Annotated in this window: 51 protein-coding genes and 2 pseudogenes (1 of these 53 cut by a window edge); 24 read left to right on the top strand and 29 right to left on the bottom strand. The window is 70.3% G+C overall.

The genetic code is table 11. The features are described 5' to 3' along the window. The 3 genes in view from kdpB to kdpF are tightly spaced (each overlapping or abutting the next) and all read right to left on the bottom strand, a layout consistent with a single transcriptional unit that may run on beyond the window. Window positions 1-595: the beginning of a potassium-transporting ATPase subunit KdpB gene (gene kdpB, locus ABZW17_RS35205; protein WP_354823776.1), read on the bottom strand. Its footprint begins 1496 nt before the window's first position; 595 of the gene's 2091 nt are visible here — the first part of the coding sequence; it begins with the start codon at window positions 593-595; the stop codon falls past the left edge of the window. Beyond that, on the bottom strand, window positions 592-2250 hold the full coding sequence (gene kdpA / locus ABZW17_RS35200) for a potassium-transporting ATPase subunit KdpA (protein WP_354823774.1): 1659 nt from the start codon (window positions 2248-2250) through the stop codon (window positions 592-594). Before kdpA ends, kdpB begins: the two co-directional genes overlap by 4 nt. Further along, entirely contained in the window at window positions 2250-2351 is a 102-nt protein-coding gene (gene kdpF, locus ABZW17_RS35195; protein ID WP_020639212.1) for a K(+)-transporting ATPase subunit F, read from the bottom strand. The genes kdpA and kdpF overlap by 1 nt, the downstream gene beginning before the upstream one ends. A gap of 365 nt (window positions 2352-2716) precedes the next feature. Between kdpF and ABZW17_RS35190 the strand changes: the two genes are divergently transcribed. Further along, complete coding sequence (locus tag ABZW17_RS35190; RefSeq protein WP_354823772.1) at window positions 2717-2950, top strand: hypothetical protein; 234 nt, start codon at window positions 2717-2719, stop codon at window positions 2948-2950. On the opposite strand, the gene ABZW17_RS35185 is transcribed toward ABZW17_RS35190, so the two are convergent. Further along, a complete protein-coding gene (locus ABZW17_RS35185; RefSeq protein WP_354823770.1) occupies window positions 2940-3128 on the bottom strand; it encodes a hypothetical protein in 189 nt (62 codons plus the stop codon). The genes ABZW17_RS35190 and ABZW17_RS35185 overlap by 11 nt on opposite strands. 291 nt (window positions 3129-3419) lie before the next feature. On the opposite strand from ABZW17_RS35185, the gene ABZW17_RS35180 reads away from it, so the two are divergent. Beyond that, window positions 3420-5423 carry an APC family permease gene (locus tag ABZW17_RS35180; RefSeq protein WP_354823768.1) on the top strand — a complete coding sequence of 668 codons (2004 nt, stop codon included), beginning with the start codon at window positions 3420-3422 and terminating at the stop codon, window positions 5421-5423. Window positions 5424-5427: 4 nt separating this feature from the next. On the opposite strand, the gene ABZW17_RS35175 is transcribed toward ABZW17_RS35180, so the two are convergent. The 7 genes from ABZW17_RS35175 to ABZW17_RS35145 form a co-directional block, all read right to left on the bottom strand. Continuing rightward, the gene (locus ABZW17_RS35175; RefSeq protein WP_354823766.1) at window positions 5428-5574 is read right to left on the bottom strand and encodes a hypothetical protein; all 147 of its coding nucleotides are present in this window, start codon (window positions 5572-5574) and stop codon (window positions 5428-5430) included. A 429-nt stretch (window positions 5575-6003) separates the two neighbouring features. Further along, window positions 6004-7899 (bottom strand): glycosyltransferase family 39 protein, encoded by a 1896-nt coding sequence (locus ABZW17_RS35170; RefSeq protein ID WP_354823764.1) that lies wholly within the window; start codon window positions 7897-7899, stop codon window positions 6004-6006. A gap of 225 nt (window positions 7900-8124) precedes the next feature. After that, a complete protein-coding gene (locus ABZW17_RS35165; protein WP_354823762.1) occupies window positions 8125-9822 on the bottom strand; it encodes an alpha/beta fold hydrolase in 1698 nt (565 codons plus the stop codon). A gap of 62 nt (window positions 9823-9884) precedes the next feature. Further along, the gene (locus tag ABZW17_RS35160; protein WP_354823760.1) at window positions 9885-10376 is read right to left on the bottom strand and encodes an RDD family protein; all 492 of its coding nucleotides are present in this window, start codon (window positions 10374-10376) and stop codon (window positions 9885-9887) included. Window positions 10377-10419: 43 nt separating this feature from the next. Next, the gene (locus ABZW17_RS35155; protein WP_354823758.1) at window positions 10420-11070 is read right to left on the bottom strand and encodes a response regulator transcription factor; all 651 of its coding nucleotides are present in this window, start codon (window positions 11068-11070) and stop codon (window positions 10420-10422) included. Continuing rightward, window positions 11070-12254, bottom strand: a complete 1185-nt coding sequence (locus ABZW17_RS35150) for a histidine kinase (protein WP_354823756.1) — start codon at window positions 12252-12254, stop codon at window positions 11070-11072. Before ABZW17_RS35150 ends, ABZW17_RS35155 begins: the two co-directional genes overlap by 1 nt. Before the next feature lie 25 nt (window positions 12255-12279). Next, entirely contained in the window at window positions 12280-12726 is a 447-nt protein-coding gene (locus ABZW17_RS35145) for a hypothetical protein (RefSeq protein ID WP_354823754.1), read from the bottom strand. A gap of 76 nt (window positions 12727-12802) precedes the next feature. Between ABZW17_RS35145 and ABZW17_RS35140 the strand changes: the two are divergent. Then, window positions 12803-12985, top strand: a pseudogene (locus tag ABZW17_RS35140) (transposase); the annotation flags it as partial. A 614-nt stretch (window positions 12986-13599) separates the two neighbouring features. Here the strand turns inward: ABZW17_RS35140 and ABZW17_RS35135 are convergent. After that, window positions 13600-14076, bottom strand: a complete 477-nt coding sequence (locus ABZW17_RS35135; protein WP_354823752.1) for an ATP-binding protein — start codon at window positions 14074-14076, stop codon at window positions 13600-13602. Window positions 14077-14520: 444 nt separating this feature from the next. Here ABZW17_RS35135 and ABZW17_RS35130 point away from each other — a divergent pair, with 444 nt between their 5' ends. Beyond that, the gene (locus ABZW17_RS35130) at window positions 14521-15504 is read left to right on the top strand and encodes a YdcF family protein (RefSeq protein ID WP_354823750.1); all 984 of its coding nucleotides are present in this window, start codon (window positions 14521-14523) and stop codon (window positions 15502-15504) included. A 199-nt stretch (window positions 15505-15703) separates the two neighbouring features. Here ABZW17_RS35130 and ABZW17_RS35125 read toward each other — a convergent pair whose 3' ends face one another. Then, complete coding sequence (locus ABZW17_RS35125) at window positions 15704-16036, bottom strand: MerR family transcriptional regulator (protein WP_354823748.1); 333 nt, start codon at window positions 16034-16036, stop codon at window positions 15704-15706. 618 nt (window positions 16037-16654) lie between these two features. Between ABZW17_RS35125 and ABZW17_RS35120 the strand changes: the two genes are divergently transcribed. Continuing rightward, entirely contained in the window at window positions 16655-16915 is a 261-nt protein-coding gene (locus tag ABZW17_RS35120) for a hypothetical protein (RefSeq protein WP_354823746.1), read from the top strand. Window positions 16916-17240: 325 nt separating this feature from the next. On the opposite strand, the gene ABZW17_RS35115 is transcribed toward ABZW17_RS35120, so the two are convergent. The 3 genes from ABZW17_RS35115 to ABZW17_RS35105 form a co-directional block, all read right to left on the bottom strand. Then, on the bottom strand, window positions 17241-17888 hold the full coding sequence (locus ABZW17_RS35115; RefSeq protein WP_354823744.1) for a GAF and ANTAR domain-containing protein: 648 nt from the start codon (window positions 17886-17888) through the stop codon (window positions 17241-17243). Window positions 17889-18061: 173 nt separating this feature from the next. Then, on the bottom strand, window positions 18062-18982 hold the full coding sequence (locus ABZW17_RS35110) for a protein kinase (protein WP_354823742.1): 921 nt from the start codon (window positions 18980-18982) through the stop codon (window positions 18062-18064). Then, a complete protein-coding gene (locus ABZW17_RS35105) occupies window positions 18982-19323 on the bottom strand; it encodes a hypothetical protein (protein WP_354823740.1) in 342 nt (113 codons plus the stop codon). Before ABZW17_RS35105 ends, ABZW17_RS35110 begins: the two co-directional genes overlap by 1 nt. A 448-nt stretch (window positions 19324-19771) precedes the next feature. Here ABZW17_RS35105 and ABZW17_RS35100 point away from each other — a divergent pair, with 448 nt between their 5' ends. Beyond that, window positions 19772-20065 (top strand): hypothetical protein, encoded by a 294-nt coding sequence (locus ABZW17_RS35100; protein WP_354823738.1) that lies wholly within the window; start codon window positions 19772-19774, stop codon window positions 20063-20065. 168 nt (window positions 20066-20233) lie between these two features. Continuing rightward, a pseudogene (locus ABZW17_RS35095) lies at window positions 20234-20383 on the top strand (hypothetical protein); the annotation flags it as partial. Window positions 20384-20423: 40 nt separating this feature from the next. On the opposite strand, the gene ABZW17_RS35090 reads toward ABZW17_RS35095, so the two are convergent. Then, window positions 20424-21089, bottom strand: a complete 666-nt coding sequence (locus ABZW17_RS35090) for an NAD(P)-binding oxidoreductase (RefSeq protein WP_354823736.1) — start codon at window positions 21087-21089, stop codon at window positions 20424-20426. A gap of 588 nt (window positions 21090-21677) precedes the next feature. On the opposite strand from ABZW17_RS35090, the gene ABZW17_RS35085 reads away from it, so the two are divergent. Next, on the top strand, window positions 21678-22091 hold the full coding sequence (locus tag ABZW17_RS35085; protein ID WP_354823734.1) for a helix-turn-helix domain-containing protein: 414 nt from the start codon (window positions 21678-21680) through the stop codon (window positions 22089-22091). Between the two features lie 219 nt (window positions 22092-22310). Further along, window positions 22311-22847, top strand: a complete 537-nt coding sequence (locus ABZW17_RS35080; protein ID WP_354823732.1) for a cytochrome P450 — start codon at window positions 22311-22313, stop codon at window positions 22845-22847. 146 nt (window positions 22848-22993) lie between these two features. On the opposite strand, the gene ABZW17_RS35075 is transcribed toward ABZW17_RS35080, so the two are convergent. Further along, on the bottom strand, window positions 22994-23350 hold the full coding sequence (locus ABZW17_RS35075) for a VOC family protein (RefSeq protein WP_354823730.1): 357 nt from the start codon (window positions 23348-23350) through the stop codon (window positions 22994-22996). A 334-nt stretch (window positions 23351-23684) separates the two neighbouring features. Then, window positions 23685-25049, bottom strand: coding sequence for a substrate-binding domain-containing protein (locus ABZW17_RS35070; protein ID WP_354823728.1), 1365 nt, complete (start codon window positions 25047-25049; stop codon window positions 23685-23687). 84 nt (window positions 25050-25133) lie between these two features. Here ABZW17_RS35070 and ABZW17_RS35065 point away from each other — a divergent pair, with 84 nt between their 5' ends. From ABZW17_RS35065 to ABZW17_RS35055, 3 genes are all read left to right on the top strand, one after another. Next, window positions 25134-26381: a pentapeptide repeat-containing protein gene (locus ABZW17_RS35065; protein ID WP_354823726.1), complete on the top strand. Its 1248-nt coding sequence runs from the start codon at window positions 25134-25136 to the stop codon at window positions 26379-26381. Window positions 26382-26641: 260 nt separating this feature from the next. Beyond that, a complete protein-coding gene (locus tag ABZW17_RS35060; RefSeq protein ID WP_354823724.1) occupies window positions 26642-27367 on the top strand; it encodes a hypothetical protein in 726 nt (241 codons plus the stop codon). A gap of 1 nt (window position 27368) precedes the next feature. Next, window positions 27369-28625 carry a S8/S53 family peptidase gene (locus ABZW17_RS35055; RefSeq protein ID WP_354823722.1) on the top strand — a complete coding sequence of 419 codons (1257 nt, stop codon included), beginning with the start codon at window positions 27369-27371 and terminating at the stop codon, window positions 28623-28625. A 138-nt stretch (window positions 28626-28763) separates the two neighbouring features. Here ABZW17_RS35055 and ABZW17_RS35050 read toward each other — a convergent pair whose 3' ends face one another. After that, the gene (locus ABZW17_RS35050; protein WP_354823720.1) at window positions 28764-29963 is read right to left on the bottom strand and encodes an SEFIR domain-containing protein; all 1200 of its coding nucleotides are present in this window, start codon (window positions 29961-29963) and stop codon (window positions 28764-28766) included. A gap of 62 nt (window positions 29964-30025) precedes the next feature. On the opposite strand from ABZW17_RS35050, the gene ABZW17_RS35045 reads away from it, so the two are divergent. Further along, window positions 30026-34147, top strand: coding sequence for a CHAT domain-containing protein (locus tag ABZW17_RS35045; RefSeq protein ID WP_354823718.1), 4122 nt, complete (start codon window positions 30026-30028; stop codon window positions 34145-34147). A 453-nt stretch (window positions 34148-34600) separates the two neighbouring features. Further along, entirely contained in the window at window positions 34601-35290 is a 690-nt protein-coding gene (locus ABZW17_RS35040) for a glycoside hydrolase family 75 protein (protein ID WP_354823716.1), read from the top strand. Between the two features lie 391 nt (window positions 35291-35681). Here ABZW17_RS35040 and ABZW17_RS35035 read toward each other — a convergent pair whose 3' ends face one another. After that, window positions 35682-36644, bottom strand: a complete 963-nt coding sequence (locus ABZW17_RS35035; protein WP_354823714.1) for an ArsR family transcriptional regulator — start codon at window positions 36642-36644, stop codon at window positions 35682-35684. Between the two features lie 273 nt (window positions 36645-36917). On the opposite strand from ABZW17_RS35035, the gene ABZW17_RS35030 reads away from it, so the two are divergent. Next, entirely contained in the window at window positions 36918-37292 is a 375-nt protein-coding gene (locus tag ABZW17_RS35030; RefSeq protein WP_354823712.1) for a hypothetical protein, read from the top strand. Here ABZW17_RS35030 and ABZW17_RS35025 read toward each other — a convergent pair. After that, window positions 37289-38371 (bottom strand): helix-turn-helix transcriptional regulator, encoded by a 1083-nt coding sequence (locus ABZW17_RS35025; protein WP_354823710.1) that lies wholly within the window; start codon window positions 38369-38371, stop codon window positions 37289-37291. The two genes, ABZW17_RS35030 and ABZW17_RS35025, sit on opposite strands and share 4 nt — an antisense overlap. Window positions 38372-38502: 131 nt before the next feature. Here ABZW17_RS35025 and ABZW17_RS35020 point away from each other — a divergent pair, with 131 nt between their 5' ends. The 3 genes from ABZW17_RS35020 (at window position 38503) to ABZW17_RS35010 (ending at window position 41347) form a co-directional block, all read left to right on the top strand. Next, window positions 38503-39453: an NADP-dependent oxidoreductase gene (locus tag ABZW17_RS35020; RefSeq protein WP_354823708.1), complete on the top strand. Its 951-nt coding sequence runs from the start codon at window positions 38503-38505 to the stop codon at window positions 39451-39453. A gap of 103 nt (window positions 39454-39556) precedes the next feature. Further along, window positions 39557-40168, top strand: a complete 612-nt coding sequence (locus ABZW17_RS35015; RefSeq protein WP_354823706.1) for a TetR/AcrR family transcriptional regulator — start codon at window positions 39557-39559, stop codon at window positions 40166-40168. Window positions 40169-40180: 12 nt separating this feature from the next. Beyond that, window positions 40181-41347, top strand: coding sequence for an epoxide hydrolase family protein (locus ABZW17_RS35010; protein WP_354823704.1), 1167 nt, complete (start codon window positions 40181-40183; stop codon window positions 41345-41347). 105 nt (window positions 41348-41452) lie between these two features. Here ABZW17_RS35010 and ABZW17_RS35005 read toward each other — a convergent pair whose 3' ends face one another. From ABZW17_RS35005 to ABZW17_RS34985, 5 genes are all read right to left on the bottom strand, one after another. Beyond that, a complete protein-coding gene (locus ABZW17_RS35005; RefSeq protein WP_354823702.1) occupies window positions 41453-42664 on the bottom strand; it encodes a low temperature requirement protein A in 1212 nt (403 codons plus the stop codon). 42 nt (window positions 42665-42706) lie between these two features. After that, window positions 42707-43276 (bottom strand): TetR/AcrR family transcriptional regulator, encoded by a 570-nt coding sequence (locus tag ABZW17_RS35000; RefSeq protein ID WP_354823700.1) that lies wholly within the window; start codon window positions 43274-43276, stop codon window positions 42707-42709. Then, complete coding sequence (locus ABZW17_RS34995) at window positions 43269-44105, bottom strand: alpha/beta hydrolase (protein ID WP_354823698.1); 837 nt, start codon at window positions 44103-44105, stop codon at window positions 43269-43271. Before ABZW17_RS34995 ends, ABZW17_RS35000 begins: the two co-directional genes overlap by 8 nt. Before the next feature lie 335 nt (window positions 44106-44440). After that, window positions 44441-45406 (bottom strand): hypothetical protein, encoded by a 966-nt coding sequence (locus ABZW17_RS34990; protein WP_354823696.1) that lies wholly within the window; start codon window positions 45404-45406, stop codon window positions 44441-44443. Between the two features lie 88 nt (window positions 45407-45494). After that, window positions 45495-46382: a helix-turn-helix transcriptional regulator gene (locus ABZW17_RS34985; RefSeq protein WP_354823694.1), complete on the bottom strand. Its 888-nt coding sequence runs from the start codon at window positions 46380-46382 to the stop codon at window positions 45495-45497. Between the two features lie 180 nt (window positions 46383-46562). Here ABZW17_RS34985 and ABZW17_RS34980 point away from each other — a divergent pair, with 180 nt between their 5' ends. Beyond that, a complete protein-coding gene (locus ABZW17_RS34980; RefSeq protein ID WP_354823820.1) occupies window positions 46563-47483 on the top strand; it encodes an aminoglycoside phosphotransferase family protein in 921 nt (306 codons plus the stop codon). Between the two features lie 468 nt (window positions 47484-47951). After that, a complete protein-coding gene (locus ABZW17_RS34975; RefSeq protein WP_354823692.1) occupies window positions 47952-48959 on the top strand; it encodes an ABC transporter substrate-binding protein in 1008 nt (335 codons plus the stop codon). Window positions 48960-49053: 94 nt separating this feature from the next. Here the strand turns inward: ABZW17_RS34975 and mdlC are convergent, their stop codons facing one another. Both mdlC and ABZW17_RS34965 read right to left on the bottom strand, forming a co-directional pair. Beyond that, window positions 49054-50640 (bottom strand): benzoylformate decarboxylase, encoded by a 1587-nt coding sequence (gene mdlC / locus ABZW17_RS34970; protein ID WP_354823690.1) that lies wholly within the window; start codon window positions 50638-50640, stop codon window positions 49054-49056. A 342-nt stretch (window positions 50641-50982) separates the two neighbouring features. Then, on the bottom strand, window positions 50983-51762 hold the full coding sequence (locus ABZW17_RS34965; RefSeq protein WP_354823688.1) for a methyltransferase domain-containing protein: 780 nt from the start codon (window positions 51760-51762) through the stop codon (window positions 50983-50985). A gap of 548 nt (window positions 51763-52310) precedes the next feature. Between ABZW17_RS34965 and ABZW17_RS34960 the strand changes: the two genes are divergently transcribed. The 4 genes from ABZW17_RS34960 to ABZW17_RS34945 all read left to right on the top strand — a co-directional run bounded on the left by ABZW17_RS34960 (window position 52311) and on the right by ABZW17_RS34945 (window position 57321). Further along, complete coding sequence (locus ABZW17_RS34960; RefSeq protein ID WP_354823686.1) at window positions 52311-54038, top strand: non-ribosomal peptide synthetase; 1728 nt, start codon at window positions 52311-52313, stop codon at window positions 54036-54038. Then, complete coding sequence (locus ABZW17_RS34955) at window positions 54035-54742, top strand: alpha/beta fold hydrolase (RefSeq protein WP_354823684.1); 708 nt, start codon at window positions 54035-54037, stop codon at window positions 54740-54742. Before ABZW17_RS34960 ends, ABZW17_RS34955 begins: the two co-directional genes overlap by 4 nt. Continuing rightward, window positions 54742-55929 carry a cytochrome P450 gene (locus tag ABZW17_RS34950; protein ID WP_354823818.1) on the top strand — a complete coding sequence of 396 codons (1188 nt, stop codon included), beginning with the start codon at window positions 54742-54744 and terminating at the stop codon, window positions 55927-55929. The genes ABZW17_RS34955 and ABZW17_RS34950 overlap by 1 nt, the downstream gene beginning before the upstream one ends. A 336-nt stretch (window positions 55930-56265) precedes the next feature. Next, window positions 56266-57321, top strand: coding sequence for a cellulase family glycosylhydrolase (locus ABZW17_RS34945; RefSeq protein WP_354823682.1), 1056 nt, complete (start codon window positions 56266-56268; stop codon window positions 57319-57321). The last annotated feature ends 127 nt before the right edge of the window (window positions 57322-57448 follow it).

Genomic DNA, 57448 nt, shown 5'->3' with positions numbered 1-57448 from the left:
TCACGACGATCCGGTCGGAGAGCACCGTCGTCCCGCCGGTCACCGCACTCCGGTCTCCACCGGACTCGCGGATCACGGGCGCGGACTCACCCGTGATGGCCGATTCGTCGACGGTCGCGATGCCCTCGACGACGTCGCCGTCACCCGGGATGACCTCGCCGGCTTCGACGACCACCAGGTCGCCGATCTTCAGGTCGGTGCCCGGCACGCGGGCTTCCGAGCCGTCCTCGGTGAGGCGCCGGGCGACGGTGTCCTTCTTGGTACGGCGCAGGGACTCGGCCTGGGCCTTGCCGCGGCCTTCGGCCACCGCTTCGGCGAGGTTGGCGAACAGGACCGTGAACCACAGCCAGAGCGCGACGCCGATGTTGAACACGCCGGGGTCGGTGATCGCGAAGACGGTGACCAGCACCGACCCGACCCACACGACGAACATGACGGGGTTGCGCAGCTGGTGGCGCGGGCTGAGCTTGCGGAAGGCGTCCGGCAGGGACGTCCAGAGCTGGCGGGGGTTGAACACGCCCGCGCCGACCCGTCCCGCGTTCTCGACGTGGTGCCGGGTCGCTTCCCCGGGCGTGCGATCGGTGGTCATGGTCATGCGAGAGCCTCGGCAATCGGCCCGAGGGCCAGGGCGGGGATGAAGGTCAGGGCCGCGACCAGCACGACCGTGCCGGCGAGCATGGTGGCGAACAGCGGGCTGGTGGTCGGCAGCGTGCCGGCCGTCTCCGGCACCTTCTTCTGGGCGGCCAGCGAACCGGCCAGGCACAGCACGGCCAGGATCGGGATGAACCGGCCCAGTGCCATGCAGACGCCGAGCGTCGACTGGTACCAGTCGTTGGTCACGGTGATGCCGGCGAACGCGCTGCCGTTGTTGTTGCTCGCCGAGGTGTAGGCGTAGAGCAGCTCGGAGAAGCCGTGCGCGCCCGGGTTGTTGAACGCGTCGGTGTTGCCCGGGATGAGCAGGGCCGCGCCCGCGCCGATGAGCAGGACCGTCGGCATCGCGAGGATCGCGATCGCCGAGCAGGTCACCTCGCGCTTGCCGAGCTTCTTGCCCAGGTACTCCGGGGTGCGCCCGACCATCAGCCCGGCCAGGAACATCGCGATGATGGCCATCACCAGGATGCTGTAGAGGCCGGTGCCGACCCCGCCCGGCGAGAGCTCGCCGAACATCATGTTCAGCAGCGTCCCGAACCCGCCGAGCCCGGTGAAGCTGTCGTGCATCGAGTTCACGGCGCCGGTCGAGGTGCCGGTGGTCGAGTCGGCGAACAACGCCGACGCCGCGAGCCCGAAGCGGGTTTCCTTGCCTTCCATGGCCGCGCCGGCCAGGCGGGCGGCGGCGCCGTTCGCGTGGGTCTCGCCCCACCAGATCACCGCGAGCATGCCGGCCCACAGCGCGCCCATGACGCTGAGCAGGACGTAGCCCTGTTTGGTGTTTCCGACCAGCTTGCCGAAGGTGCGGGTCAGGCTGACCGGGATGACCAGCAGCAGGGAGATCTCGATCAGGTTCGACCACGAGTTCGGGTTCTCGAACGGGTGCGCGGAGTTGGCGTTGTAGATGCCACCGCCGTTGGTGCCGAGTTCCTTGATGGCTTCCTGGCTCGCCGCCGGAGCCAGGGCGATCGTGCTCGCCGAGCCGTCCGGGTTGAGCACAGCGATGCCGGACTTCAGGCTCTGCACCACGCCGAGCGCGACCAGGACGATCGCGAAGACGAAGGACAGCGGCAGCAGCACGCGGACCGTGCCGCGGGTCAGGTCGACCCAGAAGTTGCCGAGCCGGTCGCTCTTGGACCGGACGAACGCACGGGTCAGCGCGATCGCCACGGCGAGGCCCACGCCGGCGGAGACGAAGTTCTGCACGGTCAGCCCGGCCATCTGGACGACGTGCCCCATGACGCCCTCGGGGACGTAGGACTGCCAGTTCGTGTTGGTCACGAAGCTGATCGCCGTGTTGAAGGCGACCCCGGGATCGACTGTCCGGCCGAAGTTCAGCGGCAGCAGCGGCTGGATCCGCTGCAGGAGGTAGAGGAAAAGCACGGAAACGAAAGAGAAGCCCAGCACGCCCGAGGCGTAGGTCTTCCAGTGCTGCTCGGCCTCCGGGTCCGCACGCACGATCTTGTAGACGGCCTTCTCGAGCCGCCAGTGCTTCGTGCTCGTGAACACGCGGTACATGTAGTCGCCCAGCGGCCGGTACACCAGCGCCAGGGCGAGCAGCAGGAGGCCGACCTGCCCGAGGCCGGCCCACGTCGAGGACATCAGAACTTCTCCGGTTTGATCAACGCGATGAACAGGTAGACGATCAGGGCCAGCGCCAGGACGCCGCCGACGACGTTGGCGACCACGCCGGTGCCGCTCACAGCCGCTCCAATCCACGCAGGGTCAAGGCCAGCACGGCGAACACGACGATCGCCAGCAGCACATAGGCCAGGTCGGCCATGGCACTGCTCCTTTCTCACGCACGACAAACCGAGGTCGACCGAATGGTGACCGGGCAGGCGGAAGCGTGCCTGCCGGAACTCCCGTTCGGATGTCACCTGACGGAGTCTTGATGCGCCCGCAGGGCTCGTTGACGGGTTCTTGACAGCTCCCTCCGAGTCCGAACCGGACTTGGTCACAACTCGGCCTCGGCGCGGTGAACGGCTCGCCTCGACGGGAATTCGGGGCCACCCTTGAACGATCACGTCTTCGCAGCCCGATCCGGATCTCATCCCGGGAGTTCTCCTTGGCAGCCGACCCCGAGCTCCGCACGTCCGTCCCCCGCCGCAACACCGTCCAGGTGAGTCACAGCAGCCACGACGGCGCGATCGCGGTGGTGGTGACCCTCGACGGCCAGGTGCGCGACCTCCAGCTGGCCGACACCGTGACCACCCGCCCCGCCGCCCAGCTGGCCCGCGACATCCTCGAGTGCATCCACTCCGCCCAGGCCCTGTTCGACCCCGGGCCGGCTACTCGTTGAGGTAGTCGTCGTACACCGCGACCCAGACGTCCAAATCGGACAGACCACCCACGATTCGGTGGCCGGTGGCGGTGAGGGACAGCACCACTTCGCCGCCCGTCCGCCCATCCCAGGTGCCCGCCGGTTCACGCCGGAGGGCCCCTTCGGCGGCGAGGATCCGCAAAGCGGGTCCGAGCACGCGCCGTGGACAACCCGCCGCAGCGCGGCCACGGTGCACGGACCGGACGCCAGCTCGTCCAGCAGTTCCACCGCGCCGGGACAGCGGATCAGGCGTGCGAGACCGGCTTCGGCCATGGCAGCTCCCGGGGACGACGTGCCGGAACCGTAGGCAGGCGATCGCCGTGAACCAGAGCCGTTGACGAGAACCTGACGATCACCCGGGCGACACTTACGCTTTCCCTACGCCGAAGCCCGCATCTTGACGTTTTCCCTACGCCGGATCACCGCGGCAGCAGGCACGCTGCCATGTGTGCCGGCACCCACCTCATGGCTCAAACGGCTGGTACTCGGACGGCCGTTCCGCAGCGACACCCTCGGCGAGACGCTGCTGCCGAAGTGGCTCGCCCTGCCCATCTTCGCCAGCGATCCGCTGTCTTCGGTCGCCTACGCGACCCAGGAGATCCTGCTGATCCTCTCGATCGGCGGGCTCGCCTACCTCACGCTGGCGCCGTGGGTGGGGCTGGCGGTGGCGGTGCTGCTCACCGTCGTCGTCTTCTCCTACCGCCAGGTCGTGAAGGCCTACCCCAGCGGTGGCGGCTCCTACGAGGTCGCTTCCCGCAACCTCGGCAGCCGTGCCGGGCTGGTCGTCGCCGGTGCCCTGATGGTCGACTACATCATGACGGTCGCGGTGTCGGTGGCGTCCGGAGTCGACAACATCATCTCCGCGGTGCCCGAGCTCAACGACTACCGCATCGCCTTGAACCTCGGGTTCGTCCTGGTGCTGATGGCGATGAACCTGCGCGGCATCCGCGAGTCCGGGCGCGCGTTCGCCATCCCGACCTACCTGTTCATCGGCGGGGTCGTGCTGATGATCGCGCTCGGCCTCGGGCAAGCCGTCGCCGGTCACGCGCCGGTCGCCGAGAGCGCCGGCTACGACGTCCGCCCCGAGCAGGTCGGCCTGAGCGGCCTGGCGCTGGTGTTCCTGCTGCTGCGATCGTTCTCCTCCGGCTGCACCGCGCTGACCGGCGTCGAGGCGATCTCCAACGGCGTGCCCGCGTTCCGCAAGCCCAAGAGCGCCAACGCCGCCAAGACCATGACCGCCATGGGCGCGATCGCCGTCACCATGTTCGGCGGCATCACCGCCCTCGCCATGATCAGCCACGTCCGGATCGCCGAGAACACCTGCGACCTCACCGGGTTCCGCGGCGACTGCACGACCGACCCGCAGCGCACGGTGATCAGCCAGATCGCCGCCGCGGTGTTCGGCGGCGACCACTCGGTGCTGTTCTACTTCCTCCAGGCGGCCACCGCGCTGATCCTGATCCTCGCCGCGAACACCGCGTTCAACGGCTTCCCGTTGCTGGCCTCGATCCTCGCCCAAGACCGCTTCCTGCCCCGGCAGCTGCACACCCGCGGCGACCGGCTCGCCTTCTCCAACGGAATCGTCGCGCTCGCGGTGGTCGCCGGGATCCTGATCTTCGCCTTCGACGGCTCGACCACCCGCCTGATCCAGCTCTACATCCTCGGCGTCTTCACGTCGTTCACGCTGTGCCAGGCCGGCATGGTCCGGCACTGGAACCGCGCGCTGGCCGGCAGCACCGACGCCCGCGAGCGCCGGTCGATCCACCGGTCCCGGCTGATCAACGCCGCCGGCGCGATCCTGACCGCGATCGTCCTGGTCGTGGTCCTGATCACGAAGTTCACGCACGGCGCCTACCTGGTCGTGATCGCGATCCCGGCTCTGTTCGTGCTGATGCGGACGATCCACCGGCACTACACCCACGTCCGCGACGAGCTCCTGCCGGACGAGGAAAGCGAGCTGCTGCCCAGCCGGGTCCACGCCGTCGTGCTGGTGTCCACGTTGCACAAACCGAGCCAGCGCGCGATCGCGTTCGCCCGCGCGGCCCGGCCCGACACGCTCGCCGCGATCACGGTCAACGTCGACGACGCCGACACCCGCGAGCTGCAGCGGCAGTGGGAGCAGCGCGGGATGAAGATCCCGCTCAAGGTCGTCGAATCGCCCTACCGCGAGATCACCCGGCCGGTGGTGCAGTACGTCAAGAACCTGCGACGCAGCAGTCCTCGCGACGTCGTGTGCGTCTACATCCCCGAGTACGTCGTCGGCCGCTGGTGGGAGAACATCCTCCACAACCAGAGCTCGTTGCGGCTCAAGGGACGGCTCCTGTTCGAGCCCGGGGTCATGGTGACGAGCGTCCCCTGGCAGCTGCGCTCCACCGCCGGCCGCGACCTCCAGCGCGTCCGCCCCCTGCCCGGCGACATCCGCCGCGGCGTCACCACCCAGCGCCGATCCTGACCAGTCACGGCGAGCTCACCTGCTCGGGCGGGGTACCGGGACCGTGCTCGCGTTCGTGCGCGGGAACGACCACCGCCACCATCGCGACGAGCGAGACGATCGGAACGCTCGTGGCACCCGACAACCCGGTGGCGGCCGCGCCAAGTGCCATTCCGAGAGAGATCCCGACCCCGGCTGGGACGGGCGGAGCTGTGCGCATACCGCCAAGTCCAGCCGCTCACGGGCGCGGCGGCGACGCTGTTTACGTGTTCCGGACGGCGCGGCGGCCGTTCCTTATGTGTTGCGGCTTCGGCATCTCGGCCAGCTGCGGGGCGGGGAGGAGCTTTCCGCCCAGCAGCGCGGAGAAGAACCTGCCGGGATCCTTGGTCGTCGAGATCATCTCGCCGGCGCTGGAAATTCAGGACGGGTTCTGCCGGCTGCGGCGCACCGACACTCCTGACTCCGGCAATCAGCTCCACTGGAGACATGCGGTGGCCAACCTTCCATCGCCCCGGCCCGAGGCGCCAGTCGCCCGGTACCGCTCCTCGATGCGCCACCTCCAGTCGACCGAGCGGGCCGCGCAGGGCAGCCTCCGGCGAGGTCACGGACCGACGCCGCAGTCGAACAGCACCCCCGCCGTGGCCGCTTCCGGGCCGATTCGCGCGGGTGGCACCGGGCGGCAGTGCTTCGCTTCCCACCTGACCCGCCGGGTCAGTTCCCCCGCGTCGACCGCCGCCGTGGTGGGCTGCTTTGGCCCGGCACGGGCGATGTCGACGAACACCTGCGGCAGCAGCACGAACCGCAGCTTGCCGGCCGCGACCCACTGCGGGAGCTCCGCGGCTGACGGCGCCGGGTCGAAGCCGAGGTAGCCACCGAGCGGCGCGACGCGTGCCTCGGTGTTCAGCAGGAACGGTTCCGCCCCGTACGTGCCGCCCTCGACGGTCAGGGTGATCTCGGCGGGCGACGCCTGTGCGAACGCGAGCACCTGGCGCTGACCGGCGCTGAGCCGGTACGCGCTGTCGATGAACCGGACGTATCCGGCCGCGGCGCCCGCACCGGTATCGGCGCTGAAGACGGTGTGCAGCGCGGCCGTCGACGGTGGCCCGGCGGCCGGGTCGGCGCTCTCCAGGACGCTTCCCGGCCGCACCGCCGTGTCGGCGACGAAGGCCGCGGGCCCGGCCACGACGGCGACCAGCCCGATCGCCGCCGCGGCGCGGGTCGCCCGCAGCAGCGCCGCGACCAGCGCGAGCAACGCCACGACCAGCACGGTGTACCGCAGCCACGGCAGCCAGTCCGGTGTCCGGTCGAGCAAGACAAAGGCGAGCACCGCCGTCCCCGCCACCGCGGCCGGCAGGACGAACCGGGCCCGGCCGCGGGACCAGCTCGAGGCCGTGACCAGCCCCGCGGCGGCGAGTGCCGCGATGGCCGGGGCCAACTCGGCGGTGTAGTACGCGTGGAAGATGCCGCCGGTGACCGAGAAGACCACGGCCCCGACGACCAGCCAGCCACCCCACAGCACCCAGCCCGCCTTCGTCCGCGGCGCGGCCCCGCGAGCGCGGCACGCGGCGACGACCAAGGACACCAAGGCGAGCGGCAGCAGCCAGGCGATCTGCCCGCCGACCTCCGCGTCGAACAGCCGCAGCGGACCCACGTCGCCGCCGAGCGCCGCGCCGGCCGTGGCGCTGTAGCCGCCGCCGATGCCGGTCGTGCCGCCGACCAGGCGCGAAACGCCGTTGTAGCCGAAGGCCAGCTGCCACACCGAACCGTCGGTGGTGCTGCCGACGAACGGCTTGGCGCCGGGCCAGACGGTGACGGCGACGGGCCACGCCAGCGACACGAAGAGCGTCACCGCGCCGGCCACGCCGAGCCACGCGAGCCGCCGGCCGCGTGAACCGGGCGCCGCGACGAAGAACGCCAACGCCAGACCCGGCAACACGATCCACGCGGCGAGCATTTTCGTGAGGAAGCCCAGTCCGACGAAGACTCCCGCCCCCACGAGCCACCGGGCGTTGTCGATCGCCCGGGTGACGCAGTAGGCGGCGAGCAGCAGCAGGAGCAGCAAGAGGGTGTCGGGCAGGTCGTCGCGGTTGATCGCCGCGACGGTCGGCGTCAGCGCGAAGAGCGCTGCGGCGAGCAACGCGGTCCGCGCGCCGGCCCAGCAGCGCACAACCCGGTGCAGCACGAGCACCGCGGCCACGCCCTCGACGACCTGAACCAAGGCGATTGCCCACGGGTGGAACCCGAAGACGGCCACGCCGAGCGCCTGCGTCCAGAACGCGAGCGGCGGTTTGTCGATCGTGACGACTCCCACCGGGTCGAAGCCCGCGAAGAAGAACGCCGTGGCGTTGTGCGACATCGAATGCACCGCCGCCGCGTAGTACGGCTGCAGCGGCCGGCTTCCCAAGGCCCAGCCCCACAACACCGCGGCGACGGCCGAGATCACCCCCACCGCGATCCGCTCGCCCCGCCCGGTCCGCACCTCGGCTACCACCACCACGTCCCCCTCCCGGTCACCGCCAGGAAGGCTAGGACGGCCGCGATGCCGGAATCTTCAAGCTCCGGATTGAAGCGAGCGTCCACCCGTGGGTTGAGCGCGGCGCGCTGAGGACGTCACGGTGCCGAGGTGAGTGGAGCCGATGCCGGCCAAGCCCGACGGCGGGCCGCTACGTCCAGGCAGACGAACCGCACTCGCCCGGCACCGGCCTCCTCGGCGTGGAGCTCGTCAGCGCCCGTCGTTGAGCTCGCCGATGCGGTGCCGCACAGCGGTGCGCAACGCCGGGTCACCGGTGCCGGCGGCGCTCATCGTCGCCACGTGGCCACCGGTGACCGGGCCGGCCACCGGAAAGACACGGTCCTCGCCGGGCAGCGGGACTCCCGGGCAGGTGACCGAGCCCGGCCGGGAGTTCGCGACCAGGAAGACGTTGACCATGCCGTCGACGCACGGGTTGCCGCCCAGAGCGTACTGGCCGTGGAACGCCGCATCGTCGACCGAAATCAGCGGGACCCCGGCCGCGCGGACGGCCGAACGCGCCTGCTCGTACCCGGTTTGCGGGTCGAACTCGCCCTGGACCACCAGCACGTTCCCGGCGACCTCGGGCGGGAGCCCGGCCAGGGCCTGCCGGGGCCGGTCGGACCAGAACCCGCACGGCTCGGTCAGCCCGTAGGCCCAGCCGAAGATCGGGTACTGCGGGCCCTGCCGGTCGGACAGGCGCTTGTACCAGCCGGCGGTCTTCGCCGGCTGGTCGCCGCACGCCACCGCGTACCGCGTCCCGGAAACCCTGCGGTAGTCCGGTTCCGCCGCCGCCAGCCCGGCGACGACGTCGGCGCCGGTCAGCTGCGCCAGCCGCTTGCCGAACGCGGCGGTGGACCACGTGTCCAGCTGCCCGGCGAGCGCCGCCGGGACCTGGACGGGCTTGCCGTCGAGTTGCCCGGCGCCGGCGACGAGGACCGCGGCGTCCAGGAGCCACCGGATCTCGCTGCCGTTGCCGGCGAACAGGGCGTCGAACTGGTCCGGCGCCACGCCGAGCCCGGCGTAGAAACCGCGCAGCCGCTCGATCTTCTGCTTCACCTCGGCCGGCGACGCGCCCAGCTGGGCCGGGAACTGACGGGCCAGCCACGGCACGAAGACCTCGTCGGTCTGCCGCTGGCCGATCATCGGGAACGCCTCGAAGGCGGCCTGCAGCCGGCCTTCGAAGTCGACGCTGGAGTCGAGCACCACCTTGCCCGCGTGGCCCGGGAACAACGACGCGTACTTGGCGCCGAGCCAGGTGCCGTAGGAATACCCGAGGTAGTTCAGCTTCTCGTCCCCGAGCAGGGTCCGGACGAGGTCCATGTCGTGCGCGGTCTGCCACGTCGTGACGAACGGCGCGATCGCATCGCTCTGGCACGCCTGCGCGATCGCCCGCGGCGTCTTCTGGTGCTCGGCGATGCTGGTCGCCGAGCGGTCACGCGCGTCGAGCGGTCCCTGCGGCAGCCGTCCCGCCGGGACCTGGCAGCCGAACCCGGTGTCCGCGGTCCCTTCGTGCCCGGTACCGCGGGGGTCCATGCCGACGAAGTCGTACCGCTCGTTCACGCTCGGTTCGAGGCCGGCCAGCGCACCCGCGAGGGAGCTGCCCTGGCCGCCGGGCCCGCCGGGGTTCACCAGGAGCGCGCCGGTCCGCTCCCCCGTCGCCGCGACCCGGCTGATCGACACGCTCAGGTCCACCCCGGACTCCGGGTTCGCCCAGTCCCGCGGCACGGTGATCACCGCGCATTCGGCCGGTTTCGCCCCGGCGGCAACGGGAAACGGGCACGCTCCCCACGCCACCTGCTGGCCGGTGTAGCGGTCCGGCGTGGCCGCTGCGGCGGTTCCCGCGGGAACGGCCGGAACCGCGAGCAGCACAGCGGTGACCAGAAGCCGGCTCGCTGTCGTCTTTTTCACGTGATACCCCTCGTCCGGGTGAATGATCACCCGGAGTATGGCGCGCGTTCCCGGCGCCGGGATCAACCGAAAGTACGAGGACCGGCCCGCACCACGAGGGTCCGCGCCACCAGGTCGCCGATCCGCTGCCGGCGTCGGGTCACCACGATGCTGACGACGGCCACCAGCCCGAACAGCAGGCCGTCGACCGTCATCAGCAGCCACCGGAAGGCGTAGGCGCGCGCCTTCGGCGGCCCGCCGCGCAGGGTTTCGACGCGCAGTCCCATGATCAGCATGCCCGGCGTGACCCCGCCGCGGCGCACCGGGATCCAGATCTGGATCACCGCGTCACAGGCGTAGTTGACCGCGAAGAACGTGATCGCCGGGCCCCAGAGGATCGCTTTCGGCGGCACCAGCCCCCACTGCAGCAGGGGGATGACGACGAGGCCGGCCGCGAGCGCGGCGAACACCCCCACGCCGGTCGCAAGGGCCTGGTCCAGCACCGCCTGCACCACCCGGCGGCCTGCCATCCGCAGCCCCTCCGGCACTTCTCGCCGCCCGGCCGTGATGGTCACCGCGCTGACCGCACACTGGGCGAGTTTCGCACACCGGTCAAGGTCATCCCAGCAGCCCGCGCTGCCACGCCCAGACGGCGATCTCCGTGCGGTTCCGGAGTTCGAGCTTGCGCTGCACGCTCGCCAGGTGCGTCTTGACCGTCGAGAGGGAGACGCGGAGGTCGTCGGCGATCTCGGCGTTGGTCCGGCCGCGGGCGACCGCGAGCACCACATCGGACTCGCGGTCGGTCAGCAGGCCCGGTGTCCCCTGCGCGCGCCGCCGCGCCTTTTCGGTGAACCGGGCGAGCAGGCGCACGGTCACCGACGGCGAAACCATCGCCTCCCCGCCGGCCGCGGCGCGCACCGCGTCGACCAGCAGCTGCGGACCGGCGTCCTTGAGCAGGAACCCGCTGGCCCCACCGAGCAGGGCGGCGTAGACGTTCTCGTCCGCGTCGTAGGTCGTCACCACCACCACGCGCAGCGGGTGCGCGACGGCCGGGCCGGCCAGCAGCTCGGTGGCCCGCAGACCGTCCACTTTGGGCATTCTGATGTCCATCAGCGTGACGTCCGGACGCAGCTGCCGCGCCAGCCGGACCGCGGCCTCCCCGTCGGCGGCTTCGGCGATCACGTCGATGTCCGGCGCGGCGTCCAGTACCAGCCGGAACCCGGTGCGCACCAGCACCTGGTCGTCGGCGACGAGCACCCGGATGGTCATCAGAGCCCCCTCGGCAAGGCGTCGAAGGGCGCGTCCTCGCCGCCGAGCGGGAGCCGCGCCACCACAGTCCAGCGCGCCCCGGGGCCCGGGCCGGCGGTCAGGCTGCCGCCGAGCATTTCCAGCCGCTCGGTCATGCCGATGATGCCGAACCCGCCGGGCGCGGAACGCGGGTTCGCGGGAACGCCGTCGTTGCCCACCTCGAGCACGAGTTCGCCGGCCTCGACGCGGACGGAGACGACCACCTCGGTCGCGGCCGGGGCGTGCCGGCGGGCGTTGGTCAGCGCTTCGGTCACGACGCGGTGGACGGTCGTGGCCAGCTGGGACGGCACCGGCAGCTGGTCCAGTTCCTCGGCGACGGCCACCCGGGCGGAGGATCCGGCGGCCGCGCGCACCGCGTCCCCGAGCACGGCACCGGACATCGGAGGCACGTCCCGGGTGTCCCGCAGCATCCCGACCAGCCGGCGCGCGGCGGTCAGCGCCGCACCGCCGGCTTCCTCGATCTCGCGGTACACCGCCGCGTGGCCGCCGACGTCCGCGGTGGCTTCGGCGATCGTCCGGGCGGCCTGGACGCGGACGACGATCCCGCTGACGTGGTGGGACACCAGGTCGTGCAGTTCCCTGGCCAGCTGCAGGCGTTCCTGGCTGCGGACCCGGTCCAGCGCGTCGCGCTGCCTGCCGTCCGCCGCGCGCAGGATCAGCCCGACCCCGAGGCAGGCACCCCAGTACGCCGCGGCGGCCACCGCCAGCAGCGTCTCCGGCTCGCCGGCGCCGTAGCGCAGCAGGGGCGCGGCGATCATCACCACGCCGAGGGCCGCCACCAGCCCGGCCGCGCGCTTCGGCTCGAGCTTCCGGCCGGCCGAAGCCGTGAGCAGCCCGGCGGCCACGATCTCGGCGACCGGCGGCTGGCGCGGCGGGTGCGCGGTGACCGCCACGACCGTGCTGATCGCCGACAGCGCGGCGACGACGCTCCCGAGCACGCCGACGTGGCGGGGGAAGCGCCGCCGCAGCACGGCCAGCACCGGGATCGCCGTCCCGGTGGAAGTCAGCACCCCGGTCAGCGGCGCGGCCCAGCCACCGCCTCCGCCGGGCACCTCCAGCACCAGCACCACGTCGGCGACGACCGCCGCGGCCAGCACCGCGAGCTCGGCGCCGAGCATGCCGCGCCGGACCCCCGTTCTGCGCATGGCCGTCATGATCCCGCGTCCCGGATCAGTCCGCGCGCCGAACCCGGGCGAAGTGATCGTTGGACGGCGGCAGGTAGCTGAGCACGGTCGCGACGACAGCCACCCCGCAGCTCAGATAGCCCGCCCACGACGGTTCGGTGGTGACCAGCGAAGCGGCCTGCAGCAGGGTGAAGACGGTCAGCGTCACGCGAGCCCAGTTGCGGCCCGCCTTGAGCTTGAACGACAGCCAGAGGTAGACCAGCGCGATGACCACGGCGACGGCGACCGGAACAGCCTGCGCGAACAGGGTGAGCCGGTCGAGCTGCTCCGGCGTCAACGTGGGGTTCGTCCGACGCAGCGTCGCCGCGATTTCGTCGCGCGCGCTCAGGACGAGCAGCCCGCCGGCGATCGCGGACACCGTGGACACCAGGAAGCCGAAGAAGGCGGCAATGATCGTGCTGGGCGGGTTCTCCCGCGCTGTTTCGATGGTCATACCGGGCAAGTTAGGACTCGCCGCGCGCCGGCACCGCCTGAGACGAGCCCGTCTCGTACTTTCGGCCGAGGCTCGTGATCCGCACCCGCTTGCCGGGGTCCTGACCTCGATGCCCGGCATCCGGATCAAGACCGCAGCCCGCCCTGCTCGAAGTCGGCGACGCCTCGAACTTCGTCGGCTCCGGGCGCCCGGCGGCCTGCACCGGCATCGCCCCGGTCACCCACGCGCGGGTTTCTCAGGGGTTGTCCAGGGCGTCCACGCTGCTACGCCTCGGTCAGGGCGTCGGCGATCGCCGCGGTGATCAGCAAGCGCATTCTTCGGTCGGCCAGCCCGACGCAGCAACCGCGTTCGTCTCAAGAGCGCCCCTTCAGCCGTCCGACGCCGCCGACGGCCAGGACTGGTTGCGGCCGACGTCAAGTCGTGTGGTGGACCCGAACCGCGCTGGCTGCGCTTGACCCGATCACGGTCAGTGACCCGGGCCAGCGCGGATTTACGTGGAGATCGAGAAGGTCGGCGCTTTTCCTGGCCGTGGAGGGCCGGCGCTCCACGGGTGAGTTCAGCAGGAAGCGACCCGCGACAGCCACCGGCCTCTGGTACGCGACCCGTCCCGTCACTCTCAGAAGCCTTACGAAGACGATGGTTCCACTGCCGTCCTGCCGGCTCTGGGCCACCGGCGGCGGCAGCGTACGGGGATCCGCCGACGCACGGAGCGCGGACGTCTGTCCTCTGAGGTCGTCTCCGCACTCGAGCAAGCACAGGCCGCCGAGACGGCCGCACCCACCGAGGCCGCGCTCAAAGAACGACATCTCCGCCATGCGGTGAACAGCCGATCTGATCGGGGATCCGCATGGTCCGCCGTGGCTGAAACGCGCTTCACTCCCGTTCGACGGGCGGGCTTCCCGAGCCGGTCACCGCCGCGCACGGGACTGCGTCGGCGCTGTCGCAGGACACTTCGGCCCAGACCGTCTTGCTGCCGGCAGGGAGCTCGAGCACGCCCCAGGTGCGGGCGAGCTTGGCCACGATGTGCATGCCGCGGCCGCCGGGGCGCTCGAGTGACGGTGTGCCGAGCACGGGCCGGTCCCGGCAACTGTCGTCGACTTCGAGCCGGACCCGGCACGGGTTCGGGGTGTGACTCATCCGGACCTGCAGGGGACCGTCGCCGTGGTCGTAGGCGTTGGTCACCAGTTCCGTGGCCACCAGCAGCACGTCCCCCAGGTAAGTGTCATCGACCTGGGTGAGGGCCCGGGACGCCCAGCGACGGATCTCCACCAACGCCGGCGCGGTCGTCCCGCGCAGATCCATCGACCACGACGATGGCGCCGGGATCGGCGTGCTGCTCGGCTCGGGCATCGCGAACCAATCTTTCCGGGCTCTCCGCCCTCGCTGCTGAAGACGTCCGCATTCAGGCGTTACCCCCGGCCGCGGCGGATCAAACCCTCGGCGGCCACGCTCCGGACACCGCGCAGCCCGCAACCGGTCGCCCGGCTCCCCCACCGACCGATTCGGCCGTACGGACCAGAGCGAAGTCGCCCGATTGGTGTGATTCTCGTCCGAATGGGTACTGAAATCTTCAGTTCTGGGGTGCCGGCGCGCAGGGGCCCCGGGATCAGGCTTCGCCGGTCCAGACCGGTGGCCGGCGAAGCCGCCCGGGCCGGCTCGGTCCTGACGGCGCCCAGTCGAATGAATCCCTGTCGCCGACGAGTGACACGACCCGCTCTCCGCCCCCGACGGTCCGATGATCCTGCTTGCCAGTCCGATCCCGAGATCCCGGAGGCGACAGTCATCTTCTACGCCATGGCCGCCGCGTTCCTGGTCGTCGCGCTGGTGAGCATCCGGCAGGACCGCAGGCGGTTCCGCAACGCCGTGCTGCTCGGCCTGGCCGTCGCCTGCCTGATTCTCGCGCTCCTCGGCGACATCGACCGCCTTCCCCCGGAGACCGCCGCTGTGGTCGTGTTCTTCGTCCTCCTGGCCCCGCTGTTCGCGGTGTTCGTCCTGGCGGTCTTCCTGCTCGCCAACGGCATCACCATGATCCGCCGCGAAAGCCGCTCCCTGGGCAACCTCCTGTCCTTCCTCGCCGGCCTCGGCCTGCTCACCCTCGTCGTCCTGCTGATCACCGCCCAGTACACCCAGCACCCCGCCATCGGCGCGGTCGCCGTTTCCGCGCTGGCCGCGGTGTCCTACCTCAGCTTCCTGTTCTGCTGCTACCTCGGCTACGCCTTCCTCTACAGCCGGCTGCGCGCCCGTCCCGGCGTCGACTTCGTGATCGTGCTCGGCTCACGCATCATCGACGGCCGGATCCCACCGCTGCTGGCCAGCCGGCTCGACAAGGCGATCACCCTCTACCGAAACGAACGCGACCGAGGCGGCGACCCGTTCGTCATCGCTTCGGGCGGGCAGGGACCGGACGAAACCCAGCCGGAAGCCCACGCCATGGCCGACTACCTGCTCGCCCACGGCGTCCCCGCCGACAAGCTGCTCCGCGAAGACCGCTCGACGACCACCGCGCAGAACCTCACCCTCAGCCGCGAGCTCATGCAGCACCACCGCCCCGGCTACCGGTGCGTCGTCGTCACCAACAACTTCCACGCCTTTCGGGCCGCGATCCTCGCCCGCACCGCGAAGGTCAACGGACAGGTCGTCGGCGCACCCACCGCCCTCTACTACTGGCCGAGCGCCACTATCCGGGAATTCGCCGCCGTCATCATGGAGCACCGGCTGGTCAACTTGAGCGTCACCGGACTGCTCGCCGTCACCGGCTTCCTCGCCGCCCTACCCTGAGCCGCGCCCGACCAGGTCCTGGCTCTTGGCCCCAGCTGTCCGCAGGCGGCGTGCTGGTCGCGCTCGCCGGCGCCTTCCTGTTCCGCCGCCGAGCACAGCATGCCTGTCGTTGCGCAGCGAACCGGACCGATGCGGGGGTAGTAGGTGTGAGGTAGCGGGAGGTCAGATCGCAGACCGTCGCTCCCGCTTCGCGTGGTGGTCAGTCTCGGGCGCGGAGCTCGGAGTTGATGCGCTGGGCTTCGTGGAGCTGGTCTTCGAGGCTGACGATGCGGCAGGCCGCCTCGATCGCGGTGCCCTGGTCGACCAGTTCCCGTACGCGGGCTGCCAGGCGCAGCTGCTGGCGTGAGTAGCGACGATGCCCGCCGGCGGAACGCTGCGGCGTGATCAAGCCGGCTTCGCCGAGGCTGCGCAGAAAGCCTTGCGTCGTGCCGAGCATGTCCGCCGCCCGCCCCATCGTGTAGGCGGGGTAGTGCTCGTCGTCGAACTTGTCGGCCGCATCCGGCGCGGCCGGTCCTGCTTGGTCAGGAATCATTCCACCTCCGCATCACAAAGGACCCCGGGTGCCGCGAACGGCACCCGGGGTCCTCAAAGGGTTGGGTTTCACCATTGCCGACCGGCGCGACCGCCGGCTTCCTGCACTCGCGACCGGCCGAAAGCCGGAACCCGCGAGGATCGCTCATTCGTAACCGAGCACCACCTCCGAACTCGATGGGACTGCGGCACCCGCGCGGCCCAGTTACCCAGCCGCCGCGGGCGATCCAATGATGCTCCCTGTCCCTTCTCTCCTGTGTTCTCCACTTACTGGGTACTGCTGTTCCTTCAGATACTGCTCTTTCACTTGCCACTGACGTCACTGCCGGAACCCTTCCACTGATCGGTCCCAGCACGCTGACGCCGCTGGTCACTGCCCGGAGCCCCGTTCACCGATCGACTCCGGCCACCTGACCGGTACTGCACCTGCACGAACAACTACGGATACTGCTGATCTTCGTCTCACCTCGCGGGTAGTTACGTCCTCTCCCGCGCTTGCTTGACTTTGTCTCTCTCGCTACGAGAAGAACACTACACACACCCGCCGTCCAATGTCTACTCCAGGCGGCATAGATTTTCTGGCACGCACGGAGGTGACGGCGAGGAAGAGGGGGCAACCTTGAGCGACGAGGCCATCCAAGAGCCGCTCGAGCAGCGTTACGGCCTGACCGAGATCACCGACCTCGGTCAGTACTCCACGGCGCTGACGCGGCTGCTGGAGCGTGGCCGGCGAGAGCGGTGCGTGGCGCTGTTGTCGGAGGCCGAAGCCTACGCGGCGGCCGAGCTGCTCGGGCAGTTCGCGCAGCTCGACCCCCACGCCACGCTGAACCAGCTCGCCGCCTCCCTGGCCAGCCGGCTCTACAGCTGCCTCGGCGCCTGACCCCCGGACACGACGCACGGCATCGACCGAGAGCATTCGAGGTCGGCGACGGCCGAGCCGGGTGGAGTGGCTCCCGAGGAAGACCCGGCTGCGGGAGACTCACGACGGTGGGCAACCGCCACAAGCTCCCAAGCTGCGCCGCCGCCGCGGCAACGGCCGGTCCATCCTTCTTCAGGATCGCGCCATGGTTGCTCAGGACCTTTGCGCTCACCTCGATGTGGCGGTTGCGGGCGGTGACGCTGTCGAGGCTGGCGCGCAGGGCAGGTCTGGTCTTCGGCGCGCAGGAGGGCCGCCGCCGGTCCAGCCCTCGGGCCGGCGGAGCCGATCAGCGGGTCCGGCGTTCCAGGTGGTGGTCGACCAGCCAGGCAGCGACGGCGTGCAGCTTCCGGTTGGCGTGCTGGGAGGCTTGGACCAGCATCGCGAACGCTCGGTGGGCGTCCACGCCGTGCCGTTCCATCAGAATCCCCTTGGTCATCCCGATCACGTCGCGGGCGTTGATCGCAGCCTGGAGGTGCTGCTCGGTCTGGGCGCCGACGAGCGCGACCGCGGCGTGGCTGGCGAACAGCAGCCCGTTGTCCTCTTCCTGGGCGCTGAACGCGTCCCGTTCGGACGAGTACAGGTTCAGCGCCCCCAGGGTGGTGTCGGTGACGAACAACCGGTAGGCGAGCATGGACCGCACACCGACCCCGACGGCGGCCGGCCCGAACCGCGGCCACCGCCGCTCGCTTTCCAGGTCGCCCGTGCGGTAGGTGTGGTGCTGGGAGATGGCCCCGAGGCAGGGGCCTTCCCAGAACTGGTGCTGCAGCTTGTCGACCGTGACGACGAGTTCGTCGGTGGGCGCCACCGTCGTGATCTTCCCGCCCTCCAGCAGGCTGACGCCCGCTGCGGCGCCACCGATGTGCCGGACCGCAGCACACGTGATGGCCTCCAGCGTGGACGCGACGTCCGGCTCGGCCTGCAAGGTGCGGGCCACTTCGCTGAGGATCGCGGCCAGACCACTTTCGGCAGCCTCGCCGCAACGTGTCGTTTCCATCACCTCGGATTACCCTCCGCGGCGATGGGGAAACCGCAAGTCGCGCCACCCGGTGCCGGCTTGAGGAGGATTCGCCTCCACGATCGCCGACGCCGCGTTTCAGGTCGCTCGGCTCACGGTTGGCTTCGGTTCTTGCCCTTGCCGTTGTTCTTGCCCTTGGCTTTGCCCGGAGCTTTGCTTCCCGCGCCGGCACCGCCGTCCGAGCCGGTAGTGACACGCTTCGGGGGCGTCGCGGCAGCCAAGCTCGGCGGCGATGACCCCGCTACCGGCGGTGATGCCACCAAGACATCCGAGGCCGGAGCCGCCGTGCCGCTGGCGGGTACAGAGGTCGCGGTGGCGGTCGGCTGGGCGGCAGGCGGCCAGGCCGGGGTGTCCGCCGGGACGTCCGGCCTGGCCAGCACCACAGCAAGCACGGACGCTGCAGCCGCGGTCATCAGTCCCCCGGCCGCAGCCAGTGCCCGCCGCTTCCGTGTCGAGACTGCACCCGAGGCAGGGGTGACCGCGACGGGAGACCGGCGCAGCAGCTGCGGTACCTGCTCGGCGCGGGGGCGGTCCCCGGGTTCGCGAGCGGTCATCCGGCCCAGCGCGTCCGCGAGCGAGCCGGGTGCACCGGCGGGAATCCGCGGCGCCCGGTGCAGCCGGGCCACCGCCGACTCGGCCAGGGTGCCAGGATACTCGCGCTCGCCGGTCAAGCATTCCAGCAGGACCAGGCCGAGTGTGTAGACGTCGGCCGGCGGCCCGGCCGGTTCGCCCACGATCTGCTCCGGCGCCAGGTACGCGGCGGTGCCGGTGACCAGGCCGGTGCCGGTGATGTGGGTGGAATCGAGCTCGTAGGCGATGCCGAAGTCGCCGATCAGGGGTCCGTCGCGGCCGAGCAGGACATTGGCCGGCTTGAGGTCGCGGTGCACGACGCGCCGGGCATGCACGTACGCGAGCGCCTCGGCCAGCTGGACCCCCAGATCGACCACCGCGTCGGCGGGGAGCGGTCCGGCGAGGAGCCGCTCGGCGAGGTTCTCGCCGTCGACCAGCTCCATCACCAGGTACGGACGGCGCGGTCGGTGCCGCTGTCGAACAGCGAGACCACCCGGGGATGGTCGATGCTGGCCTGGACCGCCTTCTCCCGGACTCGACGCAACTGCTCAACCGCCACGAGATGACGGTCGTACACCTTGATCGCGACGGCACGGCCGAGTTCCCGGTCCACACCGCGGTGGACGACAGCGGTGGCGCCACTTCCGATCAGCCGCCCGAGCTCATACCGCCCGGCGATCAGGTCCGGCAGCTCGTCCTCACCCTGGGAAACCGGTACGCCGTCCACGCCCACCGGAAACCGCGGCGACGTCGTGTCGTCGGCATCCGGTTCGTCGTCGGTCATCGGCAGGGCATCCCCTCCGGTTCGGTGGTCCGGCCGGATACCCGAGGGGGATGGATCGCCAAACACGAAGATCAACGCGAGCCACCCTTGCCCGGCTTGCCGGCGGCCGTGGGGCCGGCCAGTCGTCGGTGAGACGCACCCTGGTGTCCGCATTGCCTTGCCGCACCAGCGACTGACCTTGCCGCCACGATTGCTGCCGCGTCAGGGCGGGTAGTCGACTGTCGTGTGTTCGCGGCACGGATCGTCACCCGGGCGGCGGACGAGGCCACCCGCCTTGGCTGTGCATTGTCCGCGATCCAGGTCGTCCACTGGCCGGTGCTGGTGATCGGAGCGCCCGGGCAGGGCGCGCTGGCACGGGTCGTCCTCGGCTCGACGGCCGCCGAACTCCTGCGAACGGCCGGCGGTCGGCGTCCGGCCCGCCGAATCATCCGCCGGACGCGGGCCGGTAGTGGTCGGCGTCCACGGGTCGGACATCAGCTCCTCGGCCATCGACTTCGCCGACCGGCACGACCGCGAGCTGCCGGCCGTGCATTCCTGGACCGACCTGCCGATGCACGGCATGGAACCCGTCGGCGGCTGGGCCGATGACCCGCAGGACATCAGCCGGCGCGGCCAGGAAGTGCTCGCCGGATCCCTCGCCGGGCACGCCGAACACCGACGCCCTGCTGCTCAGCCGACCTCGCTGGCGACAGGGACGGCGCCGGCCGGCCGCTGCGGCTCTCCTGCACCGACGAGCTACTAGCCCTCGCGCCCACCACCACGGCCGCACTGGCCAGGCTGCGTAGCCGCTGACGCAGCACGCACTTCGGCCAGGTGGCCGCCGTGGGTGGTTTCATGGAGCGGTTCTTAGAGACCCGCGCACTGGGCCACCTCCGCCGTCACCACCAAGCTCGTCGCCCGACTCGAGGAGAAGGGCCTGATCACCCGCACTCGAGATCCTGAGGACGGGCGCAAACGGCTGCTGCGCGGGCCTCGAAGCCCACGTCCCGCAGCTGGACACCGACGTCGTCCAACGCCTGACCGCCACTCGGCGGATGGCTTACTCAGCGAACCAGCCTGAGCACCAAGGCGGCCCATCACCCGCGGCCTGGCAGGACGGGTCAGCCGCGGGTGTTCCAGACCAGGGGCGCTTTGCGGATCCATGCGTCGTCCTCGATCGCCTGGACGAGGAACTGGGCGAGGTCGGCGCGGCTGATCCGTGCGCCGGGCGCTTCGGTGCCGGCCTCGGCGGCCCGCACGGGGCCAACGGCGGGCTTGTCGGTCAGGGTGACGGCACGCGCCAGGGTCCAGTCGATGCCGGGCGAGGCGCGGATGACCTGGTCGACGCCGGTGTGGTCCTCGAAGCCCGCCTTGATGTTCGACAGCTTGATGAACGCCTTCACCAGCGGGTTGAGCCGGGCCCAGTCGTCGCCCGCACCCTGCGTGGACGCCAGCACGATGCGGCGGATGCCCTGCTCGCCCATGACGGTGAGCATGTGGCGGGCGGCGTCGGTCATGAACATCGGCGGGCTGACCGGCTTGGCCCACGGGTTGTCCGAGGCGCGGCCGTTGTTCAGCACGCTGATCACCCCGTCGGTGCCTTCGGCGGCCCGGCGGATGTCGTCGACGTTCGCGGGGGTGCCCCGGATCAGCTCGACGCCGGCCGGTGCCTGCACCTGGCCGGGGTCGCGGACGAGGGCGCGGACGCGGTGGCCGCGCTGGGCCGCGTATTCCAGCACGTGAGCGCCGGTGCGGCCGCTGCCGCCGAAGACCAGGAGGTTGCTCATGGTGATCAAAAGGCCTTTCCGGGAGTTCAGGGGTTGATCAGGCAGGCAGCCGACCGGTCGGAACCGAGCCCGGTCGGCGGGCCTCGTCGTGCGACTTGGTCATGAACGCCTCGCGCATCGGACGTAGCGGGGCCGGCACCGAAGTGGCTGTCGTCCCAGGCCTTGCGCAGCAGTTCAAGGCCGCGCCGTCGCGGACCTGCCGGCGGTAGCGGCGGTCGGTGAGGGCCTGGTGGGCCTACTCGCGGTCCAGGCCGAGCTCGTCGGAGAGAACCGGGAGGTCGTCCAGTGAGAAGACCGGCTCGCGTCCCAAGCCTCGCGGACGGAGAAGGTGCCGCCCTCGGGGAAGCTGCTGCCGAGCGGGAACGAGTGGTGGATCAATTCCACCTCGTCCGCGTGCTCGAACCGCTCGACGGCCTTGGCCACCCGGTGTTTCCCCAGGCCGCACCGGGGGCAGGTCACCTCGGACCAGGTGTCCACCTTCATCACGCACCTCCAATTCTTACAACTTGTGCGTAACGCCATGATGGACCAGCATGGAAGGCGATACAAAAGGCACACCGGTGTGCGTACCGGAGAGGAATGTGCGTCATGGAGACGGCCAGCGAAGCAGAGGTGACGGCACGAGCGGCGGCGATCGGCCCGTGCGCGGCCATCCCCGCCGAGCACATGGACTTCATCCGCCAGACCCTCGACCGCGTCGGCGACAAGTGGAGCCTGCTGGTCATCGCGGTTCTGAAGTCCGGACCGCTGCGCTACACCGACCTGCAACGGCAGGTCCCCGGCATTTCCCAGCGCATGCTCAGCCTCACCCTCCGCCAGCTCCGGCAGGACGGCCTGATCACCCGCACCGCCTACGCCGAAGTCCCTCCGCGCGTCGAGTACACCCTCGCCCCGCTGGGCCACGGCCTGCACGAGATCGTCACCTCGCTGATCGGCTGGGCCGCCGACCACCACGACGAGATCCGCGCCAATCGCGAGCGTGCCGCAACAGCCGGACCATGACCGCCACGCAAGCGGTCGCGGACGCGATGCCTTGCGAACGACTGGACTCCTGAACACCCTCATGACACAGCCCGGGCTCGCAAGCGACGATTTCAAGCGCGTGGAATCGCACGACGCCAGTCGTGGCCGTGTCGGGGTGGCGCGAGCTGCCATCTCCTCGGCGGCCGGCCGCATGCGGACCTGCTGTACGACCTTCTGTTCCCGTACGAGGCCCATCTGGTGCGGCTGAACCACGGCGGTTCCGGGCGCAGTGCCCTGATTTTGGCCATGGCGATGGGCCGGCCCGACGCGGCCGAGGCTCAACACCATGCCCGCCTGGCTCGTGACCCGGACCAGCTCGCCGCGTTGCGCGCCGACCCGGCCCGGCTCCCGGCGGCGATCGAGGAAATGGTGCGCTACGACGGTGCGATCGAGCTGGCCATCAGCCGGTTCACCACCGACGAGATCACTGTCGGCGACGTGACGATCCCCGGCGGCGGCGAGGTGGTGCTCCTCGCGATCGCGGCCGCCGACCGCGACCCCGCCCGCTTTCCCGCCCCCGATCGCTTCGACACCACCCGCGCCACGTCCGCGCACCTCGGCTTCGGCCACGGCATCCACTACTGCCTCGGCGCACCCTTGGCTCGTATGGAGGCCGCCGTAGCCCTGCGGACCCTGCTCGACCGCTGCGCCGACCTCACGCTGGCGGTTCACCCCGGCGACGGGCTGAGCCGACGCCGGACACCGCACTGGACGTGCTCGCCGTCCCCCGGCTGATCGACGATTTGCCGACCAGGACGTACTCGCGACCAACAGCCGCAAACTCGAGTACGAGGGGCGAAATCTCCATGCGTGGCGCGCGAATTCCCTGACCCGGCAACGCCTTCGGCGGCGATTGTCCATCGCGCCTCGGTCGGGCATTGTCACAAGTCGCGATAGAACTGCAATCCGTTGCCGTCGGCGTCGCGCACGTGGAATTCGCGGGTGCCCCAAGGCGTGTCGGACACCTCGGTTCGGTCGGGCAGGGGCCCGAACTCGTCCGACAAACCGTCGACATCGTCCACGGGGAAACGCACCGTGGGTCGATCCCCGGCGATCCCGGCGAAGTCATGCCACTGCAGCACGAGAACAGCGTCGTCGCGACGGAGGACAACGAACCGGGGAGCGTCCGGGGCATCGCGGAACCGCTCCACGAACCCGAGCCGTGCGTAGAAACCCGTCGCGGCTGCCACGTCTCGGACGTTCAGCACGGGTTCCACGCGCGCGATCTTCGGCGGCACGGCGTCATTCTGGCACAACCGGCCGGGTGCCGGACCGGCGCGCCGGCTTGGCCTGACGGCGGGGCTTCGGGGATGTCCGCGAACCTCAGCTCCGCCCGCAAAGCGCGTACCGCCCGGTCCAGGCGCACCAAAGACACGTGGGTCAGCGTGAACAGCTCGTCGACCACCCGGCCCGGCGCGGCTTTCGCCGCGAGCTGGCCAGCGCCTCCGTCGAAACGAGAGCTTGGGTGCTCAAGTGGCTGGCGGCGGCGGCCCGACGGACCAACCGCAGGTCGGAACGGAAACCGCCAGGTGATCCACTATGGACAGCGAGCGGCCCGGCCGGGTCGGCGGGTCAGCAGGGCGGTCCGGTGCACGGCACGAACCCTGCCGCAGTCGCCGCAGCGGGCGTGATGCGCAGGTAGCGGAGGAACGCGCCCACCGGTGAATCCGGCGCCGCCGGCCCGAAGGTGTACGTCGACAGCACGTCCCAGAACGGATATCCACCGCCCCGTACGGTCGCGATGTCCGGGGTGTTGCCCTCGATGGCGATCGGGCGTGCACCCGACTTCTCGATCGCCCCGACGTCCGCGTACCCGATCGCGCCCCGGATTGCCGCCACCCGGGCAAGCAGCTCCGCGCTCGAACCGGCCTCACACCTCAACGAGCCGCCCGGCTGGGTCCTGGTGACACAGTCGTTCGAAGTGGGCGCCGGTTCGGCCTTGCCGAGGACCTTGCTTTCGAACGTGCGGCGGGTGGCCGAAGATGCGTCCCGGCCGATCACGACGATCGGCAGGTCCGGACCGCCGACCTGGTTCCAGTTCGTCACCGCGCCGGCGTAGATCCACCGGATCTGGTCGCGCGTCAGGCCCGGCACGCCGGTCGCCGGGTTCACCACGGCTCCGAACAGGACGACGGAATACGGTGTGCGCACCAGCCGGGGGTCCGCCGAGGTTCCGGTGCCGACCGCGATCGTGTCGCCGGACTGCCCGTTGGCCAGCAACGTCGCCACCGAGTCCTGGCTGATGACGACGTCCACCGCGGCGCCGTCGCACACGCGCCGGTAGTCGGCGGCCGCCTGGCGGAGGACCGGTTCGGCCAGCGACGTGGTCAAGACCTTGACCCGGCCGGCGCAGGAGGTGTCGCGTCCGAGGGGCAGGGTCGTGGCGACGAGCCCGCCGAGGGCGAGGCACAGCACGACCGTCGCGGCGATCGCGGCCCGCGGCGGACGCCGCCGGTCCTCGACGACCCGGCCGCCGCGCACCCGGCCCGACACCTGGACGCCGCGCGCGTTGCCGGAAAGCAGCGCGAGCAGGTCGAAGCCTTCGTGCCGGCGCAGCCGGATCGGCGGTACCGCCAGCGTGTCGTCGCCGGCCTGCAGGCCGTCGGCCAAGGCTTCGCGAACCCCGCCCGGCGCCCGGGAGACTTCCACCCGCAGCGTGCGGCGGCCGGGGAAGGCGATCGTCAGGTCGTCCAGGTCGCTTTCGTCGAGATCGAAGGCGCCGATGTTGCGGACGCGCACGAGGGCGACCGTCGGGTCGGCGATCACCTCGCCGTCGCGGCTCAGCGGCTGTTTCAGCAGCACGTCGACGCCGGGTTTTGTGGTCAGCTCGCCGTCCATCAGCACGCGGTAGCCGATCCGGCGGCGCCGCACGACAAGGGTGTCGACCCCGAGGACCAGCGCGGACGCCGCGATCGCGAGCACGAGCGCGATCACCATCGGCATCCTCCCCTCGGCGGCTGGCGCAGCCTAACGCAGCCGGCGGCTAAAGTGCCTGGGGCACCGGGGAAGGGAGCACACCGGATGAGACCACGGAGACCGGCGGCCGGCCGGCTCGAAGGTGCCGCCCTGCTCCTCGCCGGGGCCGCCCTGCTCACCCTGCTCGGCCTCGCGCTCACCGGCGGCCTGCACGAGAACGACCTGCTCGGCCTCCTGCGCGAGTGGGGCCCGGTGACCGCACTGGTCGCCTTCGCGCTGGCCTGCCTGGTCGCGGGCCTGCGCGCGGCGACCCGGCGGGCCATCGACGTCCCGGCCCGGCCGCCGTTGCGGCCGATCCGCTGGTGGGCCGTGGCGGCGGCGTTCGCCGCCGTCGTCACCGCGACCTGGGCGGGCGTGAGCTGGCTGCTGGGCGTCGCGGCGCCGAACGACGGCCCGGCCCGGCTGGAAGCGATCAAGACCGGCCTGGCCATCGGCGCCGGGACCGGCGCGGCCATCGCGCTGTTGTTCACCGCGCGCCGCCAGTGGCTCAGCGAGCGGTCGCAGGCGCACACCGAGGTCGACACGACCGAGCGGCGCGTCTCCGAGATGTACGCGAAGGCCGCCGACCAGTTCAGCACCGACCAGGACGCCGTCGTCCGGCTCGCCGGGCTCTACGCGCTGGAACGGCTGGCCCAGGACTACGCCGCGCACCGCCCCGCCGTGGTCAACCTGATCTGCGCCTACCTCAGTTCGGCCGCGCCGGCCGCCGGACGCACGCTCGGCGTCCGCGCCGGGCGGGCGGAGACCAGGCCACCGAGCCCGCGCAAGGACAAGCAGGTCCGGCTCGCCGCGCAGGAGGTGCTGACCAACCACCTCCGGCCGGTCGCCGACACCCGTGAGCGCCCCACCGACCCGAGGTTCTGGCCGGACACCGACCTCGACCTCGCCGGGGCGGCCCTGACCGACTTCGACTTCCGGCGCTGCCGGGTCCGGTCGGCGCGGTTCACGGGAACCCGGTTCGAGGGGGACTCGACGTTCTTCCTCGCGCGGTTCGCCGAAGTGTCGTTCACCGGCGCGCGGTTCACGGGCGCCACGACGTTCGACTCGGCCCGCTTCGACGGCGCGGCCCGGTTCGAGGAAGTCCACTTCACCGGCGACGTCGTGTTCAGCGGGGCATCGTTCGCGCAGAAGGTCTCCTTCCAGCGCGCGCGGTTCCTGGGCGACGCCCGGTTCAACCGGGTGAGCTGGCCCTTCGCCACGTTCCGCGGCGCGTTCTTCGGCGGCCAGGCGGAGTTCATCGCCACGGACACCGGAACCGACCTCTCCGCCGCCGTGTCGGGCACGGCGCCGTGAAGACGCCCCAGCACACGACCAAGCAAATGCCGAGCCACCGACGCAGGCAGGCCGGCGGCGGCCCTCCCGATCGTGACGCGACCAGAAGTCAGCACCCTCTGGCGAACGGTGCCCTTGCAAGGGTCCCTGTTTGAAAAGCCCCACGCAACCAGTTGCCGAATACTAATCAACCAGATGCGATGTCACGCTTGTCCTTGACCAGTGAAACACGCATCCGCCGGACAGCGACATAGTCAGGGAGCTGTAAAGGCGGTACCCCCATGAAACCGAAGGACTATCCGGCACTCGCCCGCAAACTTACGTCCTACTGGGGCTCGTGGCCGGTCAGCCGCCCGATCGAAGTCGGAGACATCGGAATCGTCAACAGCGCCGGCGCCTTTGTGCGAGTGACGGATCTGGGCAAGATTCCCCAGCTCCCCAAGCCGGCGATCAGCAGCAGGCAAAGTGCGTTATACGACATGTCCTCGCAGCACGTCGACGTCCAATTCGGCGTCAAGGCCGCTGCCGGCGCCCAAGCCGCCGAGGCGCGGGCGAAGATCACGTTCAGCCACGCCGGCAGTGCCCTCATCATCCTCGACCGGCCCACGTACCGGCAGGTCCGTGACATCACGATGCTCAAGCGACAGATCCTCGCCTTGCTGGACGACGGCTGGGAGCAGGACTGGATCGTCGTGGTGGAGACGGTCTCCGCCGACGGGGTGACCGTACTGGTATCCGGTGAACGGAATGCGGCGATCGAGTTCGGCGTCAGCGCCCAACCGGGCGGCCTCCTACTCGGCGACCTGGCCAAGGCCGGCATCGACCTTGCCGTGCGCCACCGCAAGCGGATCGGGATGGCGGCCTTCGGCGAGAAAGGCACACCTCTCTACCGGACATTACGGGTCAGGAAGACGTTCTTGGGCAGGACGCAGGCGGAACTGTCCGGCGGGACAGCGGTGCCGAACGAGGCGTTCGAGGACGTCCCGCTGCCGGACATGGACACCTGAAATGTGCGACTTCGTCCCGGGCGAGATCATGGTCGGCTATCCCGTCGACGGCCCAGGCAGGATGATCTTCGAAGAGATCCTCGAGTCGGCGCGGGTCGGCCGTTCGTTGCTTGAACGGGATGAAATCATCATGCCGATGGGAGACGAGCTACCGATGGCGTTCCGCCGGGTGGCAACGCTTCCCGGCGGCGAACAGGCAGCAGTAGACGACATCAACCGTCTCACCTTCGAGGCGACAGTTCGTCTTGCTCAGCGCTACCATCCGAAGTCCCTGCTCGACCCGCGGCAGCGTGTGTTCGCTCAGCCGATGCACTTCCTCCGCCCCTGCCACGGCAACGCCGGCTTCGGCTCGGCACAGCCGTTCCGGCTGACTCCGACGCATTTCCACTACCTCTACCAAATCGGCCACCCGAATCCGCGAGCAAGCGAGGTGCGCCCCACGGTGGCGATCATCGACGGGGGCCTCGACGTCCGGCTCTGCCCGGAAGACCCTTTCCACGGCTCGGTGCCCCCAGCGGTGAATCTGGCCGATTCGTCCGACACCAGCCTCGGACAGCCCGACGCCGCCACCACCCACGGCACTCTGGTGGCCAAGCTGATCAACGAGGTCTGCCCCGAAGCCACGCTGCTTCCCCTGCGCATCATCGGCGGCGACGGCGTCGACAACAACGCGGTCGCCACCGAATGGGCTTTGTTCAGAGCAGTCAAGGAGGCCATCGAAGCCGGCGCCGACATCATCAACCTCAGCATGCGGTTCGGGATCAACACGACCAAGTGCCCGACCTGCGGTGACCTACCCCGCGAGGTGCGCACGCCCGGTTTCGAACTGGTGGTCCAGCACGCAGCCGGCTCACCGGGTCGAATCGTCGTGGTCGCCGCCGCCGGCAACCAGGGGATCGGGCAACTGGCTTTCCCGTCCCGGTTCGCCTCGACCGTCGCCGTCAGCGCCGTCAACAGCTCCCTGCAGCACAGCTACGTCACCAATTTCGATCACACCGGCCGCCATCCACTCCTTTTCGCAGCACCAGGCGGCGACCGTGGCGGGGACGCTGACGAGGCGGTCGCCGAGTCGGACGACTGGCGCTACCACGGCACCTCGTTCGCCGCCGCCTACGCGACCGGCACGCTGGCCACCATCATGTCGCTCCACAACGTGCCCGCCGGACAAGCCGTCGAGATCCTGAACCAAACGTCACGCACCGCGTTCGCCGGGTTCGATCCGGAGTACCACGGCCGAGGCGTCATTCGGATCGTCTGAACGAACGTCGCTGTGACCCCGAGTCAGAGAATGCCCCTACCCAGTAGCGTCTTCCAGGGAGCGGACCTCCTGAGCGACCCGCCAAGGCGATCCGAACGTCGGCCGAAGAGGCCAGGTGCTCGCCGGTTCGGCGCACGATCAGCCGTTCGACCGGGGCGGCAGGGTGATCACGCTCTCGGGGCGCTCCGGCCGCACGTAAGACGGCTGCCCGGTGAGGATGCGCAGCAGATCCTCGGCGCCGTCGGTGGTGAAGTCGTCGACCTTGAAGTGGTCGACCGTGTGCGGTTGCAGGAAAGCCGGAATCTCGTCCGGGCTCCGGCCGGGCAGGACCACCCTGAGGATCCGCTGGGTGCTGCGGGTCCGTTCGGTGTGGACGAGCTCGCGCAGCACCGACATCTCCGACTGGAGCCCCCGGTTTCGGGTGTCGTCCACGTCGCCGTCACCGACGGCTTTACACGCCGGGGAAGCGACGACGAGGACGTAGTCGGCCGCCTTGAGCTGGCGCAGCGCCCACACGTACCAGTCCCGCGCGATTTCGAGGTCCCAGCGGTCCATGTGCACGTCCAAGCCACAGGACACGAGGAACTCGGCGAGGGCGACGACCTTGGCGATGTGCCCGCTGTCCTCGTGGGCGTAGGAGACGAACACGCGCGGAGGATCACCCGGCTCGATCGACCGTGCCCGCACCGGTGGGGCCGCGGCGATCTCCGGAGCACCGGCTCCGAGATCGAGCCGGAACGTCCGGGGAACGGTCGCCGGCGCGCCGCCCATGGTGTCCGCGGGCGCGAGGTCGTAGCGGGCCGATGCGGTGACCTCGACCTCGGTGGCCGCCGCCGCGGTGAGGACGGTGATCCACGTCGAGTACGAGCCCGGCTCCGGATCGGCGAAGTGCCAGCGGATCTCCCCGCGTCCTCGTCCGAAGACCCGGACGGGTGAGAGAAGCCCGGGAAGGTGCACGTCGTGGCCGCCCGGCCGCGACGCCGCGACGAAGGAAAGGTGCCGGTCCACAGCGTAGGTCGAGTCCGGCGTGGCGACGCCGGAGGTGCGCGGTATCGCGTCGACCACGGTCGTGGGGTTCGCGCCGCTGCCTCCGAAGGCGAAGCCGACTTCGAGCCATGGCGGTACGGGAACGTCCGGGGCCAGCCACAGGTCGAAGTTGATCTGCACCAGGTGGGCCGAACGGCCCGGGAACCCGGTGGGAGCAGGGACGATCCGGTGTACCTGCCACCCACCGAGCCGGACGGCACCGACCTCGATGGCGGCCGGGGCGTGGGAGAGGTGCCGGGGAGAGCCACTGACGAGCAGCAGCCCGACCGGATCCGGGGGTTCTGCGCGCACGCCGCGCCTCCTCTCGTGATGCAAGGATAACGAGCCCGTGGTGCCGGCGATCGGAGGACGAGGTGGACGACCCCGGAATGGACGCCATGCTCACCGAGCTCGACCGCCGGGTGGTGGCCTACGGGCAAGAACAGGACGCTGCCCTCGTCCTCGACGACACGGCCGCGGACCTGCTCGCGCGCGTCTGGGAGCAGGTCGATACGGGCGATCTGACCACCGCTGCCGCGTTCGTGCTGGCCCGTTTCCACTGGTGTCGCTTCCTCGCCCTGCCCGAGGGCGCCGACCTGTCGGACCGGGCGTATGCGCTCGAGCTGTTCACCTCCCTGCTGGAGGTCGATCCCGAACTGGTCCCCGGACAGCTACGAGAACAGCTGGAGAAGCCGGGCCACATTCCCGGTTCCGCCTACAACGGCAGCGGGGCGGAGTTCTACGAAATGTACGAGGCGAACGGTGATCCCGAACTGCTCGACCTCGCGCTGGCCATGTTGGGCATGGCCGTCGCGTCGGCGCCCCCGGACGCACCGGGAGCAGGCCTGTTCCTCTCGAACTCCGCGGGAGCGCACCTGGCTCGCTTCGGGATCGCCGGGGACCCCGCGGATCTGGACGCCGCAATCGGCTTCGGCCGGCGGGCGGCCGCACACCCCGCCGGTTCTCCCGAGGCGTCTGCCGCGACGGCCAACAACCTCGCCGCCGCCCTGCGCACCCGGTTCGAGCGCCTCGGCGACCGTGCTGACCTCGACGCGGCGGTGCGTGCGGCCCGCAGCGCGGTCGAAGCGCTACCACCGGATCATCCGGACGTCCACTCGTACCTGACCGGGGTGGCGCTGGCGGTGCAGACCCGTTTCCAGCACACGAACGACCGCGCCGACATCGACGAGGCCGTCACGCTGGCCGAGCGGTGCGTGGCCGCTTCCGCGCCCGGCGACCCCGAACGTCCCTCACACCTCAGCACACTCGCCAACTGCTGCTTCATCCGCTATGAACGCCTCCGCGATCCCGCCGACCTGGACACCGCGGTCGAGGCCAACACAGCCGCCGTTCGCGGTACGCCGACGAGCCGGCCGGCCCGGCTCGGCTACCTGAGCAACCTCGGTACCGCGCTGCGCGAGCGCTCCTTGCTGACGGGCTCGCTCGACGACCTCACGGCGGGCGTCGACGCAGCCCGCGAGGCCGTGGAAACCGCTCCGCCCGGATACAGCGATCGCCCGGCCCTGCTGACGAACCTGGGGGCGCTGCTGCGCACCCGCGCCACGCGAACGGGGAGCATCGAGGACTTCGACGCCGCGGTCGCGACCTCCGGGGAAGCGATGCGAGCGGCGACGGGCGGTCCGCAACGGGTTTCCCTGCTGCTCAACCACGCGATCGCGCTGACCAGCCGGTTCGAGCGAGCGGGAAACCCGGCCGACCTGGATGCCGCCATCGCCGCGGGCGAGGAGGCGCACGCGACCGGAGCCGAGGACCACCACGACCGGGCGACCTGGGAGTCCGACCTCGCGACGGCCCTGGTGACGCGCTACGTCAACCGCGGTGATCGCCGCGACCTCGACGACGCGGTGGAGCGCGCCCGCCGCGCGGTCCGCGAGGATCACCCCGACCGAGGACGGCTGCTGTCGAACCTGGCCTACACGTTGCGCATCCGCGCCGCCGCCACCGAAGACCTGGCCGACTTCGACGAGGCCGTCTCCGCGGGCGAGGCAGCGGTGGCGTCACTGCCGGACGGGCGGCCGGGCCGGTCGGGCTACCTGGTGAATCTCGCGTCCGCGCTGGCTGCTCGCGCCGAGCGCACCGGCAGCACCCAGGACCTCGACGACGCGGTGGCCCGCTCTCGCGAGGCTCTCACCCAGCTCCCCGAAGACCACGCCGACCATCCCGGTCTGCTCAACAACCTGGGACTGGTCCTGAGCAGGCGCTTCGACCGCGCCGGCAGGCTGGCCGACGTCGACGAGGCGGTGGCCCTGGCCCGGCGGGCGGTCGCCGACGTGCCCGTCGAGCACCAGGACCGTCCCGCCTACCTCACCAACCTCGGCACGTCGCTGCGTGCACGGCACCGCCGCACGCACGACGCCGAAGACCTCGACGACGCGGTGGAGATCTCGCGAGAAGCCGTCGAGGCGATTCCGCCGGGGCACACCGCGCGCGGCGGGTACCTGAGCAACCTCGGCAACACGCTGCGCAGCCGGTTCGAGATCGCCGGGGATCCCGACGACCTCACGGCAGCGCTGGACGCCGCCGAGCGTGCGGTGGCCAACGCGGCGTCGGACGTCGAACGCGCGCAGTTCCTGTCGAACTTCTCCGCGGTGCTGATGAGTGCCTTCGAGCACGATCCCGTTCCTGAACGGCTCGAAGCGGCGATCTCTGCCGCCGACGAGAGCGTCGGGGCCACGCCGCCCGACCACGCCGATCTCGGCCGGCACCTCGCGAACCTGGGCAACGCCCTCGTCGCCCGGGCCGGCCCGGGCGATCTGGTCCGCGCCGTGGCAGTGACCGGTCAGGCGGTCCGCCTGACCCCGGCCGCGGACGCCGACCACGCGGGCTACCTGCTCGTCGCAGGCCACGCCCGCCGCGCGGCCGATCCGTCCGCGGGCGTACCGGACGAGTGGCGGCAGGCGGCCCGCAGCGAGACCGGACCGGCCGAGGTGCGCTTGGCGGCGGCCTGGGCGTGGGGAGACGCCGCGGCGGCGGACGAGAACGAGTCCGACGCGGCCGACGGCTTCGCGACCGCGGTGTCGTTGCTGCCGGCACTGGCCTGGCGCGGCCTGGACACCTCGGCGCGTGAGGGACAGCTGTGGCGCTGGGCCGGTCTGGCGAGCGAGGCCTGTGCGTGGGCACTGCGCGCCCGCGACCCGCGCCGAGCGGTCGAACTGCTCGAACAAGGCAGATCGATCACCTGGAGCCAGATCACCCAGACCCGGGCGGACCTGACCGCCGCCCGGGAGCTGGCACCGGAGCTCGTGGACCGGCTCGGTGAGCTCCGTTCCGCGCTCGACACCCGCCCCCACCCCGGCTCGGACACCTGGACATCGCTCGATCGTGAACTGGCCGCCTCGGCACGGCGTCGCCTCGCCGAGGAGTGGGACCACGTGCTCGAGCGGATCCGCGCGATCGACGGCCTGCAGAACTTCCTGACCGCCACGCCGTACGACGAGCTCGCCGCGGAGGCCACGGCCGGGCCGGTGGTGATGATCAACCTCACCGGCCACCGGTCCGCCGCGATCGTGGTCACCGATACCGAGCCGATCGTGGTGGAACTCGGTGACGACGCGCTCGCCCGGTCGGTCGATGCGGTGAACCAGGTGCTGCGCACCCGGCAGGCCGCCGCCGAGAACCCGGCCTTCACCACGACCCGTGCCGCGCACCGGGCTCTGGCGGACGCGCTGAAGTGGCTGCACCAGGACGTCGTCGGCCCGATCCTGGACGCGATCGAGCCCGAGGTTTCCGGCGGGAAGCTACCGCGAGTGTGGTGGTGTCCCACCGGGCCGCTGACGATGTTGCCCCTGCACGCCGCGGGCGACGCGCTCGACCGGGTCGTCTCGTCCTACCTGCCGACCATCGAGACGATGCGCCGAAGCCGGGCGACCACGAGTTCCGGCGCAGCCACGGCGCTGGTGGTGACCCAGCCCGAAGCGAATGGTGGTTTGCCCGAACTCCCCCAGGCCGGTGCGGAGGCCCGCCGGGTGCGTCACCACCTTCCGGACGGTGTGGACCTGGCCGGGCCCGCCGCGACCGCCGACGCGGTCCTCGCCGCGCTCGCCGACCACAGCTGGGCGCACCTGGTCTGCCACGGCAGCCAGCACCCCACCGACCCCACGACCAGCGCCCTGTACATGCACGACCGGCCGCTGACGGTGGCGGAGATCGCCGCCCGTTCCTTCCCCGGCGCCCACCTCGCCTACCTCTCGGCCTGCGAGACCTCGACCGGTGGAACCAGGCTGCTGGACGAAGCGCTGCACCTGTCGGGCGCGTTCCAGGTGGCGGGCTACCGGCACGTGATCGCGACACTGTGGACAGTCGCGGACGACCGCGCCACCGAGGTCGCCGACGGCGTGTATGCAGCCTTGCTGGACAACGGAGTTCCGGATGCGGACGAGGCGGCCAGGGCCTTGCACCACGCCGTCCGCAGACTTCGCGCACTCGTCCCCGAAGCACCGATGTTGTGGGCACCCTTCATCCACAGCGGCCCCTAACAGCAGCGCTCACCGTGACCGGAGAGCAGAGGCGCTCAGCGTACGCGCGGTCGTCGCGCACAGGCAGGTTGCCGCTCGGCGCACCGGGGCGGATGACCGAGGCCAGCTTGGCCGCCGCGGTCTCGACCACGCTTCCTGCTCCCTCACCCTCGGCGCCGCGTATCACCCACCGTTCGCCGCTCCCACCGTGGCCGCGTCCCGTTGCTCGACCGCTTGCGAACTCGGTCGTCTGCCCCGGAGACCGGGACATCTGATTAAAATTTTCGTAAAAGTGTTACGCGATGGCGTCTCAGGTGGTTCCCTGAGTTAGGAAGTATTCCTAACGAAGCCCGGTGTCCCAGCGATCGATGGAAGGCCCCAGCCATGACATCCCGTACGCGCTTCACTGTCGCAGCCGCTGCGGCTCTGGCGCTCGTCACGCCATTCGCTCTCAAGTCCGCCGACGCCGCCACGATGAACACCGATGCCCAGGCCGCCCCGTCGGCCGACAAGACGTACACGGCCGCCCAGGTGCTGGCCGGCGTCAAGAAGAACAGCACGACCGCGCACCAGGTCAACTCCAAGCCGCACATCAACACCATGACGCGGGCCAAGAACGTCAACGTCTTCCAGGTGGCGACGGGCGTCTACGCCTACAGTTCCAGTCTGGCCGTCGACGACGACGGCAGCGACCCCGACCCCGATCCCGACCACCAGGGCCAGACGACCTTCCAGGACAGCAACGGCAAGCAGCTGGCCGCGCACCACGTGCCGTTCTACGTGCTGGGTGACGACTGCTACGACCGCAAGTCCCCCTGCCCGCACTTCTTCTACAAGGAACACAACATCAAGGGCCGTCAGTTCGCCCTGATGTTCTACAAGAGCAAGTGCATCGGCGCGATCTTCGGCGACACGCAGACCGGGAACGACCAGACCACTTCGGACAACGACTCCCGCGAACTCGGTGAGGCGTCGGTGAAGTCGGCCTCGCTGCTCGGCATCCCCAGCAGCGGCACCACCGGCGGCGTCGACAACGGCGTGACCGTGGTGATCTTCTCGGGCTCGTCCTGGGTCGTGAACGGCACGAACTCGAACCTGAACGCCAATGCCCAGGCCCTGGTCCAAAAGGCACTGGACAGCCTCGGCGCCAGCATGGGTATCTAGTCCCGGCAAGGCATCCACGCGACAGGGCCGCCGGGCGGTGTCACCATCCGGCGACCCTGTCGCGGTCGAGTCAGCTCACCGTGGCCGTCAGTTCCACCGCTTAGAAGGCGACTTCCAACGTCGTCGTCGACATCGTGAAGCTCGCTCGGCCGCCCGGACGCGAAGTCGAACCCCGCGCGAGGTCCGCCACCTCATAGCCGAAACCGCCTGTTCTTCCCGCGACCGCTGCTTCCGCAGAGCCGGAGAAGACTCGTCCGCGCTGGACACCTCCGGCGGCGCCTGCCGGTTCCGCGTGTGCCGGGTGGACGTGGACGCGGACCTGCTTGTCTTCGCCGAACTGCGCCGACTGTGTCACCGAGTGCGCAGGCTCGTGACGGCTGGTGAACACGACTCACTGCTGCATCAGGACGGAGAATCCCAGGCGGGTGAGGTGGTGATGAACGGCTTGGCCGAGGCGGTGGCTGGTGACCAGGCCAGCGTTGCGCAGGGCGGTGGTGTGTTCGGAGGCGGACGAGACGCTGATGCCGACGTGACCGGCGAGGCCGCTGGTGGTGGCCGGTTGAGCGAGGGCGCGAAGCACGGCCGCGCGGGTTGCGCCGATCAGGCCTGCTAGCGCATCACCTCTTCCCGGGACCGATCCAGCGTCGCGGTCGTTGATCCGGGCGGGGTAGATGAGCACGTGCTGCGACGGGTCTTGTGGGTCCCAGGTGATGCGGGGATGACCGGTCCAGAACACGGAAGGCATCAGGATCAGTCCGTGGCCGTGAAGGTGCACATCGCGGTCCCACGGGTAGCGTGCGATGAGTGTCGAGCCCGTCATACGGAGGTCGGGGCTGAGCGTGTCGACCATGGCGGCGAGACCGTGCGTCCCGACGATGTTCACGCGGTGGGTGATGTCGTCGTGGAACCGGCCGGTCACCGTGGGCCACAACGGAGCGAGGCACGTGGCGTGGAAGGCGCGCAGTGCGTCGTCGAGGGCATCCAGTACGCCGCCGTCGCCGTCGGCGTAGCGGCGAAGCCAGGTGGGGATGTCGATGACGCCCAACTGCGCGATGCGCGTCAGATTCTCGCCGTGCACCGACGTGGCGGTGTCGCGGACGAGCTGAAACGCCTGTTCCGCATCGGTGGTCAGGACGTCGAGGTAGAGCGCATGGTGCTGGGCCGGCACGAGCTGCACGAGCGGCCGCCCGCCTGAGGCGAGAGCCGAGCGTGCTCGCGGTCGCCAGTCACGGAGACCGCGGCCGAGCGGGCGCGGTCGGCGCCGGAGTTCGAGCAAGATCATCGCCGTTTCGAGGATCGGCGCCGGTCCGCTGGCGAAGCGGACGCGCTTGAGGTCCTCGGCGTTCAGATGCACTCGTAGCACGACTGCCCCCCAAGCCCGACGATGCACTCCGGAGTGTAGTCGAAAGAGCCTCGAGGCATGCGGCCTTCGGCTGAGGTGGTCCATGTCAAGACTGTTCGGCCAGGTCCGAAATGCTCGCACCCGCGTGGATCCGTCGGGCATGGTGATACTCGGACGCGAGCCCATCAGCCTTCGAGTTCTTCGGCTATCGATCCGCCCGCATTGTCGGAACCAGCCGCAAACCTCATCACTGATATCCATCTTCACAGTCCCGGGAGGACTCTCATGAAAAAGATTGTTCGGGCGGCCGCCGCCATCGCCGGAGTCGCCGCCTTGTCCGCCCTCGTTCCGACCGCCGCACACGCCGACACGCTGCGGGGGTCCGCAGAGTCGAGAGGCTGCCTGGCTTTCCTCGGCAGTACCTACTCCGGCGGCCACGACTGGGTGCGCTATACCTCCGCGAACCCGACGAGCCACCAGTGTCACGTCAATATGCGCACGTACCTGTCGAACGGGCAGTTTCACGACCACGACGACGCCTACCTCGACCCTTATGCCAGCTACAACTCCGGCTGGTACCTGGATTCCGGAGTGCGGACCGCGGTCTGCGTGGATCAGCCGGAGGCCGGCGACACTCGGTTCTGTTCCGTCGCCTACTAGTACTCCAGCCGCACTTCGTCAGGTGGGCAGCCGTCGTCGATAGCGGCTTGTCCTTGCGCGGTGTCGGTGACGTCGGTGCCAGCGCCACCCCTGTTGTTGTTCGCGGTCGACACAGAGGCCGCAGCATCACCTGGACGGGACGACTTCGGCGTCGCGTCGCCCCGTCGAATGTGTGCGTCGGATGCCGCAGGCGATCCGGATCCGATGTGGACCGCCGACCGCATGGTCGCCGAGTGGCCGGAAGCGTCCACCGTGCCTGCCAGCAGCTGAAGTCGTTCGTCGTCCACGCTGCCCGGCTCGGCGGTGTGGACGATGAGCACGGGCCCGGGCGCGCCCGGCATCGGGTAGGCGTCCCAGTCCAGATTCAGCTCTCCGACCAGCGGGTGCTCGACGCGCATCCGGCCGCGTGTCGTGTCCTCGACGTCGTGGCGGGCCCACAGCGCCGCGAACTCCGCGCTGCGCACCGTCAGCTCATCCACCAGCTCCACCGCCCGTGGGTGCCCCGGCTCGGTGGCGACCTGCGTCCGCAGCATGGCGGTCAGCTCGGCGACCGTGCCCGACCGTTCCGGGCAGGCACGGTCGGCCTCGGGGTGCAGCAACATCGCCAGCAGGTTCCGCTCGGCCCGCGGCAGCTCGGTGAACGCGCCCAGCAGCGCACCGGCCAGCGGGTTCCAGGCCAGTACGTCCAGAAAGCGCCCGACGACCAGCGCGGGCGAGGTCGTCGAGGCCAGCAGCCGCAGCGTGGTTTCCGGTACTTCCTCCGGCGGGTACGCGCGTGCGGGGCGGGCCGGGGTGCGGGCGGCCGCGGCGAGGCCGTGCAAGTGCCGGGTCTCCTCGGCGGAGAAGTTCAGCGCGCCGGCGATCGCGTTGAGGACCTGGCCGGAAGGCCGCACGTCGCGGCCCTGCTCCATGCGCTGGTAGTAGTCCGAGCTCACCCCGGCCAGCAGGGCCAGCTCCTCGCGGCGCAGCCCGGCGACACGCCGCCGCGGACCCGGCTCCAAGCCGACGTCCTGCGGCCGCACCCGGGTTCGCCGGATCCGCAGGAACTCGGCCAGCGCGCGGCGAGGGTCATCGGTCACCGGGCCAGTATGCCCGGGACGCGCGGGGCGAAGGTGGGTCCCGCAGACCCAGGACAACGCGAACGACCGAGTTCCCGCGGGCAGGCCCCAGGATCGGTGGCACACCAACCGATCGCGGAAGGAAACAGCACATGAAGGCCGCACAGATCACCAGCTTCGGAGCACCGGACGTCCTGCGCGTCACCGAAACCGAGCGTCCTGCGCCCGGTGCCGGCGAGGTGCTGGTGGCGGTCGAGGCGTCCAGCGTCAACGGACATGACACGATCGTCCGCGCCGGCGGGGTGAAGCTGGTGTCGGGACGGAAGTTTCCGATCGGGGTCGGCCTGGACTTCGCCGGTGTCGTCGTCACGACCGGTTCCGGCCTCGAGGGCTACCAGGCCGGGGACCGGGTGTGGGGCATGGTGCACCCCCGGAAACGGCACACTGTCGCCGGGGCAGCCGAGTACGTCGTGGTTCCCGCCGACCGCATCAGTCTCGCACCGGTGGGTGTCTCGGCGGTCGAGGCGGCATCCCTGGTCGTCGCGGGCAGCACCGCGCTGATCGCGCTGCGCGACAGTGTCCGGCTGACCGAGGGCGAGCGGGTCCTGGTCCGGGGCGCAGCCGGTGGCGTGGGCACCGCCGCGGTGCAGCTGGCCCACGCGATGGGTGGCCACGTCACCGCGCTGGCCCGCGACCGCCACGCCGAAGTCCTGCGTGACCTGGGAGCCGACGAGGTCCTCGACTACGGCACCACCACCTCGGAGGAGATCGGACCGTTCGACGTCATCGTCGACACGGTCGGCTCCGAGCTGCACTGCTACCGCAGCAGGCTGGCCAAGGGCGGCCGGATGGTCACCGTCGGGCTCTCGGCTCCCGCCCTGGCCGCGATCGCGGCGTCGAGCATCCACGGCTCCCGGCGCATCCGCACGTTCAGCGCCAATCCCGGTTCGGCTGTGCTGGACGAGCTGGCCGACCACGTCACCGCCGGCGCCCTTCGCCCGGTGGTACACCGCGTGTACCCGCTGACCGACATCGTCACCGCGCACGAGTCCTTCGAACGCGGCGGGGTGCTGGGCAAACACGTGCTCGCCGTCTCCGGCTGAGCGACGGGTGGCCGATCCGGGCGACCAAGTGGCCGAGGCCACATGCCACCTGTCTCGATGTGTACGGTACCGTTTCGTTCACATCGACCGGAGGGAGGGGCCCATGGACGCCGAGCGGCCTGCACCGTCGTCTCGAGGAGCCGGGCGAGAGGACGCCATTCTGGCGGCGGCGGCGGAGCTGGTCACCGAGATCGGCTACGAGCGCGTGACCGTCGATGCGATCGCGGCCCGCGCCAAGTCGTCGAAGGCCACGATGTACCGGCGCTGGGCGGGCAAGGCCGAACTGGTCGCCGAGGCGTTGCGGCGGTCGGCCGAGGGCGCCGGCACGGCGCCGCCGGACACCGGAACGGTGCGTGGCGATCTCCTCGACGCCGTGGCCGGCATCACCCGGGCCGTGACCGGTGCGGGCGGGCCGGCGCTGCTGGGACTGGTCGAGGGCATCCGCTCCGACCCGGCCCTGCGCGAGTTCATCGCCGACCAGATCGGCCGACGCGGCCGCATCGACGCCGAGATGATCTCCGCCCGTGCGCGCGCCCGCGGCGAGGCTGCCGCGACCGAACGGGTCGTCCTGGCGTTGGACGTGGCCATCGCCAGGGTCCTCCTGCTCACCCTGCTGCGCGGCGCGCCGCTCGACGAGGCCGCGCAGCAGGACCTCGTCGACGAGGTCCTTCTCCCGCTCCTCGCCCCACGCACCAATCCCCACGCCGGCATCTGAAAGAGAATCGTCATGCACAGCACCCTCACCACCGACATCGAGCAGTTCCCGATCCACGTCCCGCAGGGCGACCTCGACGACCTGCGCACCCGGCTCGCCCTCACCCGGTGGCCGGGCATCGAGACCGTCACCGACACCAGCCAGGGCCCCACCACCGGGGCGATCCGGGCGCTGACCGGTTACTGGGCCGAGACCTACGACTGGCGCCGAGCCGAGGCCCTGCTCAACGGCATGGGCTCCTCCCGCACCACCATCGACGGCCTGGACATCCACTTCCTGCACGTGCGTTCACCCGAGTCCGACGCGCTGCCGCTGCTGATGACCCACGGCTGGCCCAGCTCCGTGCTCGACTTCGCCAAGACGGTCGGGCCGCTCACCGACCCCGCCGCTCACGGCGGCGACCCACGGCAGGCGTTCGACCTGGTGATCCCGTCCCTGCCGGGCTTCGGGTTCTCCGCCCAGCCCGACACCACCGGCTGGGGCTTCCCCCGGATCGCCGAGGCCTGGATCGCCCTGATGGACCGGCTCGGCTACGACCGCTGGGGCGCGCACGGCGGTGACCTGGGCACCGCGGTGACCAACACCATCGCCGCGAAGGGCATCCCGCAGCTGGCCGGTATTCACCTCAGCATGGGCATGTTCGGCCCCGATCCCGACGAGATCGCCGACGCGACCCCCGAGGAGCAGGCCATGCTCGCGAGTGCCGGCCACTTCTGGGACAAGCTCTCGGGCTACGCCAAGGAACAGGGCACCCGCCCGCAGACCATCGGCTACTCCCTCGCCGACTCACCCGTCGGTCTCGCCGCCTGGATCTACGCGATGTTCCAGGACACCTGCGCCACCCCCGGTGACGCACCGGCGTCCTTCACCTACGACGAGCTGCTCGACGCGATCATGATGTACTGGCTGCCCAACGCCGGCGCGTCATCCGCACGGATCTACTGGGACATGCTCAACGGCGGCGCACCCGCGCCGGTCACGGCCGCCTCGCCGATCGCCGTGCCGACCGGGTTCATCCAGCTCGCCGGCGAACATGTCCGCAAGTCCCGGCGCTGGATCGAGCGCCGCTACACCGACCTCGTCCACTTCGCCGAGGGCCCCGGCGGTCACTTCGCCGCGCTCGAGAACCCCGAGGCCCTCATCGACAGTATCCGCGCTACCTTCGCGACCCTGCGCTGAGCCCTATCGCCCTGATCCCCAGGAGACCTCCCGGGTCGGGCACCCCTACCGTTCTACTCCGTCCTGGAAGCCGGATCTCCAGCCAGGCGAAGATGAACGGGTTCCTCACGCGACGCGGGCCCGGACTGGTGCCAATCGCCGTTCGAACCAGAGATGGGCTAGTACGACCAAGGCCATGCAGACCACCAGAGTCCGGCCGCCGGCGTCGGTGGCGAGCAAGGCGAGCAGTAGGGGGACCGCGATGCCGGTGATGATTCGTGAAGTCGTCCTCTGCAGATCCGAACTGTGGCTGGCCACACCGGTGACCACGCCGAGGGCGAAGTAGGCCGCGATCGCTCCGCACAGCAACCAGCGTCCTTGATCGGACAGCGGATCGGAGCCGTGCTTGACCGCCGATGACAGTGACACCGCCACGGTGGCGACGACTCCGGTGACCAGGCAGTGCAGGCCAAGGGCGGCGCGCGCGGGGATACGGCCGGCGCGCAGGTGCGGCAATCCGGCGTATCCGAACACGACGGACAAGCCGAACATGCCGGCCAGCAACACGAACGACGCCATTCCGGTGGCCAGCAGGCCGACGTCGTAGTGCGCATCGGCCGCGGCGCCGATGACCTGCACCACCGATTCACCGAGCACGATGATCACGAAGAGTCCGAGCCGCTCGGAAAAGTGCGCCGGATCGACGGACACCCCGTGAACGACCGGCACGTCCGAGCCGGGTCGAAGGTCGGTGAACCTCGACTGGATCCGCTTGAGGATCCTGTCGCCGGACACGGCCAGGATCAACAGCAGGTCGAGGCCGATCCCCACCGCCCAGAGCAGGAGCCTCCCCTGCCCCTCGACCCAGATCGACACGATCCAGGGCAACAGTCCTGCCGAGGCCTGCACCACCGGGAAGTCCAGGAGTACTTCGCCCTTGCTCCACGACTTCGACCCGTAGATGCGTGTGGCGATGTACGCGATCGCGAACACGGTGAGCGGGCGGACGTCGCCGTCGTGTCCGAGCACCGAGTGCGCCACGCCCGGCACGGACGCGACCATCACCCCGAGGCCGAACATTCCGATCAGCAGCCGGGTGATGCGCGTCTTCCCCGCCGCGACGTTGCCGTACAGCATGAACGTCGTCCACGTCAGCCAGAAAGTCAGGAACAGCAGTGCGTAGAGACCGAGCGCCGCGAGGTCCGGTCCGGATCCGAGCACATGCGCCAGGGCCGCCACGCCTGCGACGACCACCAGGTCGAAGAACAGCTCGGCCCAGCTTGCGTGCCGTTCGGTCCTGGTTTCCTCGGGTTCGTCGGCGATGTTCGGGTCGCTCACGGACCTCGCAACTCCTGTCAAAGGGCCGTGGAACACGGCAAGTCATCGGTCCAAGGACCGCAGGCCGCGGTCGACGAAGTCGATCATCCAGGTGAAACTGTCTTCGACGTCCGCGTCGATCCGGAACCCGTTGTCGACTTCCAGTGTCGCGAATCCGTGAAGCATCGTGCGCAGCATCCGCAGCGCGTGGATCTCCTGACCGGGGTCGATCTGATACCCGTGAAGCATGGCCGCCCATGATGCGAGCACCCGGCCGAGCGCCGCGGTGAGCGGGTCGTCGGGTCCGGCCGGACTGGCGGCGTTGCCCGCCGCGTACCGGCCGGGATGGTCCTTCACGTACCGCCGCATCGCCTGCGCCCCGGCGGTGAAGGCCTCGCTCCCGGCCCGGCCTTGTGTCGCGTCGCGAATGCTGTCGGCGAGTTCGTTCGCGGCCTGGACGGCGATGCGGTGGACGAGGTCGGCTTGGCTGGTGACGTGCTTGTAGAGCGAGGGAGTCTTGACTCCGAGCCGCTCGGCGACCAGGCCCATGCTGAGCTGGGCGAACCCGACCTCGTCGGCCAGCGCGGCACCGGCGTCGGCGACGATCGCCGGGGTGAGCCCTGCCCTAGGCACGAGTCAGCGTCTTGCCCAGGAAGGGCAGTGTCAGCGCGACGACCTGATCCGGCAGCTGGGCGTGCGGGTAGTGCCCGGCCCCGTCGATGACCGCCAGTTCACCAAGACCCTGTGGGAGGTCGGCGACAATCTTTTCGCCTTCTGCGCGAGGGTCGGCCCAGTCGGGGTCGGCGCTGCCCTCGATGATCAGGACCGGGCACTTGACGTTGCGCAACTGCGCACCGGCGTCAGCCGGGCTGGTCTTGCACATCGCCTGCAGCACCTTCATCCGGCCGGGCTCGTTCAGCTTCGCCTCGATCCGGGCCAGCTCACTGTCCCAGTCGGCAGGCTTGGCCGGCAGCGCCAGGTCGAGGTACTTGGTCCAGTTCGCCAGTCTTCCGCGCATGATGACCAAGGCCATCTGGGTGTAACCGGCTCGGAAGCGCTTCACCCGCACCAGCCCGCCGAGGTCGAAGGGCTGCGCGCGGGTGAACGGCGCCAGCTCGATCACCCCGGCGATCACCTCGGGCGCGGTGGCGGCCGCGATGGTCGCGGCGCCCCCGCTGATCGATTGGCCGATGATCACGGCCGGGCCACCGAGATGACGGACGAGGGCGACCAGGTCTCCGGCGATGTCAGTGCGGCTGTAGCCGTCCCAGCCCAGGCTCGAGTCACCGCAACCGCGGATATCGACGTTGGCGACCTGATACCCCTCCGCGGCCAAGGCCGGGGCGAGGAACCGGTAGGAGTGGCGGCTGTCGCCGATACCGTGCGCCAGGACGACCAGGGGTCCTTGCCCCGTCACGTCGTAGGCGAGGGTGTTGCCGGCGATGCTCAGGTACTCGGTCACGATGCACTCCAGCGGATTGGCTAATCTCGATAGCCTCAAGCTAGCGGCGTTAGCCAACCGCGTCAATGGGCCCTGCCGACTCGGTCCGCGGCTCTCTCCGGGTTGCCCGGTCCACGAGGCCGCTCGCCAGGCCGCCTTCTCGGACGAATCCGGGCATCCGCACGATCCCGACGTGGTGCTGTCCAACGAAGAGGACTGGGTCCTGCTGGCCCAGTGCACCCTCGACCGGGCGCCGGGAGGACCTGGCGAGCGGCGGTTCGACCGCGTTCGGGTCCTCGTGGACCACAACCCTTGAGCGCCGGTGATCGCCCGCGGGCCGTGGTCGCACGAAGTCGTCAGCGGCCGAGGTGGGCCACGGTCAGGTTCGGGTCCTCGGCGGTCACGTACGCGGCGCTGAGCACGTAGACGGTGTCGCCCCGCACGGCGACCGACGTGGGATTCTGCAGGCCATCGGCCGCGGTCAACACGGTCGAGTGACTGCCGTCGGGCTGGACGAGCACGACTTCGTTCGGTGCATCGAGCGTCGCGAGGAGCTGGTTTCCGTTGCCGGTGAAGGCGAAGTCGTCGATTCCGGTCAGTCCGGTGGCCACGGTCCGCGTCTCGCCGGCGCTGCCGTCCCGCCGGATCGGGATACGCAGGACGGTGCCTTTGTCGAGGTTGGTAGCCCAGACCGACCCGTCGCGCAGGCGCAGCCCGTTCACACCGAGGAAGCCCTCGGCCGCCAGCTCAGGGGCCGTCGACCAGGCAGTGGGCGTTCCCCCGGTCCTGGGCACCCGCCAGATGGTGCCCAGGACCGAATCGGAGACGTAGAGCATGCCGGTGACCGGATCGAGCGCCAGTCCGTTGGGCAGGCCGGTGGCCGGCAGTGAGGCGATCCGTTCGGGACGGCCACCGGGGCGCAGGCGCCACACCCCCGTGAGATCGGATGTGCCGGTGGCGTAGAGGAAGTACAGGGTGCCGTCCGCCGCGCGGGTGATTCCGACGGTCAGCGGGAAACCCAGCGCCGGGGTGTGGACTCCACCATCAGCGGGCTCGGGCAGGGTGGCCAGAACGCGAACTGCGCCCTTCGGAGACACTTCCGCGATCTGGCGGCCTTTGGCGAAGGTGACCGCCAAGGCACCGCCAGGAACCAGAGCGACGTTCTCCGGTGTCTGACCTGCGGCCAGATCGAAGTGCACGGCGATCCTCGCGCCGCACAACGGCGCCGACGCGGCCGAAGCCGGAGTGAGGCTCACGGCGGTCATTGCCGCCGCGGCCACTACTGTCGACAACACAGCCGACTTGGACAGCTTCTTGTACATGGTTCCTTCACTGTTCTCAGGACACGCGTCAGCGACCTGCTGACGCGCAGGGGTGCGAAACCCGGGCCGGGTGGCCCGGCGTGAGAGGTCAGACCGCTCGGTCCTTCCGCAACGGGGACGGAACGGTGCCGGGGTCGATGGCCTGGCTGAGCAGAGTCAGCGCGGTCCGCGAAGGCGAGCCAGGCTCTGTCGTCGCGACCACGACAGTGGGACCGGGTCCGCTGCTCAAGGTCTGCTGCAGGACCGTGAGCGTCCCGACCAGCGGATGTCGCATCTCGTAACCGGCGACAGCGCACGCCTTGACCCGGTGATCGGCCCACATGGCGGCGAACTCGGCGCTCTTCGAGGTGAGCTCCCCCACCAGCGCGTACAACGCGCCGTCTTCCGGCTGCCCACCCGCCACCAACCGCAGATTCCCGACCACCGCTCGCGCCTTGGCCGGCCAGTCCGTGTAGAGCTCACGGGTGTGGCTGTCCAGGAAGACCAGCCGGGCCATGTTCGGGCGCCCCGCCGGCGTCGCCGGAGCGCCGAAGTCCAGGTGACCGGCGAACAGCGCGTGCCCCAGCCGGTTCCAGGCCAGCACGTCCGCGCGGCGGCCCAGGACGATCGCGGGTACGTCTGCCAGTGCTGCCAGCAGCTGACCGGCCGCCACGGTGACGCTCTCCTGCACCGGCCTGGGGTCCCGAGGGCGGCGCCGGTCCACTTTGGCCAGGTCGTGCAGGTACCGCCGCTCGGCCTCGTCCAGCCGCAGCGCCACCGCGAGCGCGTCGAGGACTTCAGCGGAGGCACTCGAGGACTGTCCCTGCTCCAGCCGCGTGTAGTAGGACGCGCTCACCCCGGCGAGCAGCGCCAGCTCCTCGCGCCGGAGCCCCGGCACCCGCCGCTGTTCGCCGTACGTGAGGATCCCGGCGTCCTCCGGCTGCAACTGCGATCGCCGGGCCTTGAGGAAGTCCCCGAGCTGTGGCTTTCCGGTCATGGATCCAGTATCGACCGACGGCTCCCCTCTCTGCCTGTCCCAGCCGGGGATACCCAGCGACAGGGCTGGTTGGCTGCAAGTGGCCTTCGGGGCATGCGCAGGCCGATAAATGGCGCGGCACTGGCGCCAGGCACGAACTATCGTCGAGGTCTCACCTCCCGGAAGGCAAGAACCCTCACCGTGAACAGCACACCGAATCTGGGTCCCCTGCCCCGGCGCGTCAACGTCGACGCCGAACAGGTGCGCCGGCTGGTCGGCGAGCAGTTCCCGCAGTGGGCCGGCCTTCCGGTCCGGCCGGTGGCCCAGGGCGGGTGGGACAACTTCACCTTCCACCTCGGCGACGGTATGGTGGCGCGGTTGCCCAGCGCAGCCGAGTACGCGCTGGCGGTCGAGAAAGAACAACGGTGGCTTCCGGCGCTCGCGTCCCGGCTGCCGCTACCCATCCCCGTCCCGCTGGCCAAGGGCCATCCCGGCGCGGGCTATCCCTTCGCGTGGTCGGTCTATCCATGGCTCCACGGCGAGCCGGCGAGCCCGGACCGGATATCCGACGCGGTCCGCTTCGCCCGCGACCTCGCCGGGTTCCTGGCCGCCTTGCAGAGCATCGATGCCACCGGCGGTCCCCAGCCGGGAAAACACAACTGGTTCCGGGGCGCCACCCTGCGCACATACGACGCGCAGGCCCAGCGCGCGCTCACGGCACTGGACGGTCACCTCGACGTCGACCTGGCCCGCGAGATCTGGAAAACCGCGCTGGACACGCGCTGGGACGGCGCGGACAGCTGGTTCCACGGTGACATCGCTCCGGGCAATCTCCTGCTCGACGGCGGAAAACTGGCGGCCGTCATCGACTTCGGGACCTGCGGTGTCGGCGACCCGTCGTGCGACATCGCCATCGCCTGGACGCTGCTGACCGCAGAGGGCCGGCAGGCGTTCCGCGAGCGCCTGTCCATCGACGAGGCAACCTGGACGCGCGGGCGCGGTTGGGCCCTGTGGAAGACGCTCGTCACCTGCGCCCGGACCGTCACCCGTCCCGACGACGAGGCCGCGAACGCGCGACGCGTCCTCGGCGAAATATTCTCCGATTACCCGACCGGCAATTAGCCGGTTCCCTTGGCCGACTGGCCGTACCACCTCGTCATGGTGAGCCGTGATCCTGTTCGATCGTAAGACAATCAGATTGAAGAGGTCGCCGAAGTTGTCGAACATGCGGCCACTCGTGACCATTTGCAGTGGACGGACATCCGTAGCCAGCTGGGCACCGATGCGGGTACCGCCGTTCGGTGGCTTGTTTGAGCCGGCGAGCCGGATTAGGGGAACCTCCTTTGTCTCAAATCAAAGATCCGGCCCTCACGCTCGGTACTCGATTACGGCGAGTGGAGCAGTGAGCTAGACCAGAGGCGAGACAGCGATGCGTGTTGCTCTCTTACGTGTTGATTTTGCCCGTTGTGAGCGAGCAGTCACCGCCTCTACAGTGGCCCGCGTGCCTCTGGAGATCGAGTCACACTTCCATCGGATTCGGTTGACGGACCGTCACCACATTTCAAGGAGCAGGCTTTGCTTGGAAACGCCATGAGTAGCGGCCGGGTCGGCACTCGCCGCGCCGCGCTCGGGCTCGCCCTCACTGTCGTCGCCGCGACAGCTCTCACCGGCTGCAGCGCGCTCGGCTCGGACCCCTCGAACGCCTCGTCGGGCGGCGGCAGCCTGGAGAAGGCGAAGATCAAGGTCGCGATCTTGCCCACCGTCGACACCGGACCGTTGTGGCTGGCCCAGGACAGCGGCTATTTCAAGGCCGAAGGTCTCGAGGTCGAGGCGGTCATGGCCGCGAGTGGTCAGGCGGCTCTGACGAAAGTGGTTTCCGGCGAAGTCGACATTGCGATCTCGAGCTACTTTCCGTTCTTCCTCGCGAAGAGCACGGGTACGGCCGATATCCAGCTCGTCGCGGACGCGACCTCGGTCAGCCCCAAGTCCGTCGCGATCGTCGCCGCGCCGAATTCGCCGGTGAAGACGGTCAACGACCTGCAGGGCAAGCGGATCGCCATGACGGCCAGGAACACGGCAAGCGATCTGCTGGCCAAGTCGCTGATGAAGGACCACGGTGTCCCCATCGACAAGGTGAACTGGGTCCAGAGCGCATTCCCGAACACCACGGCGGCGCTGGCGGGAGGGCAGGTCGACGCAGCGTTGCTGCCCGAGCCATTCCTTTCGCAGGCCGCCAAGACCCTCGGCGCGATCCCGGTGATCGACGTCAACACCGGCGCCACCCAGGACTTCCCGCTTTCGGGCTATGGCGCCGTCACGAAGTGGGTGCAGGCGAACCCCAAGACCCTCGCCGCCTTCCAGCGCGCGCTGCAGAAGGCCACCAGCGACACGAACAGCGACCGCTCCAAGATCGAACCGCTGCTGGTCAAGTACGCGAAGATCGACGGAGACACGGCCAAGCTGCTCAGCCTGCCCGCCTTCAGTGCCAAGCTGGACGCCCGGCGCCTGCAGCGGGTGCCCGACCTGATGCTCCAGATGGGTGCGATCACCACCAAGGTCGAAGCCGCGGCGATGATCGCGCCGCAAGCGACCAACTGAGGAACAGCCGCGGTTGCCCTGCCGGGTCAGCTCGCTCCTGCATCAAGCGGGTCTGCCTCCCGACCGAGCCGAGTCGGTCGGGAGGCAGACCGTGTCAGTACAGCGACTTTTCCGCAGAGGTGACGCGGATGTGCACCAGTGTCGGACGTTTGTCGCTCAAGGCTGCGGTCAAACCCTGGGCCAGGCTCGACGGCTCGGTGATCGTCACACCGTAGCAACCCATGCTCGCGGCCAGCGCCGCGAAGTCGATGCCACCCAGTTCCGTGCCGGGTAGCTTCGCCCCGCCGATCGAGTCACCGAAGATGCGGACCGCCGCGTACTCGGTGTTGTCGAGGATCAGGATCGTCACCGGGAAGTCGTGGCGCGCGGCCGTCCACAGTGCCTGGATGCCGTACATGGCGGAGCCGTCACCGATGACGGCGACGACCTTGCGGTCCGGGCGGCCCATTGCCGCGCCGACCGCGCCCGGGATGCCGTATCCCAGCGTGCCGCTGGCGACCGTCAGGAAGCCCGTGTCGGTCGCCGTGATCGGCAGGTGGTCGTGCAGGACACCGCGGTGGCTGGGCGCCTCTTCGACGACGATCGCGTTGTCCGGCAGCAGGCCGGCGAGCGTGGCGTAGACGAAGGCTCCGGTGAGCGCCTGCCCGCTCGGCCTCGTGGGCCGCGTGCGCGGCGACGGCGCGGGCCGTTCGCTTCGGGCGACCGCTTTCAGCAGGGCGCGGACGCCGAGCTTCGGGGTGGCGCGGATTCCGGTGCCCTCGAAGGCGCGCGCGAGGATCTGCTCGTCGTCGCTGACGATGAACAGCGGCGGCATCGGAGCATCGCCGCGTCCGCGGTCGACGTGGTAGGTGAAGGCCGGCGCCCCGAGGACGACCACCAGGTCGTGCGCCGCGAGACGGTCGGAGACCGCGCCGCGTTCGGGTTCCAGGAAACCCTGGAACAGCGGGTGATCTTCGGGGAACGAGCACCGGGACGACATCGGCGCGACGTACACGCCGGCGTTGGTGCGCTCGGCGAGCGCGACGGTCTCTTCGACCGCAGCGTCCTGGTCGACGGCGCTCCCGACGACGATCGCCGGCCGTTCGGAGCCGGCGAGCGCGGTGGCGAGTTCGCCGACTGCTTCGGGATCCGGCGCGAAGCTCCGGATGCGCGGCCGGGAAATGACGGGCCGCTCGGTGGTGGCGGTCCAGTCGTCGGCCGGGACGGACACGAAGACCGGACCGGACGGCGCCTGCGTAGCGACGTGGTAGGCGCGAGCCAGCGCGGCCGGGACGTCCTCGGCGCACGCGGGCTCGATCGACCACTTCACGTACGGCTTGGGGAACTCGGGAGCGGCCACGGCGCCGAGGAACGGGTCGTGCGGCAGGAGCGCGCGGTCCTGCTGCCCGGCGAGGATGATCAACGGGGTTCGGTTGCGGTAGGCGGTGAAGAGGCTGCCGAGCGCGTGCCCGACGCCGCCCGCGGAGTGCAGGTTGACCAGGACGGCCTGGCGGGTGGCCTGGGCATAGCCGTCGGCCATCGCGACGACGGCGGATTCCTGCAGACCGAGGACGTAGTCGAAGTCCTCCGGCCAGTCGGTGAGGAACGGGACCTCGGTGGTGCCGGGGTTGCCGAATACTGTGGTGAGGCCGAGTTCGCGAAGGAGTTCGCGGGTGGCGTCCAGGACCGTGCGCTTGTTCATGTCCACAGAGTAATGCTGAGTTTTGCGAAGGAAATCCCCCAAAGGGCCGCCCGGACCCGCGACGGACACGGCCCGCCACGGGAAAGAAGGACCCCGCGAGCCACCGTCAAGGACGCACGGGGTCCGGCCAACCGCCGAACTCAACAGAATCGAGGGACAGCGAACAGCCCTCGGCCGCGGCGTTTCCGCCAGCAGGTTCGGCCGAGGACACGAGAATAGCGATCATCCGGCGCGTGCGGAAGGGGGGTCCGGCCGACTCGCGAAGGAATGCGTACCGGCCGGATTCACCTGCTGCGGCCCGGCTTTACGGCTCCTCGCGGCCGGCGTGAGCGCCATGCCTGCTCAGCCGCGGCGGCCACGCGCCCCGACCGTCATCCAGCTGTAGTCCACAAAGGATGACGTCTCGTACGCCGCGTACGCCTCGTCGAGAACCTCCCGGGTGATCAGCCCCGAGGCGAGCGCGTGCTCCTCGACGAGCTTCGTGGTGTTCTTGAGCCACGCCGCCAGCGGTTGCCCGCCCCGCGCCGGCAGGACCACACCCTCGGCAGCACAGTCGATCAGGCCGGCTGCCTCCAGCGGAACCGGCAGGGACCGGGCCCACTCCGGCGCCGTGCCGACCCGGTCCGTCATGACCTTCGCCAGAGCCGTCAGGGTCTGGCGGGTCGCCGGGTGCGAAGACAACCCGGGCAGGGGGGTGCCGATCTCGATGAGCAGCCACCCGCCGGGCCTGAGCCACGTCGCCAGCCGCTTGATCACGGCCTCGCGCTCGGGCAGGTGCTCCAGCACGAACCGGGTGTGGACGAGGTCGAATTCTCCGGGCGCGTCGTCCGCGGTGACGTCGTGGTGCAGGACGGTCACCCCGAGGTCGGCGAGCGGGTCGAGGAACGTGAGGCTGAGGTCCGTCGCCACCACGTTCTCCGGGCCGGCCAGCTCGGCCATCCTGGCCGCCACCGAGCCGGCTCCGGCACCGACCTCCAGGCAGCGCCATCCTTCCCGGACTCCGAGGTCGTCGAGCTGCCGGAAGCTGAACGGATCGAAGGCCTCTTCCAATAGGCGAAGCCGACGGTGCTCGGCCTGCGCGTGAGTGTCGACGAAGCTGTTCCAGCCGATGGTCTGCGACATCCGGTTTTCCTCATTCGGTCAGTTCGGGAGACGACGCATAGTACGGGCCGCCCCACCGCGTCCGACAGGGGCAAAACCCCATTTTTTTCCGTGCCGAACAACCCGGCCCGAACGAGCACGCGGGACGTGACCGGCGTCACTTTTCGACGCCTCATTGCACTGTCCATGGCGGACGGTCAGGCCGGAAAGCCCTGCCGAGAGCAGTGAAGGAGCGTGATGTGAGACGGTTTCCTGACCTTCGTTCGAAACCGTGTCAATCGTCAGCGAATCCGCCCGCGCCTGCGCTGATCGGGTTATCCACCCTGAGGCGAATGGCCCCAAGACGCGCTCTTCCGACGCATTCGGAGTAATGGCACCGGGTGCAGTCCGGCGAGCCGGACCCGCTCGATCACCTTCGGGAAGTATTGCTTCGGACGCGATCTCACCGTAACTTCTCCACCGGTCAGTCGCCCTTCCCGGTCGTGCCGGTCAGCCCTCCTGTCGACGAACGCGCCGGGCACCCCTTCGTCGGTTTCATTGTCACGTCCGAAAGAATGGATTCCAGCACGATGACGGATCTCGCGTTGCCGGTGAACGCCGCCCGGAGCAGGGGCATCGGGCTGCTGGAGGCCGTCGTCGAGCGGTGGGCGGCCGAGCGGCCCACCGCCACGGCGTGCTCCGCACCGGACGGCGTGCTCGACTTCGCCGGTTTGCTCGAGCGGACGACGGCGATCGCCGGGGCGCTGGCGGCCGCCGGAGCGAGGCCCGGCACCACGGTCGCGCTGACCACCGGACGGACCAGGCTCGCCGTGGCGAGCCTGCTCGCCGTGTGGCGCCTCGGCGCGACGGCGGTGCCGCTCGACGACCGGCACCCGGCTGCCCGGATCGCCGAGGTGCTCGACGACGCCGATGCGTCCCTGATCCTCGGGCAACGGCCGCCCGGCGCGCCGGCCGACCTGCCCGTAGTCGACCCGGAGAGCGCACGGACCTGGCCGTTCACGGCGGCCGGGGGCGAGATCGCCTACCTCATCCACACCTCGGGCAGCGCGGGGCGGCCGAAGGGCGTCGAAGTCACCTACGCGGGTCTGGCAACGGCGCTGGACGCCATGAGCACCATCCACCTCGGACCGGGCGGTCTGGGGATCAACCCGCTGTCGCCGGCCTTCGACGGCTGGCTCTGGTGCGTGCTGCTGCACCTGCTCAACGGTGTCGGCACCGCGATCCTCGACCTCGCCGACGACGGCGAGCACGTCGACCTCGCCGGCCGGATCGCCGCGGTCGCGCCGCGCACGGCCAGCCTCACTCCCTCGCTGCTCGCCTCCTGCGCCGACGCGCTCGCCGGTGCCGAGGTGGTGGTGGTCGCCGGGGAACGCTGCCCCCGCGGGCTGCTCGAGGTGCTGCTGGCCCGGCACCGGGTGCTGAACGTCTACGGTCCCACCGAGGCCACGATCGCCGCGACCTGCGCCGACAGCGCCCGCGGCGACGACGTCACGACCATCGGGCGCCCGCTGCCCGGCTACCTGGCCCGGGTGCTCGACGAGGACCTGCAGCCGGTGCCGCCGGGCGTCAGCGGCGAGTTGTTCCTCGGCGGGACCGCGCTCGCCAGGGGCTACCGCGGCGACCCCGCTCTTACCGCGCGCCGCTTCGTCACCGTCGATGGGCAGCGGCTGTTCCGCACCGGTGACGAGGTGCGCGTCCGTCCGGACGGGCAGCTCGAGTTCCTCGGCCGGCTCGACACCCAGGTCAAGGTGCGCGGGTTCCGGATCGAGCTCGGCGAGCTCGAGCGGGTCGTGGAGCAGCTTCCGGCCGTGATCGCGGCCACGGCGTTCGTGCGGACCGCGGGCGGCACCCTCGGCGTCGCCGCGGTGCTCGCCGACGGGCACGACCCGGTCGCCGGAGCCCTGCTCGTGCGCGAGCACTGCCGGACGTTCCTGCCCGATCACCTGCTGCCCTCCACTGTGGACTTCGTACCTGCGCTGCCCTACAACGACCGCGGCAAAGTCGACCGGGAGGCGCTCGCGGTGGCCGCCGACGCGGCCCGGCCCGCCGGCCGCCCGCCGGCCACGGCCCGCGAACACGAGGTTTGCGCCGTGTTCGCCGAGGTGCTGGACCAGCCGGTGGCCGACGTGGCCGCCGACTTCTTCGAGCTCGGCGGACACTCCCTGCTCGCTGCCCGGATGGTCGCGATGCTGCGCAAGCGGACCGGCCTGCGGGCGTCGATCCCGCTGCTGCTGGGCAACCCCAACCCGGCCGCGCTGGCCGCGGAGCTGGACCGGCTCGCGGAGGTGTCCGCTTGAGCGCCTGGGTGGTGCCGTGGCACCCGTCGCCCGCCGGCCGCCCGACCCTGGTCTGCGCCCCGCCCGGGGGCGCCGGCTGCAGCCGGTTCCGCGGCTGGCAGGCTCGGCTCGGGCTCGCCGTCTCGGTGGTCGGCGTGCAGTTGCCCGGGCGGGAAAACCGGTTCGCCGAGGACCATCCGGCGACCTTCGCCGAAGCCGTCGCCGCCGTCGCCGCGGACCTCGCCGGGCTCCGGGCGGGCGCGCCGCTCGTCATCGTCGGCGAGAGCTTCGGCGGCCTGCTCGCCTACGAGCTCGCGCGGGCGGTGCGTCCGGACGCGCTGGTGCTCGCCGCGACCGAACCTCCGGGCAACCGGTCGGCCGCCGAGCACCTGATCATCGACGAGCAGATTCTGCGCGACCTGTTCGTCTCCGGGCCGCCCGAGCTCCGCGACCTGGACGAGGACAGCCAGGAGTTCCTGCTCGACGTGCTGCGCCGGGACGACAAGCTCGCCGACACCCATGTCCTCGCCGAACGGTTCCGGGTGGACTGTCCCATCCACGCCTGGTCCGGCGACCTGGACGCCGTGGTGCCCGGGCACCTGCTCGACGGCTGGGCCGGCTACAGCACCGCCGGCACCAGCCGCCGGTCCTTCGCCGGAAGCCACACCTTCCTGACCGACCTCGCCGACGAGACCGTGCCCGCGCTGGGGAGCCTGCTGTGCTGATGGACCTGACCGACGACCTGAGCTTCGCCGGTACCGAGTTCTGGGCGCACTTCGCGTGGCTGCGCGAAAACGATCCGGTGAGCCGGCACCCCGACTCCCGTGGCGGGTTCTGGGTGGTCAGCCGGTACGCCGACGTGCTGTCGGTCTACCGCGACGCGGCCGGGTTCAGCTCCCGGCACGGGATGCGGCTGGGCACCAACGCCACCGCGGTGGACGCCGTGACCGGGCAGATGCTGATCGTCTCCGACCAGCCGGACCACGCACAGCTCAAGACGGTCCTCGCCAAAGCGTTTTCCCCCGCCGCGATCCCGCACGCGGAGGACCTCGTGCGCACCGTGGTGCGCGGCCTGCTCGACGATGCCCTCGCCGCGGGTGAGGTGGACATGGTGGAGACAGCGCGCCGGCTGCCGACTCGCGTGGTGTGTGCGCTGATGGGCGTGCCGCAGCAGGAGTGGGACTGGCTCGGCGGCACGATGAACGACGCCTTCGAAGGCGAGGACGAGCAGAGCAGGCTCGGCGCGCACGCGGAGATCTTCCTGTACTTCTCGGAACTGGTGCTGGACCGCCGTGAGAACCCGGGTGACGACTTCGTCAGCCGCATCGCCACAGACCGGCGGTCCACTGTGGACGGGACGAAGCGGCCGCTGACCGACACCGAGATCGTGGTCAACTGCAACGGTGTCCTCGCCGGCGGCAACGAGACCACTCGCTACTCCGCAGCCGGCGCCGTGCTCGCTCTGGTCGAGCACCCGGACCAGTGGGCCGCGCTGCGCGCCGACCGCGCGCTGCTGCCGGACGCGGTCGAGGAGGTCCTGCGCTGGACCACCCCCGGTGTGCACGTCCTTCGAACCGCGACCGCACCCACCACGATCGGCGGCACCGACATCGCCGCCGGCGACCGGGTGACCCTGTGGAACGTCTCGGCCAACCGCGACGACGCCGAGTTCGGCGACGCCGCACGCTTCCGGGTGAACCGTACGCCCAACCGCCACCTCGCCTTCGGTGGCGGTCGCCACCAGTGCTTGGGGGCGCGCCTGGCCCGCCTGGAACTGACCGTGTTCCTGGAGGAACTGTTGGACCGGGTGGCCGCAGTGGAGATCACGGGCGAGCCCCGCTACACGGCGTCGAACTTCACGTGGGGCGTACGCGAACTGCCCGTCCGCTTGCGCGGCGCCTGCCGAACGTGAGATCCCATCGGGGCTGCTCATCGGCCTTCCGGTGATTCGGTTGCACAACCCTCCTTTGTGGACTGGACGGCCTGGCTGGCCCACTTCGGGCCAGCCAGGCAGCTACCCGCAGCTTCAAGAGCGTTGACTTAACTGGTTCAGTGTGTCTGACTGGATACTCCACGCACGATGAAGCATCGCCAGGCCCCGCACGCAACCTCGTCAACCCACTGGTGCAGAAGGCATATCTCGCGTGCCGGGGATGTTCGCACCGCACGAAACGCCTGCGCGCGCATCGCCGCGCGGCGCTCCACTGCTTACCCGGTTAAGTTGGCCGGGCCGACAAGGAGGTCGGAAATGAGCAAGGTGAGGACGAGAGTGGGCGCGGTCATCGCCGCCCTGTTTTTCCTGCTGCCGGCGGTCGCCGCGCCGGTCGGCGCCCAAACCGGCTCGACCCAGGCGCTGAGCCGCCTGCGCGGGGTGAACCGGTCGGGCACGGAGTTCATGTGCGTGCAGAACCGCGGCATCTTCGACGGGCCGTCCGACTCGGCCTCGGTGACGGCCATCCAGAGCTGGCACACCAACGTGGTGCGGGTGCCGCTCAACGAGGACTGCTGGCTCGGTCTCAACGGCGTCAACAGTGCTTACAGCGGCGAAAACTACCGCTCGGCGATCGCGAACTACGTGTCCCTGCTGCGCAGCAAGGGACAAAGCGCGATCCTCGAACTCCACTGGAGCGACGGCACCTACACCGGGAACGGGTCCAGCTGCTCGACGTACGGAGCGAGCTGCCAGAAGCCGATGCCGAACAGCACGCACACGCCCGACTTCTGGAAGTCGGTCGCCGCCCGGTTCAAGTCGGCCTCCGGCGTCATCTTCGACCTGTTCAACGAACCCTTTCCCAACTCGGTCGTCAGTGACTACACCCAGGCGTGGAAGTGCTGGCGCGACGGCGGATCGGCCTGCCCCGGCTTCCCGTACCCGGTCGCCGGGATGAACTCGCTGGTCCAGGCGGTCCGCTCGACCGGGGCGAACAACTTCATCATGGTCGGCGGCCTCAGCTACGCGAACGATCTCTCCCAGTGGCTGACCTACCGGCCGTCCGACCCGATGGGCAACCTCGGCGCTTCCTGGCACTCCTACAACTTCAACTACTGCGTGACGGCCAGTTGCTGGAACTCGCAGATCGCCCCCGTCGCCGCCCAGGTGCCGCTGGTGGTCGGCGAGCTCGGGGAAAACGACTGCGGGCACGGCTACATCGACACCCTCATCAGCTGGCTCGACAGCCGCTCCCTCAGCTACCTCGCCTGGACCTGGAACACCTGGGACTGCCGATCGGGGCCGTCCCTGATCACGAACTACAACGGCACTCCGACTGCCTACGGTGCGGGCTTCCGAGCCCATCTCGGATGAGCGGAACGACCCTCGACGCGCGGCCACCGGTGGCCGCGCGGCGGCGCGCCCGGCGGAGCGCCCACACGGTACGGTGTAACCGAACCCGGTGAGCGCGGGGGTGCGATGTAGCGCCCGACGATCACCG

The organism is Amycolatopsis sp. NPDC004625 (genome assembly GCF_040609695.1).
Lineage (GTDB): Bacteria > Actinomycetota > Actinomycetes > Mycobacteriales > Pseudonocardiaceae > Amycolatopsis.
This window is presented reverse-complemented; position numbering and strand designations above follow the sequence as displayed.

Excerpts from the sequence above, each read along its gene's own strand:
- kdpA (WP_354823774.1), bottom strand. The coding sequence starts at position 2,250 with ATGTCCTCGACGTGGGCCGGCCTCGGGCAGGTCGGCCTCCTGCTGCTC.
- ABZW17_RS35175 (WP_354823766.1), bottom strand. The coding sequence starts at position 5,574 with ATGGCACTTGGCGCGGCCGCCACCGGGTTGTCGGGTGCCACGAGCGTT.
- ABZW17_RS35155 (WP_354823758.1), bottom strand. The coding sequence starts at position 11,070 with ATGACCATCCGGGTGCTCGTCGCCGACGACCAGGTGCTGGTGCGCACC.
- ABZW17_RS35150 (WP_354823756.1), bottom strand. The coding sequence starts at position 12,254 with ATGCGCAGAACGGGGGTCCGGCGCGGCATGCTCGGCGCCGAGCTCGCG.
- ABZW17_RS35145 (WP_354823754.1), bottom strand. The coding sequence starts at position 12,726 with ATGACCATCGAAACAGCGCGGGAGAACCCGCCCAGCACGATCATTGCC.
- ABZW17_RS35135 (WP_354823752.1), bottom strand. The coding sequence starts at position 14,076 with ATGCCCGAGCCGAGCAGCACGCCGATCCCGGCGCCATCGTCGTGGTCG.
- ABZW17_RS35130 (WP_354823750.1), top strand. The coding sequence starts at position 14,521 with ATGGCCGCCGCGTTCCTGGTCGTCGCGCTGGTGAGCATCCGGCAGGAC.
- ABZW17_RS35125 (WP_354823748.1), bottom strand. The coding sequence starts at position 16,036 with ATGATTCCTGACCAAGCAGGACCGGCCGCGCCGGATGCGGCCGACAAG.
- ABZW17_RS35110 (WP_354823742.1), bottom strand. The coding sequence starts at position 18,982 with ATGGAGCTGGTCGACGGCGAGAACCTCGCCGAGCGGCTCCTCGCCGGA.
- ABZW17_RS35105 (WP_354823740.1), bottom strand. The coding sequence starts at position 19,323 with ATGACCGACGACGAACCGGATGCCGACGACACGACGTCGCCGCGGTTT.
- ABZW17_RS35090 (WP_354823736.1), bottom strand. The coding sequence starts at position 21,089 with ATGAGCAACCTCCTGGTCTTCGGCGGCAGCGGCCGCACCGGCGCTCAC.
- ABZW17_RS35085 (WP_354823734.1), top strand. The coding sequence starts at position 21,678 with ATGGAGACGGCCAGCGAAGCAGAGGTGACGGCACGAGCGGCGGCGATC.
- ABZW17_RS35070 (WP_354823728.1), bottom strand. The coding sequence starts at position 25,049 with ATGGTGATCGCGCTCGTGCTCGCGATCGCGGCGTCCGCGCTGGTCCTC.
- ABZW17_RS35065 (WP_354823726.1), top strand. The coding sequence starts at position 25,134 with ATGAGACCACGGAGACCGGCGGCCGGCCGGCTCGAAGGTGCCGCCCTG.
- ABZW17_RS35060 (WP_354823724.1), top strand. The coding sequence starts at position 26,642 with ATGAAACCGAAGGACTATCCGGCACTCGCCCGCAAACTTACGTCCTAC.
- ABZW17_RS35055 (WP_354823722.1), top strand. The coding sequence starts at position 27,369 with ATGTGCGACTTCGTCCCGGGCGAGATCATGGTCGGCTATCCCGTCGAC.
- ABZW17_RS35040 (WP_354823716.1), top strand. The coding sequence starts at position 34,601 with ATGAACACCGATGCCCAGGCCGCCCCGTCGGCCGACAAGACGTACACG.
- ABZW17_RS35030 (WP_354823712.1), top strand. The coding sequence starts at position 36,918 with ATGAAAAAGATTGTTCGGGCGGCCGCCGCCATCGCCGGAGTCGCCGCC.
- ABZW17_RS35020 (WP_354823708.1), top strand. The coding sequence starts at position 38,503 with ATGAAGGCCGCACAGATCACCAGCTTCGGAGCACCGGACGTCCTGCGC.
- ABZW17_RS35015 (WP_354823706.1), top strand. The coding sequence starts at position 39,557 with ATGGACGCCGAGCGGCCTGCACCGTCGTCTCGAGGAGCCGGGCGAGAG.
- ABZW17_RS35010 (WP_354823704.1), top strand. The coding sequence starts at position 40,181 with ATGCACAGCACCCTCACCACCGACATCGAGCAGTTCCCGATCCACGTC.
- ABZW17_RS34990 (WP_354823696.1), bottom strand. The coding sequence starts at position 45,406 with ATGTACAAGAAGCTGTCCAAGTCGGCTGTGTTGTCGACAGTAGTGGCC.
- ABZW17_RS34985 (WP_354823694.1), bottom strand. The coding sequence starts at position 46,382 with ATGACCGGAAAGCCACAGCTCGGGGACTTCCTCAAGGCCCGGCGATCG.
- ABZW17_RS34975 (WP_354823692.1), top strand. The coding sequence starts at position 47,952 with ATGAGTAGCGGCCGGGTCGGCACTCGCCGCGCCGCGCTCGGGCTCGCC.
- mdlC (WP_354823690.1), bottom strand. The coding sequence starts at position 50,640 with ATGAACAAGCGCACGGTCCTGGACGCCACCCGCGAACTCCTTCGCGAA.
- ABZW17_RS34965 (WP_354823688.1), bottom strand. The coding sequence starts at position 51,762 with ATGTCGCAGACCATCGGCTGGAACAGCTTCGTCGACACTCACGCGCAG.
- ABZW17_RS34960 (WP_354823686.1), top strand. The coding sequence starts at position 52,311 with ATGACGGATCTCGCGTTGCCGGTGAACGCCGCCCGGAGCAGGGGCATC.
- ABZW17_RS34950 (WP_354823818.1), top strand. The coding sequence starts at position 54,742 with ATGGACCTGACCGACGACCTGAGCTTCGCCGGTACCGAGTTCTGGGCG.
- ABZW17_RS34945 (WP_354823682.1), top strand. The coding sequence starts at position 56,266 with ATGAGCAAGGTGAGGACGAGAGTGGGCGCGGTCATCGCCGCCCTGTTT.